Annotated in this window: 60 protein-coding genes (1 of these 60 cut by a window edge); 20 read left to right on the forward strand and 40 right to left on the reverse strand. The window is 67.3% G+C overall.

The features are described 5' to 3' along the window. Nucleotides 1-320: 320 nt before the first annotated feature. The 4 genes from Q8S30_RS17005 to pyrF are packed head-to-tail and all read right to left on the reverse strand — an operon-like array spanning nt 321 to nt 2,790. Nucleotides 321-1,421 carry an anhydro-N-acetylmuramic acid kinase gene (locus Q8S30_RS17005; RefSeq protein WP_305667222.1) on the reverse strand — a complete coding sequence of 367 codons (1,101 nt, stop codon included), beginning with the start codon at nt 1,419-1,421 and terminating at the stop codon, nt 321-323. A gap of 26 nt (nt 1,422-1,447) precedes the next feature. Next, nucleotides 1,448-1,756, reverse strand: coding sequence for a DUF1330 domain-containing protein (locus Q8S30_RS17010; RefSeq protein WP_066721625.1), 309 nt, complete (start codon nt 1,754-1,756; stop codon nt 1,448-1,450). Between the two features lies 1 nt (nt 1,757). After that, complete coding sequence (locus Q8S30_RS17015; protein ID WP_066721627.1) at nt 1,758-2,045, reverse strand: DUF1330 domain-containing protein; 288 nt, start codon at nt 2,043-2,045, stop codon at nt 1,758-1,760. 37 nt (nt 2,046-2,082) lie between these two features. Then, on the reverse strand, nt 2,083-2,790 hold the full coding sequence (gene pyrF, locus Q8S30_RS17020) for an orotidine-5'-phosphate decarboxylase (RefSeq protein WP_305667223.1): 708 nt from the start codon (nt 2,788-2,790) through the stop codon (nt 2,083-2,085). Between the two features lie 210 nt (nt 2,791-3,000). On the opposite strand from pyrF, the gene Q8S30_RS17025 reads away from it, so the two are divergent. Continuing rightward, nucleotides 3,001-4,251 carry an MgtC/SapB family protein gene (locus tag Q8S30_RS17025; protein WP_305667224.1) on the forward strand — a complete coding sequence of 417 codons (1,251 nt, stop codon included), beginning with the start codon at nt 3,001-3,003 and terminating at the stop codon, nt 4,249-4,251. Between the two features lie 25 nt (nt 4,252-4,276). Here the strand turns inward: Q8S30_RS17025 and Q8S30_RS17030 are convergent, their stop codons facing one another. Genes Q8S30_RS17030 through epmA form a run of 5 tightly spaced genes read right to left on the reverse strand, consistent with a single transcriptional unit; the run spans nt 4,277 to nt 7,760 of the window. After that, the gene (locus Q8S30_RS17030; RefSeq protein WP_305667225.1) at nt 4,277-4,936 is read right to left on the reverse strand and encodes a DsbA family protein; all 660 of its coding nucleotides are present in this window, start codon (nt 4,934-4,936) and stop codon (nt 4,277-4,279) included. A gap of 13 nt (nt 4,937-4,949) precedes the next feature. Next, the gene (locus Q8S30_RS17035) at nt 4,950-5,336 is read right to left on the reverse strand and encodes a type II toxin-antitoxin system VapC family toxin (RefSeq protein WP_069054011.1); all 387 of its coding nucleotides are present in this window, start codon (nt 5,334-5,336) and stop codon (nt 4,950-4,952) included. Further along, nucleotides 5,333-5,578 carry a type II toxin-antitoxin system Phd/YefM family antitoxin gene (locus tag Q8S30_RS17040; RefSeq protein ID WP_192645268.1) on the reverse strand — a complete coding sequence of 82 codons (246 nt, stop codon included), beginning with the start codon at nt 5,576-5,578 and terminating at the stop codon, nt 5,333-5,335. Before Q8S30_RS17040 ends, Q8S30_RS17035 begins: the two co-directional genes overlap by 4 nt. A 53-nt stretch (nt 5,579-5,631) precedes the next feature. Beyond that, nucleotides 5,632-6,699: a lysine-2,3-aminomutase-like protein gene (locus tag Q8S30_RS17045; protein ID WP_305667226.1), complete on the reverse strand. Its 1,068-nt coding sequence runs from the start codon at nt 6,697-6,699 to the stop codon at nt 5,632-5,634. Then, complete coding sequence (gene epmA / locus Q8S30_RS17050) at nt 6,696-7,760, reverse strand: EF-P lysine aminoacylase EpmA (RefSeq protein WP_305667305.1); 1,065 nt, start codon at nt 7,758-7,760, stop codon at nt 6,696-6,698. Before epmA ends, Q8S30_RS17045 begins: the two co-directional genes overlap by 4 nt. Nucleotides 7,761-7,826: 66 nt before the next feature. Here epmA and efp point away from each other — a divergent pair, with 66 nt between their 5' ends. The 3 genes from efp (at nt 7,827) to Q8S30_RS17065 (ending at nt 10,492) form a co-directional block, all read left to right on the forward strand. Beyond that, nucleotides 7,827-8,441, forward strand: coding sequence for an elongation factor P (efp, locus tag Q8S30_RS17055; RefSeq protein WP_305667227.1), 615 nt, complete (start codon nt 7,827-7,829; stop codon nt 8,439-8,441). A gap of 91 nt (nt 8,442-8,532) precedes the next feature. Then, nucleotides 8,533-9,051 carry a DUF1993 family protein gene (locus Q8S30_RS17060; protein ID WP_305667228.1) on the forward strand — a complete coding sequence of 173 codons (519 nt, stop codon included), beginning with the start codon at nt 8,533-8,535 and terminating at the stop codon, nt 9,049-9,051. Between the two features lie 274 nt (nt 9,052-9,325). Further along, nucleotides 9,326-10,492 (forward strand): hypothetical protein, encoded by a 1,167-nt coding sequence (locus tag Q8S30_RS17065; protein ID WP_305667229.1) that lies wholly within the window; start codon nt 9,326-9,328, stop codon nt 10,490-10,492. 18 nt (nt 10,493-10,510) lie between these two features. Here the strand turns inward: Q8S30_RS17065 and Q8S30_RS17070 are convergent, their stop codons facing one another. The 10 genes from Q8S30_RS17070 to Q8S30_RS17115 all read right to left on the reverse strand — a co-directional run bounded on the left by Q8S30_RS17070 (nt 10,511) and on the right by Q8S30_RS17115 (nt 19,618). Continuing rightward, nucleotides 10,511-11,167, reverse strand: coding sequence for an MBL fold metallo-hydrolase (locus tag Q8S30_RS17070; RefSeq protein ID WP_305667230.1), 657 nt, complete (start codon nt 11,165-11,167; stop codon nt 10,511-10,513). Between the two features lie 55 nt (nt 11,168-11,222). Further along, the gene (locus tag Q8S30_RS17075) at nt 11,223-11,570 is read right to left on the reverse strand and encodes a hypothetical protein (RefSeq protein ID WP_305667231.1); all 348 of its coding nucleotides are present in this window, start codon (nt 11,568-11,570) and stop codon (nt 11,223-11,225) included. Then, on the reverse strand, nt 11,567-13,195 hold the full coding sequence (locus Q8S30_RS17080) for a fumarate hydratase (protein ID WP_305667232.1): 1,629 nt from the start codon (nt 13,193-13,195) through the stop codon (nt 11,567-11,569). Before Q8S30_RS17080 ends, Q8S30_RS17075 begins: the two co-directional genes overlap by 4 nt. A 151-nt stretch (nt 13,196-13,346) precedes the next feature. Continuing rightward, complete coding sequence (gene ptsN, locus Q8S30_RS17085) at nt 13,347-13,808, reverse strand: PTS IIA-like nitrogen regulatory protein PtsN (protein ID WP_305667233.1); 462 nt, start codon at nt 13,806-13,808, stop codon at nt 13,347-13,349. Nucleotides 13,809-13,894: 86 nt separating this feature from the next. Next, on the reverse strand, nt 13,895-14,482 hold the full coding sequence (hpf, locus tag Q8S30_RS17090; RefSeq protein ID WP_305667234.1) for a ribosome hibernation-promoting factor, HPF/YfiA family: 588 nt from the start codon (nt 14,480-14,482) through the stop codon (nt 13,895-13,897). A 118-nt stretch (nt 14,483-14,600) separates the two neighbouring features. Next, nucleotides 14,601-16,130, reverse strand: coding sequence for an RNA polymerase factor sigma-54 (gene rpoN / locus Q8S30_RS17095; RefSeq protein WP_305667235.1), 1,530 nt, complete (start codon nt 16,128-16,130; stop codon nt 14,601-14,603). A 281-nt stretch (nt 16,131-16,411) separates the two neighbouring features. Further along, the gene (lptB, locus tag Q8S30_RS17100) at nt 16,412-17,290 is read right to left on the reverse strand and encodes an LPS export ABC transporter ATP-binding protein (RefSeq protein ID WP_305667236.1); all 879 of its coding nucleotides are present in this window, start codon (nt 17,288-17,290) and stop codon (nt 16,412-16,414) included. A gap of 78 nt (nt 17,291-17,368) precedes the next feature. After that, nucleotides 17,369-18,085, reverse strand: a complete 717-nt coding sequence (locus tag Q8S30_RS17105; protein ID WP_305667237.1) for an LptA/OstA family protein — start codon at nt 18,083-18,085, stop codon at nt 17,369-17,371. Between the two features lie 14 nt (nt 18,086-18,099). Continuing rightward, on the reverse strand, nt 18,100-18,888 hold the full coding sequence (gene lptC / locus Q8S30_RS17110; RefSeq protein ID WP_305667238.1) for an LPS export ABC transporter periplasmic protein LptC: 789 nt from the start codon (nt 18,886-18,888) through the stop codon (nt 18,100-18,102). A 115-nt stretch (nt 18,889-19,003) separates the two neighbouring features. Further along, entirely contained in the window at nt 19,004-19,618 is a 615-nt protein-coding gene (locus Q8S30_RS17115) for a ribonuclease D (protein WP_305667239.1), read from the reverse strand. A gap of 234 nt (nt 19,619-19,852) precedes the next feature. On the opposite strand from Q8S30_RS17115, the gene Q8S30_RS17120 reads away from it, so the two are divergent. After that, nucleotides 19,853-20,332 (forward strand): DUF805 domain-containing protein, encoded by a 480-nt coding sequence (locus Q8S30_RS17120; protein ID WP_305667240.1) that lies wholly within the window; start codon nt 19,853-19,855, stop codon nt 20,330-20,332. Further along, nucleotides 20,275-21,486: a succinyl-diaminopimelate desuccinylase gene (gene dapE / locus Q8S30_RS17125; protein WP_305667241.1), complete on the forward strand. Its 1,212-nt coding sequence runs from the start codon at nt 20,275-20,277 to the stop codon at nt 21,484-21,486. The genes Q8S30_RS17120 and dapE overlap by 58 nt, the downstream gene beginning before the upstream one ends. Here dapE and truA read toward each other — a convergent pair. The 3 genes from truA to def all read right to left on the reverse strand — a co-directional run bounded on the left by truA (nt 21,480) and on the right by def (nt 23,916). Beyond that, nucleotides 21,480-22,217, reverse strand: a complete 738-nt coding sequence (gene truA, locus Q8S30_RS17130; RefSeq protein WP_305667242.1) for a tRNA pseudouridine(38-40) synthase TruA — start codon at nt 22,215-22,217, stop codon at nt 21,480-21,482. The genes dapE and truA overlap by 7 nt on opposite strands. Continuing rightward, a complete protein-coding gene (gene fmt / locus Q8S30_RS17135) occupies nt 22,217-23,140 on the reverse strand; it encodes a methionyl-tRNA formyltransferase (protein ID WP_371135547.1) in 924 nt (307 codons plus the stop codon). The genes truA and fmt overlap by 1 nt, the downstream gene beginning before the upstream one ends. A gap of 200 nt (nt 23,141-23,340) precedes the next feature. Beyond that, nucleotides 23,341-23,916 carry a peptide deformylase gene (gene def, locus Q8S30_RS17140; protein WP_305667244.1) on the reverse strand — a complete coding sequence of 192 codons (576 nt, stop codon included), beginning with the start codon at nt 23,914-23,916 and terminating at the stop codon, nt 23,341-23,343. A gap of 119 nt (nt 23,917-24,035) precedes the next feature. On the opposite strand from def, the gene Q8S30_RS17145 reads away from it, so the two are divergent. Then, nucleotides 24,036-25,220, forward strand: a complete 1,185-nt coding sequence (locus Q8S30_RS17145) for a DNA recombination protein RmuC (RefSeq protein ID WP_305667245.1) — start codon at nt 24,036-24,038, stop codon at nt 25,218-25,220. A gap of 12 nt (nt 25,221-25,232) precedes the next feature. On the opposite strand, the gene Q8S30_RS17150 is transcribed toward Q8S30_RS17145, so the two are convergent. From Q8S30_RS17150 to Q8S30_RS17165, 4 genes are all read right to left on the reverse strand, one after another. Next, on the reverse strand, nt 25,233-25,742 hold the full coding sequence (locus Q8S30_RS17150) for an OsmC family protein (RefSeq protein WP_305667246.1): 510 nt from the start codon (nt 25,740-25,742) through the stop codon (nt 25,233-25,235). Between the two features lie 95 nt (nt 25,743-25,837). Then, entirely contained in the window at nt 25,838-26,620 is a 783-nt protein-coding gene (locus tag Q8S30_RS17155) for an ABC transporter ATP-binding protein (protein WP_069053989.1), read from the reverse strand. An 11-nt stretch (nt 26,621-26,631) separates the two neighbouring features. Beyond that, on the reverse strand, nt 26,632-27,462 hold the full coding sequence (locus Q8S30_RS17160; protein WP_267520111.1) for an ABC transporter permease: 831 nt from the start codon (nt 27,460-27,462) through the stop codon (nt 26,632-26,634). A gap of 18 nt (nt 27,463-27,480) precedes the next feature. Further along, a complete protein-coding gene (locus tag Q8S30_RS17165; protein ID WP_305667247.1) occupies nt 27,481-28,446 on the reverse strand; it encodes an aliphatic sulfonate ABC transporter substrate-binding protein in 966 nt (321 codons plus the stop codon). Between the two features lie 348 nt (nt 28,447-28,794). Here Q8S30_RS17165 and Q8S30_RS17170 point away from each other — a divergent pair, with 348 nt between their 5' ends. From Q8S30_RS17170 to Q8S30_RS17180, 3 genes are all read left to right on the forward strand, one after another. After that, nucleotides 28,795-31,533: a [protein-PII] uridylyltransferase gene (locus Q8S30_RS17170; RefSeq protein WP_305667248.1), complete on the forward strand. Its 2,739-nt coding sequence runs from the start codon at nt 28,795-28,797 to the stop codon at nt 31,531-31,533. A gap of 150 nt (nt 31,534-31,683) precedes the next feature. Further along, nucleotides 31,684-32,289, forward strand: a complete 606-nt coding sequence (gene grpE, locus Q8S30_RS17175; RefSeq protein WP_305667249.1) for a nucleotide exchange factor GrpE — start codon at nt 31,684-31,686, stop codon at nt 32,287-32,289. A gap of 3 nt (nt 32,290-32,292) precedes the next feature. Beyond that, nucleotides 32,293-32,916: a trimeric intracellular cation channel family protein gene (locus Q8S30_RS17180; RefSeq protein WP_305667250.1), complete on the forward strand. Its 624-nt coding sequence runs from the start codon at nt 32,293-32,295 to the stop codon at nt 32,914-32,916. 61 nt (nt 32,917-32,977) lie between these two features. Here the strand turns inward: Q8S30_RS17180 and Q8S30_RS17185 are convergent, their stop codons facing one another. The 3 genes from Q8S30_RS17185 to Q8S30_RS17195 form a co-directional block, all read right to left on the reverse strand. Then, nucleotides 32,978-33,625: an alpha-ketoglutarate-dependent dioxygenase AlkB gene (locus tag Q8S30_RS17185; RefSeq protein ID WP_305667251.1), complete on the reverse strand. Its 648-nt coding sequence runs from the start codon at nt 33,623-33,625 to the stop codon at nt 32,978-32,980. Nucleotides 33,626-33,634: 9 nt separating this feature from the next. After that, the gene (gene dapB / locus Q8S30_RS17190) at nt 33,635-34,450 is read right to left on the reverse strand and encodes a 4-hydroxy-tetrahydrodipicolinate reductase (RefSeq protein ID WP_305667252.1); all 816 of its coding nucleotides are present in this window, start codon (nt 34,448-34,450) and stop codon (nt 33,635-33,637) included. Nucleotides 34,451-34,717: 267 nt separating this feature from the next. After that, nucleotides 34,718-35,710 carry a TIM44-like domain-containing protein gene (locus Q8S30_RS17195; protein WP_305667253.1) on the reverse strand — a complete coding sequence of 331 codons (993 nt, stop codon included), beginning with the start codon at nt 35,708-35,710 and terminating at the stop codon, nt 34,718-34,720. 262 nt (nt 35,711-35,972) lie between these two features. Between Q8S30_RS17195 and Q8S30_RS17200 the strand changes: the two genes are divergently transcribed. Continuing rightward, a complete protein-coding gene (locus Q8S30_RS17200) occupies nt 35,973-36,245 on the forward strand; it encodes a hypothetical protein (RefSeq protein WP_305667254.1) in 273 nt (90 codons plus the stop codon). Between the two features lie 388 nt (nt 36,246-36,633). Here the strand turns inward: Q8S30_RS17200 and Q8S30_RS17205 are convergent, their stop codons facing one another. After that, complete coding sequence (locus tag Q8S30_RS17205; protein ID WP_305667255.1) at nt 36,634-37,878, reverse strand: amidase; 1,245 nt, start codon at nt 37,876-37,878, stop codon at nt 36,634-36,636. 1 nt (nt 37,879) lies between these two features. Continuing rightward, complete coding sequence (locus Q8S30_RS17210; RefSeq protein ID WP_305667256.1) at nt 37,880-38,107, reverse strand: DUF2798 domain-containing protein; 228 nt, start codon at nt 38,105-38,107, stop codon at nt 37,880-37,882. 180 nt (nt 38,108-38,287) lie between these two features. On the opposite strand from Q8S30_RS17210, the gene Q8S30_RS17215 reads away from it, so the two are divergent. After that, nucleotides 38,288-38,704, forward strand: coding sequence for a DUF2306 domain-containing protein (locus Q8S30_RS17215; protein ID WP_305667257.1), 417 nt, complete (start codon nt 38,288-38,290; stop codon nt 38,702-38,704). A 98-nt stretch (nt 38,705-38,802) separates the two neighbouring features. After that, nucleotides 38,803-39,936 carry an extensin family protein gene (locus tag Q8S30_RS17220; RefSeq protein WP_305667258.1) on the forward strand — a complete coding sequence of 378 codons (1,134 nt, stop codon included), beginning with the start codon at nt 38,803-38,805 and terminating at the stop codon, nt 39,934-39,936. 9 nt (nt 39,937-39,945) lie between these two features. On the opposite strand, the gene mepA is transcribed toward Q8S30_RS17220, so the two are convergent. Beyond that, nucleotides 39,946-40,914, reverse strand: a complete 969-nt coding sequence (gene mepA / locus Q8S30_RS17225) for a penicillin-insensitive murein endopeptidase (protein ID WP_305667259.1) — start codon at nt 40,912-40,914, stop codon at nt 39,946-39,948. Nucleotides 40,915-41,063: 149 nt separating this feature from the next. Between mepA and Q8S30_RS17230 the strand changes: the two genes are divergently transcribed. Then, nucleotides 41,064-42,050: a tripartite tricarboxylate transporter substrate binding protein gene (locus Q8S30_RS17230; protein WP_305667260.1), complete on the forward strand. Its 987-nt coding sequence runs from the start codon at nt 41,064-41,066 to the stop codon at nt 42,048-42,050. Between the two features lie 173 nt (nt 42,051-42,223). Further along, a complete protein-coding gene (locus Q8S30_RS17235) occupies nt 42,224-42,397 on the forward strand; it encodes a DUF3309 family protein (protein ID WP_305667261.1) in 174 nt (57 codons plus the stop codon). A gap of 36 nt (nt 42,398-42,433) precedes the next feature. On the opposite strand, the gene Q8S30_RS17240 is transcribed toward Q8S30_RS17235, so the two are convergent. From Q8S30_RS17240 to rpsA, 6 genes are all read right to left on the reverse strand, one after another. Next, on the reverse strand, nt 42,434-43,384 hold the full coding sequence (locus tag Q8S30_RS17240; RefSeq protein WP_305667262.1) for an ornithine cyclodeaminase family protein: 951 nt from the start codon (nt 43,382-43,384) through the stop codon (nt 42,434-42,436). Then, the gene (locus Q8S30_RS17245) at nt 43,384-43,722 is read right to left on the reverse strand and encodes a LapA family protein (protein ID WP_305667263.1); all 339 of its coding nucleotides are present in this window, start codon (nt 43,720-43,722) and stop codon (nt 43,384-43,386) included. Before Q8S30_RS17245 ends, Q8S30_RS17240 begins: the two co-directional genes overlap by 1 nt. 94 nt (nt 43,723-43,816) lie before the next feature. Beyond that, nucleotides 43,817-44,101 carry an integration host factor subunit beta gene (ihfB, locus tag Q8S30_RS17250; protein ID WP_305667264.1) on the reverse strand — a complete coding sequence of 95 codons (285 nt, stop codon included), beginning with the start codon at nt 44,099-44,101 and terminating at the stop codon, nt 43,817-43,819. Nucleotides 44,102-44,129: 28 nt separating this feature from the next. Then, a complete protein-coding gene (gene sppA, locus Q8S30_RS17255) occupies nt 44,130-45,098 on the reverse strand; it encodes a signal peptide peptidase SppA (protein WP_305667265.1) in 969 nt (322 codons plus the stop codon). A 130-nt stretch (nt 45,099-45,228) separates the two neighbouring features. After that, entirely contained in the window at nt 45,229-46,518 is a 1,290-nt protein-coding gene (locus Q8S30_RS17260) for an Hsp70 family protein (RefSeq protein WP_305667266.1), read from the reverse strand. Nucleotides 46,519-46,763: 245 nt separating this feature from the next. Then, nucleotides 46,764-48,467: a 30S ribosomal protein S1 gene (gene rpsA, locus Q8S30_RS17265; protein WP_305667267.1), complete on the reverse strand. Its 1,704-nt coding sequence runs from the start codon at nt 48,465-48,467 to the stop codon at nt 46,764-46,766. Nucleotides 48,468-48,916: 449 nt separating this feature from the next. Between rpsA and Q8S30_RS17270 the strand changes: the two genes are divergently transcribed. Both Q8S30_RS17270 and Q8S30_RS17275 read left to right on the forward strand, forming a co-directional pair. Further along, complete coding sequence (locus Q8S30_RS17270) at nt 48,917-49,474, forward strand: LemA family protein (protein ID WP_305667268.1); 558 nt, start codon at nt 48,917-48,919, stop codon at nt 49,472-49,474. 34 nt (nt 49,475-49,508) lie between these two features. Then, nucleotides 49,509-50,606: a M48 family metallopeptidase gene (locus Q8S30_RS17275; protein WP_305667269.1), complete on the forward strand. Its 1,098-nt coding sequence runs from the start codon at nt 49,509-49,511 to the stop codon at nt 50,604-50,606. A 5-nt stretch (nt 50,607-50,611) separates the two neighbouring features. On the opposite strand, the gene Q8S30_RS17280 is transcribed toward Q8S30_RS17275, so the two are convergent. Beyond that, entirely contained in the window at nt 50,612-51,220 is a 609-nt protein-coding gene (locus Q8S30_RS17280) for a 2-hydroxychromene-2-carboxylate isomerase (RefSeq protein WP_305667270.1), read from the reverse strand. A 250-nt stretch (nt 51,221-51,470) separates the two neighbouring features. On the opposite strand from Q8S30_RS17280, the gene Q8S30_RS17285 reads away from it, so the two are divergent. The 3 genes from Q8S30_RS17285 to Q8S30_RS17295 all read left to right on the forward strand — a co-directional run bounded on the left by Q8S30_RS17285 (nt 51,471) and on the right by Q8S30_RS17295 (nt 53,957). Beyond that, nucleotides 51,471-52,706, forward strand: coding sequence for an argininosuccinate synthase (locus Q8S30_RS17285; protein WP_305667271.1), 1,236 nt, complete (start codon nt 51,471-51,473; stop codon nt 52,704-52,706). A gap of 61 nt (nt 52,707-52,767) precedes the next feature. Further along, nucleotides 52,768-53,505 carry a DUF2786 domain-containing protein gene (locus tag Q8S30_RS17290; RefSeq protein WP_305667272.1) on the forward strand — a complete coding sequence of 246 codons (738 nt, stop codon included), beginning with the start codon at nt 52,768-52,770 and terminating at the stop codon, nt 53,503-53,505. Then, nucleotides 53,502-53,957 carry a hypothetical protein gene (locus Q8S30_RS17295; RefSeq protein WP_304813339.1) on the forward strand — a complete coding sequence of 152 codons (456 nt, stop codon included), beginning with the start codon at nt 53,502-53,504 and terminating at the stop codon, nt 53,955-53,957. Before Q8S30_RS17290 ends, Q8S30_RS17295 begins: the two co-directional genes overlap by 4 nt. Here Q8S30_RS17295 and Q8S30_RS17300 read toward each other — a convergent pair. Beyond that, nucleotides 53,932-54,115 carry the end of a stimulus-sensing domain-containing protein gene (locus tag Q8S30_RS17300; RefSeq protein WP_305667273.1) on the reverse strand. 1,514 nt of this gene lie beyond the right edge of the window, so the window shows 184 of its 1,698 coding nt (coding positions 1,515-1,698); its start codon lies off the right edge, out of view — the gene reads right to left on this strand; the stop codon is at nt 53,932-53,934. The genes Q8S30_RS17295 and Q8S30_RS17300 overlap by 26 nt on opposite strands.

Consider the following 54,115-nt stretch of genomic DNA (forward strand, 5'->3'; position numbering starts at 1 on the left):
AGACGGCGAAGCAACCGATCTCTCGGCTACAAGGCCTAACGTCCTAGTGGAGCGCAGAAGAGGCGCCGCTCAGCGGCGGCGCCGTCTCGATGTGCGGTTTATAGGCGCCACCCCCGCAAACTGTCAACACGCTTTTTGAAAAAACTTCGCGCCGGGCCGCTGCCGCAGGGCGGGCAGGCTCCTCAAGGCGTCAATTTCAGCCCGTAAACTGCCAGATTGGCGGTCTTGGGGTACGATTTACCCGCTAATCCGAGCTTTTTCGAATCGCGCGGGCGTGACACTCGAACCCTATCGCGCAGCGAGCGACGGTTTCGTGACGCTCAGGCGCGGTTGAGCCTGCCGCCGGTCAACGGCTGGGGCACGCCGGTTGTTCCCGGCAGGCTGAGCGGCAGGCCCTTCACCGACCGGATCGCGAGATAGGCGAAGAGCTGCGCCTCCAGCGCATCGCCATCCCAGCCTGCCGCCTCGACCGGCTCGACGCGCACGCCGAGCCTGGTGCTGAGGCGCTGCATCAGATGGCGGTTGAGCCGTCCGCCCCCGCCGACCAGCCAGCGGCGCGGCGCGCGCGGGACATGGCGCAACGCCGCGACCAGGCTCTCGACGGTGAAGGCGGCCAGCGTGGCGGCGCCATCGGCATCCGAGAGCGGCTCGACGATCTGGGCGCGGCGATGAAACTCGTTGCGGTCGAGCGATTTCGGCGCGGGCCTGTCGAAGAAGGGATTGTCCATGAACGCCGCGACGAGATCCTCATGGATGCGGCCGCTCGCGGCGAGCGCCCCGTCCGCATCATAGGGCCGCCCGAGCCGGCGCAGGACGAAGTCATCGAGCAGCGCACTCGCAGGCCCGGTATCGAAGGCGATGACCTCCTCGCCCTCGATCCAGGTGACGTTGCCGACACCGCCGAGGTTCAGCACCATCACGGGCTGCTCCATGCCCTGCGCCAGCGCCCGGTGATAGAGCGGCGCAAACGGTGCCCCCTCCCCGCCTGCCGCGACATCGGCATGGCGGAAGCGGTCAACGGTCGCGATGCCCAGCACGGCTGCGATGGCGGGGCCGTCGATCAGCTGGCGGGTAAAGCGCTGCTGCGGGCGGTGATAGACGGTCTGGCCGTGCAGGCCGACGAGGTCGATGCCGGCAGGGTCGATCTCGTGCTCGGCGATGAAGCGCCGGATCGCGGCGAGATGATCGGCGGTGACCTCGGCTTCGAGCTGATGGAGCGGCTCGGTCAGGGCCCGCTCGGCCTGTGCGATCAGCGCCTGCAGCGCGGCGCGCGTCGCCTCGCGATAGGGGTAGGAGGCTCCGGCCCCGAAACTGACGGCATCGTGCCCATCGCTGGTCACGATCGAGACGTCGATGCCGTCCATCGAGGTGCCGCTGATGACGCCCAGCGCGGTGAGGCTGTCCTGCCGAAGTCGGTCCATCGCCTGCCGTCCGCGCTGCTGTCGGCCTACTCGCCCGGCTGGGCTCCGTCATAGCCGCCGATGATGACGAGATCGACCTTGCCGACCAGAGCCAGGTGCTTCACCGCTTCCTGGTATTCGGGCGAGGCATAGCAGGCGCGCGCCGTCTCCTCGTCCTTGAATTCGAGGACGACGTTATGCTTGCGGCCCTCGCCGCGGGCGAGCTTGTACTCGCCGCCGCGGACCAGAAACTTCGCGCCGTATTTCGCGAAAGCCACCGCATTCAGGGCGCGGTAGCGGGCATATTCTTCCTCATTGTCGACGTCGAGCCGAGCGATCCAGTAGCCCTTGGCCATGTCAGACGCCCTCGACCACGACGATGTCGATCTCGCCGGCGCCCTCGCGCAGCTTGCGGGCCTCGGCATAGTCCTGCGACATGGCATAGGCCTTGGCGGCCTCGAAGCTCTCGAACTCGATAACGACGTTGCGGGCCCGGCCTTCGCCTTCCGCCACGGTCATCATGCCGCCGCGCACCAGCGGGGTGCCGCCGAATTTCCGGATTGCTTCGGACGCCTTGGCGGCATAGGCTGCCCATTGCGTCGCGTTGCTGACCTTGGCGCGCGCCACGACATATCCCTTGGGCATGGTCCGAATCCTCTGAGAGATTGACTAGGGTCCGAGCTTAGGAGGCCGCAGCGATCTCGTCCATGATCGCGGCCGCCGCCCCGCGCGGGTCGGCTGCGCGGATGATGGGACGCCCGATCACCAGATGATCGACGCCGGCGCGGATCGCCTCGCCCGGGGTCAGGGTCCGCTTCTGGTCGCCGGCGGCGCTGCCCGCGGGCCGGATGCCCGGCGTTACGATCAGCATGTCGGCGCCGATCACGTCCCGGACGATCTCGGTCTCGGCCGCCGAGCAGACGATGCCGTCGATGCCGGCGGTGCGGGCCTGTTCGGCGCGCAGACGCACGAGTTCGCGCACGGCCAGCCCATAGCCGGCATCGCGCAGATCACCATCGTCATAGGAGGTGAGCGCCGTCACAGCGAGAAGCTTCAGATCCGCCCCATCGCGTCCCTCGACGGCGCCGCGCATGGTCTGGGGGTAGGCGTGGACGGTCAGCAGGTCGACCCCGAGATTGCTGAGGGAGGCGACGCCCTCGGTCACCGTGTTGCCGATGTCGTGGAGCTTCAGATCGAGGAAGACCTTCTTGCCCTCGGCCACCAGTTGCTGGGTGAGCTGCAAGCCACCTGCGAAGGCGAGCGCATAGCCGATCTTGTAGAAGCTCGCGGCATCGCCGAGTTGCGAAACGATGCGATAGGCGTCCCAGATCGTGGGAACGTCGAGCGCGACGATCATGCGGTCGCGCAGGTCGTTGATCTTATGCGTCATCCAGCGGCTCCCGAGTTTTGAAGGAAGGCGCATGATTCGACTGTGGACGCAAGAGAGAGGCGGCTCTCCGTCTTTCCGGGTCGTTCATAGGCTCGGCCCGCATATCCCGACCGCGTGACTGACGCGCCACCCGCCCCTGCCGCATTGCCGGCCAAGGCGTATAGTCGGCGCGAGGCTTCACACCGATGGATTGGCGCAACGAGGATGGTCGTGGACGAAAACGCCCTTCTGAGCCGCCTGGCGGTCTCCCTTGCGATTGGCCTGCTGATCGGACTCGAGCGTGGCTGGCGCAGCCGCGGCGAGGACGATCACCTGCGGACCGCCGGTCTGCGCACCTTCGCTCTGTCCGGCCTGCTCGGCGGCGTGACCGGCCTCATCGGGCAGCAACAAGGCACCACGCTGATCGGCCTGGTTTTCCTTGGCTACAGCGCCGCCTTCGCGGCGTTCCACTGGCTGGAGGCCCAGGCAGAGCGCAATTTCAGCGTGACCTCGGTCGTCGCCGGCATGTCGACTTTCATGCTGGGTGTCCTCGCCGTGGTCGGCGACCTTCGTGCCGCGATCGCCGGCGCCGTGGCGATGGCCGTGCTGCTGGCGATGCGCGAGCAATTGCACCGCTGGGTTGCCTCGCTGAGCTGGGCGGAGATCCGCTCCGGTCTGACCCTGCTCGCCATGACATTCCTCTTGCTGCCGATACTGCCGAACCGGACGATCGACCCGTGGGATGCCATCAATCCCTACATCATCTGGCTGCTGACCATTCTGATCGCGGCAGTGTCGTTCACCGGCTATGTCGCGATCCGCATCTTCGGCGATCGCCTCGGCGTGATGATGGCGGCGGTCGCCGGCGGCCTCGCCTCTTCGACCGCCACCACCATCACGCTCGCCGAGTTGGTCAGACAGCATCCCGAATCCCGGAACTTGCTCGCCGCCGGAATCCTGACGTCGGGACTGGTCATGGTGGCCCGTGTCACCATCGTCGCAAGCGCCCTGAACCCGATGCTGCTACAGCCACTGCTGCTGCCGCTCCTATCCGGCGGCTCCGTCCTGGCGGTCGGGGCCGGTCTGATGCTGGTGTTCAGCCGAGGCAGCTCCCAGCAGCCCGTGCTGAAAATCGCGAACCCCCTCGAAATGGCCTCGGCGCTGAAGATGGCGGCCCTGCTGACCTCGGTCATGCTCGCCGCGCACCTGCTCCAGCGGTATTTCGGCGACGCCGGCGTGCTGGCGACGGCCGGCCTGTCGGGGATGGCCGATGTTGACGCCATCGTCATCTCGATGGCCCGCATGGCGATGGGAGCGGTCGATCCCGCGCTCGCGGCTCAGGCGATCCTGTTCGCTACCGCCGTCAACACGCTGGTCAAATCCGTGCTCGCGGCAGCGGCCGGCGATGGCAAACTCGGGCTTCTCGTCGCCCTCGTCAGCGTCGTCGCGGTCGCTGCAGGCGCTGTCACCGCGCTTGGCTGAGTGCGGCTACAGCGCCTGCAGCCGTTCAGGACTGCGGCATCGCGGGCTGCTGCTCCAAGGCCTGTGCGAAGACCTGCGCCCAGACATCGCCGGTCTGCGCGCCGGAGACCGCGAGCTTGCCGTCGACGATGAAGAACGGCACCCCGGTGACGCCGACCTGCTGGGCGTGAGACTCGAGCCCGATCACGGTCTCGCGCAGCTCCTCGTTGGTCAGCTCGTCGCGCGCGGCCTGCTCGTCGAAGCCCTGCTCAACCGCGATGGCGACGAGCGTGTCGAGATCGCCGATATCGCGGCCATCCTGCCAGTAGGCCTTGAACAGCGCCGCCTTCATTTCGGTGCCACGCTGCACGGTCGAGGCCGCAGCGACCAGCATGTGCGCCATGCGGGTGTTGACGCTCTTCGTCACGCGGGCCCAGTTGAAGGTGACGCCGCTTTCGAGCGCGGCTTCGGAGAGCCGGATCTCGATCTCCTTGCGCTTGCCAGCGCCGAACTTAGCATCGAGATAGGCGGTTCGGTCCATCCCCTCGGCCGGCATGTCGGGATTCAGCTCATAGGGCAGCCAGGTGATGGCGACACGGTCGGTCAGGCCATGGCTCTCCAGCGCCTTCTCCAGCCGCGCCTTGCCGATGAAGCACCAGGGGCAGGCGAGATCGGAGACGATCGCGATGGGAAGTTTGTCTTTCATGGCGGTCTCCTTCTCAAACCTTCTGGATCGCGCCGCCATAGCGGGCCACCGTGTTGTCGGACGTCAACAGGGTGATTCCTTCGACCTTGGCCTGAGCGACCAGGATGCGATCGAACGGATCCCTATGGATCGGCGGCAATCCGTCGATCGCAACCGCATGCTCGCCCGTGACCGGCAACTCGGCAAAACCATGGTCGAGCAAGCCGCGTCTCAGAAGTCTCGCGTCAACCGAAAAATCACTCCGGCCGAGACTGGTCTTGATGGCGATCTCCCACAGGCTCGCCGCGCTGAAATACAACTCGCTGTCGGCTGAGTCGATGATGCGTCGCGCTTCCGCCGACAGCCGGTCGGGTCGACCCGCGTTCCACAGCAGAAGGTGCGTATCGAGAAGAGCCTTCACGATCGCCCGTTGAACATGGCTTCGATCTCTGCCCGCCCCATCTCATCGAAATCATCGGGCACCGTCATTTGCCCGACCATAAAACCAGTGCGTTGGAGCGGCTTGGCCTCGATCGGCTCCAACGGGACGACCTTGACCATGGGCTTCCCCGCCTTCGCGATGATGAAGGCCTCGCCCTTCGCGGCGCGGTCGACCAGGCGCGACAGATGCGTCTTCGCGTCGTGGATGTTCACCTTCTCCATTGCCGACCTCAGGTTAGTTCAATTGAGTTAGTTTACCAGAGCAGCCATTGTCTTCAACCCGGTGGATAGAGGTGCCGCTCGCCATGGCGGTCCTCGGCAAAAGCCTCGACGCTGGGCGTCTCGCAGGCCGAGAGGAAGGCGGGGCCGACGGGGATCTTCCCCGCCCCGCCGGGGATGTCGAGGATATAGGTCGGCTGGCACAGCCCGGACAGATGGCCTCGCAGGCTTTTGACGAGGGCCTGGCCCTCCTCCAGCGAGAGCCGGAACGCCGCCGTGCCGGGCGCGAAGTCCGGATGGTGCAGATAATAGGGCTTCACCCGGTTCTCGACGAAGGCGCGCATCAGGGCCGACAGGGTTGCGACGTCGGCGTTGACGCCTCTGAGGAGCACGCTCTGGCTGATCAGGACATGGCCGGCATCCGCCAGCCGCGCCAGTGCGGTCCGTGCAGCGGGCGTGAACTCGCGCGGGTGATTGGCATGGATGGCGACATAGCTTGCCTTGCCCGGTATCCGCAGGGCGGCGGCATAATCGGCCGTGATGCGGTCGGGCTCGACCATCGGCACGCGAGTGTGCCAGCGCGCCACCTTGATATGGTCGATCGCGCCCAGACGCTGCGCCACCTCCCGCACCCGCCTGGCCGACAGGATCAACGGATCGCCGCCCGTCATGATGACCTCCCAGATCTCGGGATGATCGGCGAGATAGGCCAGCGCCGCCTCGAGCTTCCCACCCGTCAGCGCATCGCCGCCAGGGCCGACCATCTCGCGGCGGAAGCAGAAACGGCAATAGACCGGGCAGGCATGGACGAGCTTGAGCAGGGCGCGATCGGGATAGCGATGCACCACGCCCTCGACCGGCGAATGGGCCTCGTCGCCAATCGGATCGGCGCGCTCCTGCGGCAGGGTGACGAGTTCGGCCGGGTCCGGGACGAACTGGCGCGCGATCGGGTCGTCAGGATCGGCCGGGTCGATCAGCGCGGCCATGGCCGGCGTCACCGAGACGGCGTAGCGCGCAGCCACGGCTTCCAGCGCCTCGCGTCTTTCGGGCGCGACCAAGCCGGCCTCGACGAGGGCACCGACGCTGCGCAGCGGCTGTCCGCCGGGAGGCTGGTGAAGGGTCATGGCGTTCCCCTGCCCGGTTCCGCCACCGGCGTCCAGAGCACATCCTCGATCCGGCGGGCGCCGGTGCAGAGCATCACCAGGCGATCGAAGCCCAGCGCGATGCCGCTGGCCTGCGGCATCACGGCGAGCGCGCTCAGGAAATCCTCGTCGACGGGATAGCGCTCGCCATAGATGCGCGCCTTCTCGTCCATATCGGCCTCGAAGCGCCGGCGCTGCTCGGCCGGATCGGTGAGTTCGCCAAAGGCATTCGCCAGTTCGACGCCGCAGGCATAGAGCTCGAAGCGCTCGGAGACGCGGGGATCGCCGGGTTTCGGGCGCGCGAGCGCGGCTTCCGAAATCGGGTACTCGCACAGGATCGTTGCCCGCCCCCGGCCGAGATGAGGCTCGATCCGCTCCGAGAGAATGCGGCTGAAGATGTCCGACCAGCTGTCGTCATCGGCCACCCGGATGCCGGCTTCGGCCGCATCGGCGGCGAGACCGCCCCGGTCGACATTGTTGTCGGCGGTGACGGTGCGCAAGAGGTCGATGCCGGCGTGACGCTGGAAGGCGTCCTGCAGCGTCAGCCGCTCGGGCTCAGCGAAGGGATCAGCCTCGATGCCGCGCCAGCGCAGTGCGGTCACATCTGCTGCCTGAGCCGCCTCGGCCAGCAGAGAAGCCGCATCCTGCATCAGCGTCTCGTAGCCCTCGCCGGCGCGATACCATTCCAGCATCGTGAACTCGGGATGATGCAGCGCGGTGCGCTCTCGGTTGCGGAAGACGCGGGCGAAATCGAAGATGCGGGGCTCGCCGGCCGCCAGCAGTTTCTTGGCCGCGAATTCGGGCGAGGTGTGCAGGTAATAGGGATGGCAGGTCCCGGCATCATCGATCAGCGTCGTGGCGAAGCCATGCAGATGCGTCTCGTTGCCCGGCGAGACCTGCAGGATGGCGGCCTCGACCTCGACGAAATCCCGAGTCTCGAACCAGCGGCGCAGCGCCGCCCTGATGCGGCCGCGCGCGAGCAGCGCGGGGCGGCGGTCGGCGTGGATGTCGGGCCGCCAGAACGGGGGAGGCTGGTTTTCCATCGTCTCAGGTTCGAACGTCTGCAAGCTTCCGTTTCGCCTGCAAATGCGGTAGTTGCGCGGCAACGAATGTCGATCCGGCGCCGGCGGCGCACAAGCTCAAGGACAAGTCACGTGGTCAAGGTCATCGCATCCTCGGTTCGCAAGGGCAATGTGCTCGAACTCGACGGCCATCTCTGCTCGGTGCTCTCGGCAGAGAGCTTCTTCCCCGGCAAGGGCACCCCGACGACGCAGATCGACATGCGTCGCATCCATGACGGCACCAAGATGACCCAGCGCTACAAGACGACCGAGCAGGTCGAGCGCGCCTATGTCGAAGACCGCGACTTCACCTATCTCTACCAGGACGGCGAGCAGTACGTGTTCATGAACCCCGAGACCTTCGACCAGATCAATGTCGATGGCGACGTGGTCGGGAACATGGCGCCCTATCTCCAGGAGGGCATGAAGGTCTCGCTTTCGGTGTTCGAGGAGAAGGCCGTCTCGATCGAGCTGCCGCAGCGTGTCACCTGCGAGGTCGCCGAGACCGAGCCGGTCACCAAGGGCCAGACGGCCTCGTCCTCCTACAAGCCGGCGATGCTGACGAACGGCGTGCGCACCGCGGTGCCGCCGCATATCGGTCCCGGCGTTCGCATTGTCGTGCTGACGGAAGACGGCTCCTATGTGGAGCGCGCCAAGGACTGATCGCGACGGCCGGTGCAATCGCCGGCGATGTGATTATATCGGCGACGCGACGGGCCCTTTCCGGGCCCGTTTTCGTTTCCGAGGATCACCCATGACCATCACCGCCCGCTCCGCCGCCCTCACCGGCTTCGTCCAGACCCTGAAGGCGCTCGACGTCATCATCGACAAGACCGTCGAGCAGGCGGCAACCCGCAAGATCGCGCCCGAGGTGCTGCTCGGGGCCCGCCTGGCGCCCGACATGCTGCCGTTTTCGCGCCAGATCCAGCTCGCCTGCGATTTCGCCAAGAACGCCGCGGCCCGCCTTGCCGGCGGCGACAACCCCAAGCACCCCGACGACGAGAAGAGCTTCGACGAACTGAAGGCGCGCATCGCCAAGGTGCTGGCCTTCGTCGAGGGCATCGACGAGGCCGCCTTCGAGGTCGGCGTTTCGCGCGACGTGACGTTCCCGCGCGGCCCGACGGCAACCATGACGATGCGTGGCGAGGCCTATCTGACGCGCTTTGCCGTGCCCAACTTCTATTTCCACGCCACCACCGCCTACGCGATCCTGCGCAAGAACGGCATCCAGATCGGCAAGCAGGATTTTCTGCTCGGCGTTCTCGACACCTGACATGGGCGCCCTTGAAAGCGCCGCATTGCTCTCCCATATGAGGGTCACGGCGATGTCGAGGGCGTTCCACTGTCCTCCAGCGCTGGAGAAGACGGCCATGAGCTCGAAGTGTGACGCCGGATGTACGCGCACCCTTCAGGACATGGCCGTTAACGTTTTCAGCCCCGGCTGTTGCTGCCCCCCGCTGTTCCCTGCGATATATCGTCGAGGCTTTGAACGTGCATCGCCGCCGCCGCGACTGTCTTCATCATGGGGATGAAGGCGGGAGGGGACGATGGCGGAGCCGAAGGGAGCGGTCTACCTGCGTGCAGGGGGCGCTGAACAATTCCGGAAAGACACGTCGAAGCGCTTCGCGCGACGCGTCAACAAGACGCTTCTCAGGATCGACGCCGCGCTCCCGCGCTATGCTCTGATTCCGCGCGAGGAGCGTGCCATGCGGACGCAGGGCCTGCTCGCGCTCATCGCCCTTTGCGACCACTGGCTCAGCGACAAGCAGACCAAGATCGACCAACACGAATCCTTCAGGGCCGCGGCTATTCAGGACCTGCACGAAGCGGCGGTGTCGCAACTACGCGGCTTGAACAATTGGGCCAAGGCGAAGACCGCCATGCGCAAGCTGATCCCCAAAGGGTCGATGAAGGGCCATGGAACAGCTCCTGTGCGGCTCCTGCAGCAGGAGAACTGGCTCGAGCTACTCGACAAGCATCACCGCCTCGGCCAGGTCCTCAAGAAATACTTCGACGATTGGGTCCATTCCAACCAAACGTGCTCGTTTTGGGAGTACCTCGACAAGCTCGACCCCGACACCCTGAAGAAGCTGGCCAAAGTCTCGGTGCGTTATGTCGAGGATTTGATTTACCGCGACCTGTTCGAGGTCACTTTCGACAATGGGCTGATGCGCTCCCGCATGTCGCCCATCGTCCAGAACATGGCCATCAGCGGGCTTCCGCGCGCCAACGTCTTCGGAAACGCCGACGACAAGTTGCTCGACACCAGCACATGGCCATCCAATGCTCTGACCAGCGCCTCAGCCGGCTGGGCCGCCTTCGTGCTCAGCCCGAAGGAGGTGCTCTATGCCGGGATGCATGTGAGCGGGGTCTTTCACCATTCGAGTTTCCTCTGCGGTGCTCCCGTCCTGGCCTCGGGCATGATGCGCGTCGAGAACGGCCGCATCCGGGCAATCCATGAGAAGAACGGCCACTACCGCTCGCAGGAGATCCACCTGATGGCCTTCCTCAGGCTGCTCCAGCGCAAGCTGCCGGGCACGGACTGGCACGATGTCGACTACACGACCTTTGGCGGTACGACGATGACCGTCGGGCAGAAGCTGAACCTGCCACGCAAGCCGGCTCCGCCGCCGCGGCCCGCCCGCATGGCCCCGCCTCCGCCGCCCCGGCAGGGCAATGTGCGCAACCTGATCAACCGCTTCAATAACAGCTGAGAGGGGATCGCCCTCTGCTCAGCCCTGCAGAAACGGGTTGTTCGCCCGTTCCTCGCCAAGCGTTCCCGCTGGGCCATGCCCGGGCAGGAACTGCACGTCGTCGCCGAGCGGCAGCAGCTTGTCCCTGATTCCCGCGATCAGCGTCTCGTGGCTGCCATAGGGAAAATCCGTACGGCCGACCGAGCCGGCGAAGACCGTGTCACCGGCCAGCAGGAAGCGCAGATCCTTCTGGAAGAAGGTGACATGGCCCGGCGTATGGCCGGGCACATGCAGCACCAAGAAGGCGACGTCGCCGACCTCGACCTCGTCGCCCTCGGCGAGCCAGCGCGACGGCGTCACCGCCTTCATGTCGAGAATGTCGAAGCGCAAGCCTGAGCTGGGCAGATCATCCAACAGGAACTTGTCGGCCTCGTGCGGGCCGATGACGGGGATCGAGAGGGTTTCCGCCAGTTGCGTCGCGCCGCCGGCATGGTCGAGATGGCCATGCGTCAGCCAGATCGCCACCGGCGTGACGCCGATCTCCTTGAGCGCGCCCAGGATCAGCGGGACATCCCCGCCAGGATCGACGATCGCAGCCTGCATGGTCCTCGTGCACCAGAGGATAGAGCAGTTCTGCTGGAAGGCCGTCACGGGAACGACGGCAATCTGGAGGGGAGGCTGGGGCTGGTCGGTCACGGGCGTCTCCGTCGGTGTCAGCGGCAGGGCGCGGCAGCGCCGCGCCCTTTCGGTCTCAGCGCTTGCCGCAACGGCCTGCGATCAGCGCGCGGTAGTCGGCGAGGTCGGAATCCATCGACGCGACGTTCTGCTCGCGCTCCGCTCGGGCCTGGCAGGTCGCGAAGACGGAGCGCGCGTTCTGCAGGAAGCCGACATGCTCGCGCCAGGTCCGGCACTGTGTCGCCTGATCAGCATTGGCGACGGCGGAGAGTCGCGTCTGCTGCCGGCGCAATGCGCCCTCGTTCTGGAAGAGGTCGCGCGAGCAGGTCGCCGGCCGGGCCTGCGCCTCCGCGGGCTGAGCCGCGGGGAGCAGCACCGCCAGAAAGGCCAGCGTCGCGCAGGCCGCGAGAATCGCCGGCCTCATCCGAGGTTTAGCTCCTTGAAGAAGTCGTTGCCCTTGTCGTCGATGACGATGAAGGCCGGGAAATCCTCGACCTCGATGCGCCAGACCGCTTCCATGCCGAGTTCGGGATATTCGAGCACCTCGACCTTGCGGATGCAGTCCTGCGCCAGCCGGGCGGCCGGGCCGCCGATCGAGCCGAGATAGAACCCGCCATGGGTCTTGCAGGCTTCCCGAACCGCCGCAGACCTGTTGCCCTTGGCGAGCATCACCATCGAGCCGCCGAAGGACTGGAACTGGTCGACGAAGGAATCCATCCGCCCCGCGGTGGTCGGCCCGAAGGAACCCGAGGCCATGCCGTCGGGCGTCTTGGCCGGGCCAGCGTAATAGACTGGGTGGTTCTTGAGATAGTCGGGCATGCCCTGCCCGCTTTCGAGGCGCTCGCGGATCTTGGCATGGGCCGAATCGCGGGCGACGATGATGGTGCCGGTGAGCGAGAGGCGGGTTTTCACCGGATACTTCGTCAGGGTCGCCAGAATCTCGCTCATCGGCCGGTTGAGATCGACCTTCACCACATCGCCCCCCAGCGAGGCGTCCTCGACCTCGGGCAGGTACTTCGACGGATCGGTCTCCAGCGCCTCCAGGAAGATGCCGTCCCGCGTGATCTTGCCCTTGGCCTGGCGGTCGGCCGAGCAGGAGACGCCCAGCCCGATCGGCAGCGAGGCGCCATGGCGAGGCAGGCGGATGACGCGCACGTCATGGCAGAAATACTTGCCGCCGAACTGCGCGCCGACGCCGAGCGACTGCGTCAGCTTGTGGACCTCCTCCTCCATGGCGAGGTCGCGGAAGGCGTGGCCGCTGGCTGAGCCTTCCGTCGGCAGCGCGTCGAGATATTTCGTCGAGGCGAGCTTGACCGTCTTCAGGTTCTGCTCGGCCGAGGTGCCGCCGATGACGATGGCAAGGTGATAGGGCGGGCAGGCGGCGGTGCCCAGCGTCAGGATCTTCTCCTTCAGGAAGGCCATCATCCGGTCCTTCGTGAGGAGCGACGGAGTCGCCTGGAAGAGGAAGGTTTTGTTGGCCGAGCCTCCGCCCTTGGCGACGAAGAGGAACTTGTAGGCGTCCTCGCCATGGCCCTTGCCCTCGGCGTAAATGTCGATCTGCGCCGGCAGGTTGGTGGCCGTGTTCTTCTCCTCGAACATCGACAGGGCTGCGACCTGCGAATAGCGCAGATTGCGCTTGAAATAGGCGTCGGCGACGCCCTCGCCGAGCGCCTGCTCGTCCTCGCCTTCGGTCCAGACGAGGCGGCCCTTCTTGCCCATGATGATGGCCGTGCCCGTATCCTGGCACATGGGCAGCACGCCGCCGGCGGCGATGTTGGCGTTCTTGAGCAGATCATAGGCGACGAACTTGTCGTTCGAGGTCGCCTCGGGATCGTCCAGGATCTTGCCGAGCTGCGCGAGATGGCCCGGCCGCAGCAGATGATTGATGTCGATGAAGGCCTGCTCGCTGAGGCGCCGGATCGCCTCGCGGGAGACGCTCAGAACTTCGCGGTCGCCGAGCTTCGCCACCGAGACCCCTTCGCTGCCGAGCGAGCGATAGGGCGTGCTGTCCTCTCCGAGAGGAAAGAGGTCGACATGGGTATAGGCCATCGGCGGCACTCCGGCATGGAACGGTTTCCCCGGACCGGTGGGGAAGAGGGCTGGCGGGATCGCATAACCGATGTTGCGATCTGGTCAAATGCAAGAGAGCGCGAAGGTTTGAAACGACAGCGCCGGCCCGTGCGAACCGCGCGGCCGCAGTTCAGGCCGCCTGGGCGGCCGAATCCGCCAGGATGGCGTAGATCGCAGCGGGATCGCGGACGCTGCGGATCTGTTCCAGAACCGTCTGGTTGCGCAGCACGCGCGCGACGCGGGCGAGCGCCTTGAGATGGTCGGCGCCAGCGCCTTCGGGCGCGATCAGGACGAAGATGATGTCGACCGGCTGCCCGTCGAGCGCGTCGAAATCGAACGGCTTGTCAGCACGGGCGAACAGCCCGACCAGCCGATCGATGCCCGGCATACGACCATGAGGGATCGCGATGCCGTCGCCGATTCCGGTGGAGCCCAGGCGTTCACGCTGCAGCAGCGCCTCATAGAGATCGCGCTCTGTCAGCCCGGTAAGACGCGCCGCGTGCTGGGCCAGTTCCAGCAGCGCCTGCTTCTTGCCGTTGGCCCGCAGCGGCGAAATCACCGCCGCGGGAGTCAGGAGATCGGTCAGCGTCATGCGCTAGTCCATGCATGTCCCATGCCGCCCTCGACGAGACTTTGCGGCCGGGCCCAGGTTGCGGCCCGCGCGATAGCCTGCGGAACCTACGACAGCGAAGCCGGCGGATCGATCCACCCGATATTGCCGTCGCGGCGGCGGTATACGACGTTCATCCGGCCATTGCCAGCATGCCGGAAGATCACCACCGGGGCTCCCGTCAGATCGAGCTCGGCGACGGCGTCGCCGACGGTCAGAATATGCAGCGATTTGGTCGATTCGGCGACGATCACCGGGTTATCGCCGGCATCATCCAGATCGATCTCCTCGATCTCCTCATCGGGAGCGGCGATCACATAGCTGGGGATTTCGACGCCGGGCTCGCGACCATTGGCGCTCGCCGAGCGGTCCTTGAGCCGCCGCTTGTAGCGACGCAAGCGCTTCTCGATGCGCTCGGCCATCTTGTCGAGGCTGGCATAGGCGTCATGCGCCGTCCCCGAGGCTTCGAGCGTGATGCCGGAGGACAGATGCAGCACGCCGTCCGTCTTGAAGGCCGTGCCGTCCTTGCCGACGGTGACATGCCCCTGATAGCCGCCTTCGTAGTATTTGCTGAGAGCGGCAGCGACGCGGGCCTCGGCCTGGCCGCGGAGGGCCTCGCCGACATCGAGGTTCTTGCCGGAGATTCGCAAGCTCATGGAGTGCTTCCCCTTGTCAGTCACGGCCGGGAGATCGGCCGTCTTCGGGAGCTAAGAACTGGCCACCAGGTATGTCAATGATAAGGCCGCAACGGCCGGCCGCGCCCTGGCCTTCGCCTCAGCGGCTGCCCATCGCCATGGCGACCTTCTCGCGACGGCGTTCCATCGAGGACGGGATTCGCAGCGATTCGCGGTACTTCGCGACGGTGCGCCGGGCGATGTCGATGCCGCCCTCCTTCAACCGCGCCACGATCGCGTCGTCGGAGAGCACATCGGCCGGGGCCTCGTCGTCGATCATCTGGCGGATGCGGAAGCGCACGGCCTCGGCCGAATGAGCCTCGCCATAGCCGGTGGCGGCGATCGCGGCCGAGAAGAAGTACTTCATCTCGAAGACGCCGCGCGAGCAGATCAGATATTTGTTCGAGGTGACGCGCGAGACCGTCGATTCATGCATGCCGATCGCGTCGGCCACGGTCTTCAGATTGAGCGGGCGCAGATGCTCGACACCATGGGCGAAGAAGCCGTCCTGCTGGCGCACGATCTCGCTTGCCACCTTCAGGATCGTGCGGGCGCGCTGCTCGAGCGAGCGCGTCAGCCAGTTCGCCGTCTGCAGGCATTCGGCGATGAAGGCCTTGTCCTCATGGCTGCGCGCGGCGCTCGACACGCGCGCATGATAGGTCTGGTTGATCAGCACGCGTGGCAGCGTGTCCGGGTTCAGATCGACGAGCCACGAGCCGTCCGGCGCCGCTCGGATGAAGACGTCGGGCACGACCGTCTCGGCCGTCGAGCCGCCATAGCCGCGCCCGGGCTTGGGATCGAGCCGCCGGATCTCGGCGACCATATCGGCAATATCCTCGTCATCGACGCCGCAGAGGCGCTTGAGCGCGGCGAAATCGCGCTTGGCGACGAGATGGAGATTGGCAACGAGGGTCTGCATGGCCGGATCGAAACGATCGCGGTCGCGCAGCTGGATCGACAGGCACTCGCAGACGTCGCGCGCCGCGACGCCGGAGGGCTCGAAGCTCTGGACGATGCTCAGGACGCTCTCGACCCGCGCCAGCGTCACGCCGAGCCGCTCCGCGATGTCGGCGAGGGGCTCGCCGAGATAGCCGGCGTCATCGACGGCATCGATCAGATGGCGGCCGATCAGGCGGTCGGCGGGGTCCTGTACGGCGAGATCGAGCTGCGCGCCGAGATGCTCGTGCAGGGAGGCTTCCGCCGTGAGGCTGCTTTCGAATCCGTCAGGCCCCTCCTCGAAGGACCCGCCCGAACCGCCATAGGCGCCGCCGATGATGGGCAGGCTGTCGGCACCGCTGGTGTCGAGCCGCGCCACGGTCGGCTGCTCGCCCTGGAAGACGTTGTCGAGCCCGGTGCCCAGCCGGTTCTCCATGCCTTCCTGGCTGTTGAGGCTCTCTGCCCGCTCAAAGCTCTCGGCGTCGGCGGCATGGATATTGTCGCCGCCATTGAGCTGCAGCGGACCCTCGGAGGTGTCATCGCGCTCCAGCAGCGGATTGCGCTCGAGCTCGCCCTCGACGAAATTCTGAAGTTCGAGATGCGACAACTGCAGAAGTTTGATCGCCTGCAGCAGCTGCGGCGTCATCACCAGGGACTGGCCCTGGCGCAACTCCATGCGCGGCATCATCGCCATACGCTCGCGACCTTCCCCTGCCAGCGCGCCGGGATCGGCACACTTCTTGCTTTGAGATGAAGCCTATCGCCGTCGAAGCGACGCGTCAAAGCCCTTGGCTCTGCAATGAGCGGAGAGGTTAATGCGCTGCAGCAAATCTTCGCAAGCGCAAAAAATTGGGCTCCCAGGCCAGACCGCGGCGCAATCGGGCGCCGGCGCGACGGACATTCGATTGCGCCCGCACCGACCCTGACTGGACGATGTCGAAGCGCGGCCCGGAAGGCTCACGCGCCCGAGTGATACTAGAGCCTGAAATCCTCGCCGAGATAGACGCGGCGGACATCGGGGTTGGCGATGATCTCCGCGGGCGAGCCCTCGGTCAGCACGCGCCCCGAATGGATGATGTAGGCCCGGTCGACGAGGCCGAGCGTCTCGCGAACATTGTGGTCGGTGATCAGCACGCCGATCCCACGATCGGTCAACTGCCTCACCAGAGCCTGGATGTCGCCGACCGCGATCGGGTCGATGCCGGCGAAAGGCTCATCGAGCAGGATGAAGGAGGGCTTGCCTGCGAGCGCACGCGCGATCTCGCAGCGACGCCGCTCGCCACCCGACAGGGCGATCGAGGGCGCCTTGCGCAGGCGCGCGATCGTGAATTCCTCGAGCAACTGGTCGAGCTGTCGCTCGCGCGCCTTGCGATCCGGCTCGACGACCTCGAGCACGGCGCGGATGTTGTCCTCGACGCTGAGGCCGCGGAAGATCGAGGCCTCCTGCGGGAGATAGCCGATGCCCAGACGCGCACGCTGATACATCGGCAGTTGCGTGATGTCGTTGCCTTCGAGCGAGATCGTGCCGAGATCGGCCGCGACCAGCCCGGTGATCATGTAGAAGATCGTGGTCTTGCCGGCGCCGTTGGGGCCGAGCAATCCGACAGCCTCGCCCTGGCGCAGATAGAGGCTCGCATCGCTGACGACGGTGCGGCCGCCATAGCTCTTGCGCAGGCCGCTGACGGCGAGGATGCCCGGCCCGCCGATGGCGGCAGCCCCAGCGGGGAAAGCGCCCTCATCGGTGCCTCCGGCGCGGCCGAACAGGCGGCTGAAAATCCCTCCCCCGCGCTGATGGGACGGCGGCAGTTCACGGCCCGGCGCCGTCTGGGATTGCGACATGTCGGAGATCGTCACAGCGAAGGATCGCGCCTGTTCTGGAGAGAAGGTAGGCATGAGCCCAGCCGGCGCGCCGGGGGCCGAGCCGAGCGGGGCTCAGTTGGTCGGCGTGGCCGGCTTGGCGCCCGCAGCGGGTTTGCCGGGTTCGGCCGCGTTGGGAACGAAGAACCCCTGCACGCGACCGCCCTTGTTGGTCTCGACATTGGCGATGCCGGTGACGGTGTTGTAGGTCAGCTTTTCGCCCCGGGTGATGTTGGGACCGTCATTGAGCGCCACGTTGCCGGTCATGATGACCTGATTGTTGGCACGGTCGAACACCGCATTGTCGGAGGTCGCGGCCTGGGTCTTCGAGACCACGGTGACAGGCCCCTTGCATTCGATGCGCTTGATCGAGCTGTCGCCCGACTGGCCGGGCGCGCCTGCGGGCGCGGCCGGCGCCGTCGCGGCAGGCGTGGCAGGCTTGGCTCCGGCGGCGCCCGGACCGCCGCGGCCCTCGTAGAACACGGTCATGATCGAGCAGCGTACGGTGGTCTCGCCCTGAACGGCGACGACATTGCCGCTGAAGACGGCGCGATTGTCCTTGTCGAGCACGTCCAACTTGTCGGCGTCGATCTTGATCGGCTCCTTGCTGTCGCCCCCAAGGCCGCCGAGCGGCGAACCGGCGGCGGCGCCACCGCGGTTGCGTCCTTGCGCCAGCGCATCCTGCGGCAGGACGGCGAGCAAGAGCGTGGCCAGCGCCGCAAGCGTGGCAAGCGGGCGAGACGCACCGGCGAGGCGGGCCAAGCCGGAGGCGTTGAGGCTGGAGCGGTTCATGGTGCCCTGCATTGTCACTGTCCGGTCCCGTTAGGCTTGTTGCCCGCCGACGCGGCCTCGGCTGCGGGGGGAGACGCCGACCGCAACAACTCCAGCTGCGGCGTACTGCCTTCGCGCTCAGGGCCCGCGATCGTCCCGGCCGGCGCATTGGGAATGTACGCGCGAACGCGGCCCTGGAACGCGATCAGCGCGCCGTTGTCCTTGACGTCGAGCGAGTCGGCGTCGACCGTGGTGGTGCCGAGGACGACCTTGACCGGCTCCTTAGAGACGACCGTGCCGCCCTTGAAGTCGATATCGGCCGTCCGCATCCGGATGTCGTAGCCGCCTTCGGTCTTAACCCGGACGTCGTCGACGAGCCGCAGCTTTTCCTTCTGCGTGTCGAACAGGCCGGTTTTGGCGTTCACCGTCACCCAGCCCTCGCGCTCCATCTGCAGCCGCGCCGTCAGCGTTTGCAGCTCGACCTGCGTGGGATTGCGGATTTCCTGAAGCGCGGCCTCGGCCGTGACCTCATAAGGGCGGTTGTCCTTGCGAAACCCCGACAGCCGCGGCGTATCCATTTTCACCTTGCCGCCGGAGATGCCGACGGCGCCGAGCGACACACTGGCGATCCCCCGCAGCGGGTTCATGAAGGGCGCCACGATCAGGGCCAGCACCGCCACGACGGCGCCAACGGGAATGGCGCGGCGCAGGAACCGCACGAGCATGGTGTGCCGGCGTGCGGAGCCGAAGGCCGCCCGACGGCGCGCCAGGCTCCTGGCCTCCGTTCGCCCGTCGGGGGGGGCGGCCCAGTCACTGGATGTCATTGCCACAGTCATGCTCCGCGCAATGGCAGTCGCTAACGGCTTTTTCGTGTCATCCGGCACGCGCCCCCGCGCCGACGACCGACCGTCAGACTGACGCAAGACAGCTTAGAAATTGTCAAGTATGCGCGAAAATGTCGGCTTCCGGCCAACCCGCCAGATCGAGCTGCGCCCGCACCGGCAAGAATGCGAAACAGGCTTTCGCCAGGTCGGCGCGCCCCTCGCGGGCGAGCATCGCTTCGAGCCGTCCATGGAGGGCGTGCAGATGCAGGACATCGGAGGCGGCATATGAAAGCTGGGCGTCGCTGAGCGTGTCGGCGCCCCAGTCGGATGATTGCTGCTGCTTGGACAGTTCGATGCCCAGAAGCTCGCGGACCAGATCCTTCAGGCCGTGCCGGTCCGTGTAGGTGCGCGTCAGCTTCGAGGCGATCTTCGTGCAATAGACCGGGCCCGTAACGACGCCGAAGGCCTGCTGCAGCACCGCGATATCGAAGCGGGCGAAATGAAACAGCTTCAGGACGGCCCGGTCCTCCAGCAGCGCGATCAGATTGACCGGACGGGGCCCTTCCTTGGGAATTTGGACGACATCGGCGGACCCGTCGCCGCGCGACAGCTGGACGACGCAAAGACGGTCGCGGTGCGGGTTGAGACCCAGGGTTTCGGTGTCGATCGCCACGCTGGCGCCGGCTTCGAACCCGTCCGGGAGATCGCCGCGATGGAAACGGATGGTCATGTCGCAAACCTCGCTCGGACGCCGGCGCGCCGCTTGAATTCGATGAGGTCCGACTGCGCCAAGGCTCTATCGCACTTGCGGAATGTCAACACCGTCTGCCGCAGCTAGCGGCGCGGAGCGCGGCATTCAAGCCCTTTCTGCGTTAACGCGGCAATGGCTGCGTTAACCTTTTATTCACCATATTCTTCCCGTCACCGCGGGGGCATGGCACAAGGACGTCATCGGAGCCCATCGATGACCGTCTTCCGCCTCCTCACCGACTTCGACGGCCGCATCGGCCTCCGCCGCTTCTGGCTGGGAAGCGCGCTGGTTGCCTTCGCGCTGCTCGGCATCCAGAAGCTGGCCTCCACCTTCTTCTACTTCGAGGCTGAGAAGATCGTCGCCTTCGCGCAGGCCTTCGCGTTGTTCCCCTGGGCGGCGCTGGCGGCCAAACGCGCGACCGATCGCGGCAGCAGCGGCCTCTACGGCATCATCCTGATCTGCGTGATCGTGCTCCCGGCGCATCTCAAGCCCTGGCTGCCCTATCTCTGGGCGCCCTCGCTCGACACGGTCGCGCTGATCGCCTGGCTGTTCGCGCTGGTCGATCTGGGGCTGATGCCTTCGGCGCGAAGCCGCGAGCCGCTTGCAGCGGACGCCCCCGGTGGTAAAGCGGGCTCATGGACACAAGCGCGCTCGCAGACCTCGCCTTCGATCCCCTCGACCCCGTCGCACTGACGCAGGCGCTGGTTCGCTGCGCTTCGGTGACGCCGCATGAAGGCGGCGCACTGGCGCTGATCGACGCCGTGCTCTCCCCGGCAGGGTATCGCGTCGAGCGGCCGGTGTTCGGCGAACCCGGCACGCCCGATGTCGAGAATCTCTATGCCCGGATCGGCACCCAGGCACCCGTTTTCGTCATTGCCGGCCATACCGATGTCGTGCCTGTCGGCGACGCGGCGGCTTGGACGCGCGATCCTTTCAGCGGCGCAGTCGAGGGCGGTCTGCTGCATGGCCGCGGCGCCTGCGACATGAAGGGCGGGCTGGCGGCGATGATGGCCGCCGCCTTGCGGTTCCGCCGCGACAACCCGCAGGCGCCGGGGTCGATCGCCTTCCTGATTACGGGCGACGAGGAGGGGCCCGCGATCAACGGCACCGCCAAGCTGCTGGCCTGGGCGCATGAGCGCGGCGAGCGCTTCGATCATTGCCTGCTGGGCGAGCCGACCAACCCGGCCGCGATGAGCGACATGATCAAGATCGGCCGGCGCGGCTCGCTGACGGGCGAACTGGTCGTTCACGGCAAGCAGGGCCATGTCGGCTATCCGCATCTGGCCGAGAACCCGATCCGCGGCATGGTGCGCCTGCTGGCGGCGCTCGATGCCGAGCCGCTCGATGGGGGCACCCCCTATTTCGACGCCAGCAATCTCGAATTCACCACCGTCGATGTCGGCAACCCCGCCAGCAATGTCGTGCCGGCGCAGGCGCGGGCGGTGTTCAACATCCGCTTCAACGACATCTGGACGCCCGACACCCTCGCGCAGGAGCTGGAGCGCCGCCTGGCGCAGGCGGCCGGCAACAGCGTGCGCTACGTCCTGACCTGCAAACCGACCAATGCGGTCGCCTTCCTGACGCAGCCCGGCCCCTTCGTCGCGATGGTGGCCGATGCCGTCGAGGCGCAGACCGGCCAGCGGCCGGCGCTGTCGACGACGGGCGGCACCTCGGATGCGCGCTTCATCAAGAGCTATTGCCCGGTGGTGGAATACGGCGTCGTCGGACAGACCATGCATCAGGTGAACGAGTGCGTGGCGGTCGCGGATCTGCTGACGCTGGAGGCCATCACGCACCGGCTGCTGACCGCCTATTTCGAGGCGCCGGCCGCACCTGACCCTCAGTAATCCACACCCGCCAGATACAGCCCGCAGGGCGGGGCCAGCGCCGCGCATTGCGAGCGGTCGCAAGCCGCCAGGACCTTGCCCAGCTTGTTTTCCGGCCAGCGCCCGGCCCCGACCATCTTCAGGCAGCCGACGATGGAGCGGACCTGATGATGCAGGAAGGAGCGGGCATGGGCATAGACGACGATCTCGTCGCCCTCGCGGCGGACGTCGAGCCGGTCCAGCGTGCGCATCGGGCTGTTGGCCTGGCATTCGGCGGCGCGGAAGGTGGTGAAGTCGTGATGGCCGAGCAGAGCTTTGGCGGCGCGGTCCATCGCCTCGTGGTCGAGCTTGACCGGCACATGCCAGAGCCGGTCGCGGTCGAGCGCCGGCTGCGCGCGGCGGTCGATGATGCGGTAGATGTAGTAGCGTCGTTTCGCCGAAATCCGCGCGTCGAATTCATCGGTCACGGCCTGGGCGCTGACCACAGCAACCGGCAGGCGCTTGAGGCGGGCATTGCTGGCGTCGCGCACGACATCCGTGCGCCAGTCCTTGTCGAGATCGACATGGGCGACCTGGTGCGTGGCGTGGACGCCGGCATCTGTGCGCCCGGCGCAGTGCAGCCTGACGGCATGGCCGCAGAAGGCCTCGATCGCCTCCTCGACGCTTTGCTGAACCGACGGCCCGTTGGCCTGGCGCTGCCAGCCCGAGAAGGGCGTGCCGTCATATTCGATGACGAGCTTGTAGCGCGGCATCAGAGCCTGCCGCCGGCGCCGAGGCGCGCGCCGCGCAGGAACTCCGCGCCGCTAACGGGACGCCCGCCCGCCCGCTGGACTTGGAGCAGTTTCACCGCCCCTTCCGCGCAGGCGACAGTACCATCCTCGTCCAGCAGTATGCCCGGCTCGGCCGCACCGCCCGCGAGCGCGGTGCGCAGGATCTTGAGCCGCTCGGGCCCCTTGCCGAGATCGATCTCGGCGAAAGCGCCCGGGAATGGCGCCAGGCCGCGCACGAGGTCATGCACCTGCCGCGCCGGCCTCGCCCAGTTCAGCTTCGCCTCGGCGTTTGCGATCTTGGCGGCGTAGGTCACGCCCTCGTCCGGCTGTGGCGTGAAACGCAGAGCGCCGCGCCCCAGCGCGGCCAGGGCGCGCACCATCAGATCCGCGCCCAGCGGCGCGAGCGCGTCGTGCAGCTCGCCCGATGTCATATCCGGGCCGATCTCCAGCCGCTCGACCATGCCGACGGGGCCGGTGTCGAGGCCGGCTTCCATCTTCATGACGCAGACGCCGCTTTCGGCATCGCCCGCCATCACCGCACGCTGGATAGGCGCCGCGCCGCGCCAGCGCGGCAGCAGCGAGGCATGCAGGTTCAGGCAGCCGAGCTCCGGGATGTCGAGGATGGCCTGCGGCAGGATCATACCATAGGCGACGACGACGGCGACGTCGGCCTGATGGGAAGCGATCTGGTCGGCGATGTCGGGCGTCTTCAGGGTCGAGGGCGTGAAGACGGGGATGCCGAAGCGCTCGGCCGCCCTGTGCACCGGCGAGGGTTTCAGTTCGAGGCCACGACCGGCCTGGGCCGGGGCGCGGGTGTAGCAGCTGACGACCTCGTGGCCCTGGCCGATGATCTCGGTCAGCGTCGGCACCGCGAAATCGGGCGTGCCCATGAAGATGACGCGCAAACTCATACGCTGGATTCTACCTCAACTGGACAGGCATGGCCCGCCGAATGATCATTTGAACCCTCATCCTGAGGCGCCGCGCAGCGGCGTCTCGAAGGAGGGTCCAGGAGGCTCCGGAACCATCTGGAGCATCCTTCGAGACGCGCTCGTGCCGAGCGCTCCTCAGGATGAGGGCTGCGGAAGCTCTTGTGTCAGTTGCGTCACGCTTCGCGCTTTGCCTGCTTGGCGAAGCGCTTGGTGACGCGCTCGCGCTTGAGGCGCGAGAGATGGTCGATGAACAGCACGCCGTTCAGATGGTCGATCTCATGCTGGATGCAGGTGGCAAGCAGGCCGTCGGCCTCGATCTCCTGCGGCTTGCCGTCGAGATCGGTATAGCTGACCTTCACGAACGCCGGACGCTCGACCTCCTCGTAATATTCGGGGATCGAGAGGCAGCCTTCCTCATAGACGCTGCGCTCCTCGGACGACCAGGTGATCTCCGGATTGATGAAGGCGATCGGGTTGCGCGGCTGGGCGTCGCGCTTCGCCTGATCGTCTTCCGCTTCGGTGCCTTCCGCGTCTGCCTGTTCGCTGGCCGCACGCTTGGCGACATCGAGCGTCACCACGCGCCAGGGCACGCCGATCTGGATGGCGGCAAGGCCGATGCCCGGCGCATCATACATCGTCTCGAACATGTCGGCGACGAGCGTACGGATCTCGGGCGTGATCTGCGCGACCGGGGTCGAAACCAGGCGAAGCTGGGCGTCGGGCAGGATGACGAGCGGGCGGATGGCCATGGGGAGCGTTCTACGCGATTTTTCAATGACGAGACGGCGACATAAGCGCTTGTGCCCCGCCGGTCAAACTGTTCCGCTTTCGTTCGAATTCGTTCACCCGAATCGGTTATCGTTTCCGCATGAACGAGATCGCCTTCATCCTGCTCGACCGCCCGGTCACCTGGGGCGAGGCCGCGATCGGCTTTGCGACCCTCAGCCTCGCCCTGCTGCTGATCATGACGCTTTCATCCTGGCGGGCGAGCCGAGGCCGCGCGCTGGAAGCGGCCATCGCCGCCGAGCGGGCCCGCGAGACCGACGACAAGGTCGCCGAGACGAACCGCCTCCAGGCGGAGCTGACCGGCCGGATGCAGTCCATGGCCGAAATCCTCTCCACCCGGCAGGGCGATCTCGCGCGCCTCGTCGCCGACCGCATGGAGGGCCTGCGCCATCAAGTCGGTCAGGGGCTGGAGCAGAATGTCCGCCAGACCAGCGAGAGCCTGGGCCGGCTGCAGGAGCGGCTGGCGGTGATCGACAGCGCCCAGAAGAACCTGACCAACCTCACCTCCGAGGTGGTCACGCTGCGCGACGTGCTCTCCAACAAGCAGGCGCGCGGCGCCTATGGCCAGGGCCGGATGGAGGCGATCATCCGCGACGGCCTGCCCGGCGCCTTCTTCGCTTTCCAGCCTCAGCTCTCGAACGGCAAGCGGCCCGATTGCCTGGTGACGCTGCCCGGCGACGGGCGCGGGCTCGTCATCGACGCCAAGTTTCCGCTGGAGAGTTTCACGCAATTGCGCGAGGCCCGCGGCGAGGAGGCGCGCAAGGCAGCCGCCGCCCGGGTGCGCAACGATGTCGGCGTGCATGTGAAGGACATCGCCGAGCGCTATTTTCTGCCGGGCGAGACGCAGGACCTCGCCTTGCTCTTCGTGCCCTCGGAATCGATCCATGCCGATCTGCACGAGCATTTCGACGACGTAATCCAGAAGGCGCATCGCGCCCGGATCATGATCGTCTCGCCCTCGCTGCTGGCGCTCGCGATCCAGTTGATGCAGTCGCTGGTGCGCGACGCGCGGATGCGCGAGGAGGCGCAGGTGATCCAGAGCGAAGTCGGCAAGCTCCTGGCCGATGTCCGGCGGCTCGGCGAGCGGGCGGAAAAACTCGACCAGCATTTCCGCCAGGCGCAGGACGACGTCGCGGGTCTGCGCACCTCGGCGGGCAAGATCGTGGGCCGTGGCGAGCGCATCGTGGCGCTCGATTTCGACGAGGCGAAGGGCGAGCCGACGCTGCCCTTCGCCGAGGGTCTGGCCTTGAAGAAGGCGGCCGAGTGAGCGGCCGGGCGATCAGGCGACCGCCAGGGTCGCGCTCAGCTCGGGTTTGACGTTCAGCGTCTGGAACACGACGCAGTAGCGCTCGGTCAGCTTCAGCAGTGTGTCGAGCTTCTCCTGCGGCGCATCGGTCTCGACCTCGAAGGACAGCCGGATCGCCTTGAAGCCGACGGCGGCGTCCTTTGCGACACCGAGCGTGCCGCGGAAGTCGAGATCGCCCTCGGCATGGACGATGCCCTTCTTCAACTCGATCTCGAGCGCGGTGGCCACCGCCTTCAGCGTGACGCCGGCGCAGGCGACAAGGGCCTCCAGCAGCATGTCACCGGAGCAGAGTTCGGCGCCCGAGCCGCCGGTGGCCGGGTGCAACCCCGCCAGCGCGATCGCACGGCCGGTCTCGACCTTGCAGGCGATGTGCTGGTCGTCGAGCTCGCCCTTGGCCTTCAGGGTGACGACGGCTGCGCCGGGATCGGAACGGTAGGAGTCCTTGAGCGGCGCCTGCAGGGCGCGGAGAGCGGTGACGTCCATGATGTCAGAACCTCAAGTCGAATGAAGCGGTCGGGATCGCTGATAGAGGCTCGGGCGGTCACAGGCCACCGGAAAGCGATACCCCGTGACGCGGCTCACCACCACATCCCGGCGGTCTCGGCAGCCTTCTGCTGGTGCGGGGCCTCGTCGCGCAGCGAACGATCGAGGCTGCGCAGGATCTCGCGCTTGGCCGCCTCGAAAGCCGGCGAGAGCCGGTCGCGCGGGCGGGCGAGCGGGTTATCGAAGGCGTCGAAGACCCGCCCCGGCTTGGGCTGCATCACCACGATCCGGTCGGCCAGCGTCACGGCCTCCTCGACGTCATGGGTCACCATGACGACGGTGGGCCGGCTCTCGCCCCACAAAGCGAGCAGATGGCCGTGGAGGCTGGCGCGGGTGGTGGCGTCGAGCGCCGAGAACGGCTCGTCCATCAGCAGCAGCTTGGGTCGCGTGACGAGGGCGCGGGCGATGGCGACGCGCTGCTGCTGGCCGCCGGAGAGTTCGCGCGGCCAGCGCCGGTCGTGCCCGCCGAGCCCGACACGAACGAGGGCGTTGGTGACCAGCCCCTCGCGCTCGAAGGCGGAGAGATGCGAGAGGCCGAAGCCGACATTCTCGGCCACCGATAGCCAGGGGAACAGGCGCGGCTCCTGGAAGATCACCCCGACATCGGCGCGCGGCTCGGCGATCGCCTCGCCATCGAGCAGGATGCGCCCGGCGCTCGGCCGGTCGAGACCGGCGATCAGGCGCAGCAGCGTGGTCTTGCCGCAGCCCGAGCCGCCGACCAGCGCCAGGATCTCGCCCTGTGCGACATCGAGGGTGACGGCCGACAGCGCCTGCGTGCCGTCGGCATAGGTTTTCGACAGGGTCTCGAAGCTCAGCATCGAGGGCTTTCTCAGAGTTTGTCGCGGGCCGTGTCCTGCCAGGCGAGAACCGGCCGCGTCAGGGCGACGAGGAGGCCGTCGGCCAGCTTTCCGAGCACGGCGAAGCTGATGATGGCCGCGATGATGGTGTCGGGCCGGCCGAGTTGCTGGCCATCGACGAGGAGGTAGCCGAGGCCTTCGCTGGCGCCCATGATCTCGGCCGCGACCACGAACATGAAGCCCAGCCCGAGCCCCGAGCGCAGCGCCGTGATCCAGGCCGGCAGGATCGCCGGCAGCAGCACCCGTCGCGCCATCGCCAGCCGGCCGAGCCTGAAGACACGGCCGACCTCGACGATCTTGCGGTCGATGCCCTGGATCGCGGCGGCCACACCGAGATAGACCGGGAAGAACACGCCGACCGCGATCAGCGCCACTTTCGACGCCTCGAAGATGCCGAGCCAGAGGATGAAGAGCGGCACCCAGGCGATCGAGGGAATGGCGCGCAGGGCCTGCAGCGTCGGGTCGATCAGACCGCGCGCCACCGGAAGCGCGCCGGTGACGGCGCCGAGCAAGGTGCCCGCCGCAGCGCCGAGGGCAAACCCGGCAGCAACCCGCCAGAGCGTCGCCGCGGCATGGGTGAAGAGTTCGCCCGAAGCCGCGAGAGACCAGAGGGTGGCGCCGACCACGCTCGGCGGTGGCATCAGGCGCCCATTGGCGAAGCCCGACCTGACGGCGATCTCCCACAACACGGCCAGCACGACCGGCAGCGCGAAACCCGCCAGCGCCACGCCCGCCCGGCGTGGCCGCGGACGAGCGGGACCGCCCTGCTCATCCGCAGCCGTCTCGATGCCGAGCGCACTCATCGGGGGGCCGACGCGACGTCAGTTGGTAACGGCGAAGCGACGGTCGAGCAGGTCATCGACCACGGCCTTCACATCGGTCTTGGCGGGCACGACGCCGGCTTCCTGCAGCGCGAGGCCAGCCGCGATGATCGTCTCGGCCTGGGCCTGCCCGATCGTGGAATGCGTGAGTTCGGTCCGGGTGAGCTGCCGCTCGATCACCGCATCGGACAGCTTGGTGTAGGCGACCAGCGTCTTCTTCAGCTCGGCCGGGTTGGCGAGCGCATAGGCGCGCGCCTCCTCGTAAGCCGCAAGAACCTTGCGCACGAGGGCCGGATTCTCCCTGGCAAAGGCCTCGCGGACGTTGAGCACGCCCCAGGTGTTGTCGGCGGCCTTGCGGTGGAACAGCTTGGCGCCGCTCTCGACCTCGGCGGCGGCCATCAGCGGGTCGAGACCAGCCCAGGCATCGACGTCGCCGCGCTCGAGCGCCAGGCGCCCGTCGGCATGCTGCAGGAGGACGAGCCTGACGTCCTTCTCCGTCAGCTTGGCCTCGGCCAGCGCCCGGACGAGGAAGATATGCGGGTCAGTGCCGCGAGTGACGGCGACGCGCTTGCCCTTGAGGTCGGCGACCTTGGTGATCTCGCTCTTGGCGCCGGTGACCAGCGCCGTCCATTCCGGCCGCGAATAGACATAGATCGTCTTGATCGGGTTGCCGTTGATCTTGCCGATCAGCGCGGCTGCGCCGGCCGTCGAGCCGAAGTCGAGCGAGCCGGCGTTGAGGAACTCCAGTGCCTTGTTGGAGCCGGCGGACTGCACCCAGCGCACGGTGATGCCGTCGGCCGCCAGTGCCTTCTCGAGGATGCCGCTGTCCTTCAGGACGAGGCTGACCGGGTTATAGGTCGCGAAGTCGACGCGGATTTCCTTGGGCGCCTGGGCGAAGGCCTGTCCGGCAGAGAGAACGAGCGACACGGCAAGGCCGGCGACGGCTAGACGGCGGGAAATGGTCATTCAGGGTCCCTTTCGATGCGCGAAGGGACCGAGCGACAGGTTGGCGCCCATGCCCCACGCTTTAGCTGCACTTGTTTCGCGCCCGCAAGCTGGTGGCTCAAATCGGCGCGTATCCGCCTTTTAGGTCCATTCGTTCTGTATGTCAAACAGTACGGCTCTTTCTGTTGAATCGGATATTCAACATTGAACAACGTGTAATTAAACCGCTTTCCGAATCCGCCTCTCATGCTAACCAGCCTTGGGCGGCTTCCGAGCCGGACGCCACAGCGAACGAGGTCAGGCCGGGTGTCATCCGCCAATCAACCGGTGCTCGAACTTGCCGCCGTTCTGGCGAGCCCCCGACGGGCCATGACCGATCTGCTCGCACGCAGCGGTCCGGGGGCCGATACGCGCGGCCTGCTCGTGGCGGCGCTGCGGGACATCCTCGACCAGGGCCACGACTCCGCCCGCGAACTGCTCAAGCGACCACGCCATGGCTTGATCTGTGCGCAGCATCTTTCGGCGGTGATGGATGGCGTCGTCGGCTGCCTGCATGTCGCGGCGACGGAGCATTTCTATCCGGCGCTGAACCCCTCGCAATCGGAGCGGATCGCGGTCGTCGCGGTCGGAGGCTATGGGCGGGGGACGCTGGCCCCGGGCTCGGACGTCGATCTGCTCTTCCTGTTTCCGCACAAGCAGACCGCCTGGGGCGAGAGCGTGGTCGAGGCGATGCTCTACCCGCTCTGGGACCTGAAGCTGAAGGTCGGGCATTCGGTGCGCTCGCTCGATGATTGCGTGCGCGAGGCGCGCGCCGACATGACGGTCCGCACCGCCCTGCTCGAGGCCCGTTTCGTCACCGGCGACGTGCTGCTGTTTCACGACATGCTGCGTCGGTACGGCGCCGAGGTCGTCGAGGGCACGGCCCCGGCTTTCACCGAGGCCAAGCTGCAGGAGCGCGAGACGCGCGTGCGCCGCGCCGGAACCTCGCGCTATCTCGTCGAGCCCAACGTCAAGGACGGCAAGGGCGGCATGCGCGACCTGAACACGCTGTTCTGGATCGCCAAATATGCCTACCGCGTCGACGATGTGCGCGAGCTGGTCGCGGCCGGCCTGTTCGACCGCAAGGAACTGCTGATGTTCCAGCGCTCGGAGGAGTTCCTCTGGCGCGTGCGCTGCTGGCTGCATTTCATCACCGGGCGGGCTGAGGAACGGCTGTCCTTCGACCTGCAAAGGCAGGTAGCGGCGGCGATCGGCTATGCCGGCCGCAGCGGGCAGGCCCCGGTCGAGCGCTTCATGAAAGCGTATTTCCTCGTCGCCAAGGATGTCGGCGACCTGACCGCGATCGTCTGTGCCGCGCTGGAGGCGCGCCAGCAGAAGCCGCGTGCCTCGCTGTCGCGCCTGCTAGGCTCCTTTGCCAAGCGCAAGCGGGTGCGCGCGCTCGGCCATCCCGACTTCACGCTGAAGAGCCAGCGCCTCAACGTGGTCGATCCCGACGCCTTCCGGCGCGACCCGGTCAACCTGCTGCGACTCTACGAAATCGCCAGCCGGGACGATCTGGCGATCCACCCCGATGCCAGCCGGTTGGTGACGCAGTCGCTGCGGCTCATCACACCGCAGCTGCGCAACGATCCCGATGCCAACCGCATCTTCCTCGAGATCCTCACCGCGCGGCGCTCGCCGGAGGCGGTGCTGCGGCGAATGAACGAATCCGGGCTGCTGGGCAAGTTCGTGCCGGATTTCGGACGCGTCGTGGCGATGATGCAATTCAATATGTATCATCACTACACGGTCGACGAGCACCTGATCCGGAGCATCGGCGTTCTCGCCGAGATCGATGCCGGCGTGCTGCAGTCGGAGCATCCGCTCGCCAACGAGATCATGCCGACGATCGCCAATCGCCGGGCGCTCTATGTCGCGCTGCTGCTGCACGACATCGCCAAGGGGCGGATCGAGGATCATTCGGTCGCCGGCGCCCGGATCGCCCGCAAGCTCGGGCCGCGGCTCGGCCTGACCGAAGGACAGACCGAAACCGCCGCCTGGCTGGTCGAGCACCATCTCGACATGTCGACCGTCGCGCAGAGCCGCGATCTCGGCGACCCAAAGACGATCGAGAGCTTCGCCGCCACCGTGCAGACTCTGGAGCGGCTGAAGCTCCTGCTCGTCCTGACGGTGGCCGACATCAAGGCCGTCGGCCCCGGCGTCTGGAACGGCTGGAAGGGCCAGCTCCTGCGCACGCTCTATTATGAGACCGAGATCGTGCTCGCCGGCGGCCATTCCGCGATCGAGCGCAAGGCGCGGGTCGAGAAGAAGCAGGATGCGCTGAAGGAGCGACTCTCTGACTGGGGGGCCGCAGCGCGCGACGCCTATCTCGCCCGGCACTACCCAGCCTACTGGATCAAGACCGATGTCGGCCGGCAGGAGAAGCACGCGCGCTTCATGGCCCGCGCCGAGGCCGAAGGGCGCACCACCGCGACGCTGGTCGAAACCGACCAGTTCCGCGGGATCACCGAGCTCACCATTCTGGCGCCGGACCATCCGCGTCTGCTCGCCATTGTCACCGGCGCCTGCGCGGCGTCGGGCGGCAACATCGTCGATGCCCAGATCTTCACCACCACGGACGGGCTGGTGCTCGATACGATCTCGGTCTCGCGCGCTTTCGACATGGATGACGATGAACTGCGCCGCGCCGAGCGGATCGCGGCGGCGATCGAGCGGGCGCTCAAGGGCGAGATCAAGATCGCCGATCTGGTGGCGCAGCGCCGGGCGCCGCCGGCGCGCGGCCAGACCTTCCAGGTCGCGCCCGAGGTCATCATCGACAACGTGCTGTCGGCCCGCCACACGGTGCTGGAGATCGCCGGGCTCGACCGGCCGGGCCTGCTCTACGATCTCACCACCGCGATCGGGAAGCTCAACCTCAACATCGCCTCGGCCCATATCGCGACCTTCGGCGAAAAGGCCGTCGACGTGTTCTACGTCACCGACCTGACCAACGCGAAGATCGTCTCGACGCAACGCCAGCTCGCGATCCGCCGGGCCCTGCTCGACGTGTTCAGCTTCTGGCACGACAAGGCGGCCGCGCCCAAGGCGAAGACGCCCGCCCGCGCTTGATTTAAACCGGCGCAAGCCCGATATCGGCCGGGAACGCGGTCGCGCGCCGATGTCGCGGCCAGGTCTTCGATGGAAGCCGAGAGCCTTGGTTTCAGCGGAAGCCGGATGTCGGATTTCGCGCAAGACGATCGATATGGATTGGATCACGCCATGACGCAGAACCCCTCGCCGGAACATCCGAACGCAGAGCCCGTCATCGACGACACCGCGCTGCAGTCACCCGAGGAGATCATCCAGGCGAATTTTGCCCGGATCGAGGCCGAGCGCGACGATCTCAAGGACAAGCTGCTGCGGACGCTGGCCGACATGGAAAATCTGCGCCGTCGCACCGAGCGCGAGATCGGCGACGCCAAGGCCTATGCGGTGACGAGTTTTGCCCGCGACCTGCTGGGGTCGGCGGATAATCTGCGGCGCGCAATCGAGAGCCTGCCCGAGACGGCCCGCGCCACCGAGGAGCCCGCGCTCAAGGCCCTTATCGAGGGCGTCGATCTGACCGAGCGCGACTTGCTCAAGACGCTGGAGCGCCACGGCGTTCGCAAGATCGAGCCGCTCGGCGAGAAGTTCGACCCCAACATGCACCAGGCGATGTTCGAGGCGCCCGATGCCGAGGTCGCCAAGGGGCTCGTCTCCAAGGTCGTTCAGTCGGGCTACAAGATCGGCGAGCGCGTGCTGCGGCCGGCGCTGGTCGGGATCTCCGCCGGCGCGCCCAAGCCCCCTGCCCCCGAGGGCGCCGATCCCGCCATCACCGGCCACTGACCGGTGCTTGAGGCTGCCGGCGTCGCCGTCTTCGCGCTGACCGGCGCCCTCGTCGCGGCCCGCAAGGGCATGGATCCGTTCGGCTTCATCCTGCTGGCCACCGTCACCGGCGCCGGCGGCGGCACCTTGCGGGATCTGCTTTTGGCGCGCACGGTCTGGTGGGTCGAGGCGCCGCTCGGCGTGATCATCTGCGCCGGCGTGGCGCTCGTTGCCTGGACGATCGCCTATCTGCGCCCCGGCCGGCTCGACGGCTGGAGCGCCAAGCGTCTGCTGCTCTGGGCCGATGCGGCGGGGCTGGCGCTGTTTGCGGTGTCGGGCACCCAGAAGGCGCTGGCGGCCGGGGTTCCGGTGCTGTCCGCGATCGCGCTCGGGGCCGTCACCGCCTCCTTCGGCGGCATCCTACGCGACATCCTGGCGGGCGATCGCGCCATGGTGCTGTGGAGCCGGGATTTCTACGTCACCGCCGCAGCCGCCGGCGCCACCGCCACGGCTCTGCTCACGCAACTCGGCTTCGGCCCGGCCATCGTGATGGTCGGCGGGCTTGCCGCCGGGTTTGGGCTGCGCGCCGGGTCGATCCTGCTGGGCTGGTCGTTTCCGCGCCTGCCGGGGTCGGACGAGCCGCGCTGACGCTTCTGCGTCTTTGCGAGCGTAGCGAAGCAATCCAGAACCTCGAAGCTGGATTGCTTCGCTACGCTCGCAATGACGATGAGGCGCAGGCGTCGGGCTTCGTCACGCGCCTCAGGGTCAGGTTGATTCGCCCGCTCTGCGGCAGCAGCGCCGAGGAGCCGGCGAGGATGCGGTCGATGCCGTGATAAGCCAGCCGGGCCTCACCGCCGAAGAGCAGGGCATCGCCCGAGGCCAGCTTCAGCGACACGGTCTTGCCGCCGCGCTGCGTCCCGCCGATCCTGAAGACCGCGGTGTCGCCGAGCGAAAGTGATACGACCGGCGCGTCGAAGTCCTGCTCGTCGCGGTCCTGATGCAGGCCCATCTTCGCATCGGCCTGATAGAAATTGACCAGACAGGCCTCTGGCGGGTGCGGATAACCCGCGAGATCTCGCCAGGCTTGCTTGAGGATCGCCGGCATCGGCGGCCAGGGCGCGCCGGTCGCGGGATGAAGCGGCTGATAGCGGTAACCCGTCTCGTCCGAGACCCAGCCGAGATCGCCGCAATTGGTCATGCGGACGGAGAAGGGCTTGCCGGTCTTGGGCATGCGCGGCTGGAAGAAAGGCGCGATGCGAGCGACCTCGCGCAGATCGGCGACCAGAGCCGTCTGTGCGGCCGGCGGCAGGTAACCCGGCCAATGCACGACACCGGGCGCGACGACGAGCCGGGTCATCCCGAGGGCCTACAGCGAATCCAGTCCGAGCACGTCGGCCATCGCATATAAGCCGGGCTCGCGGCCCCTGCCCCAGAGCGCGGCCTTCACCGCGCCTTGCGCGAACAACCCGCGATCTTCCGCGATATGGGCGAGTTCGAGCCGCTCGCCCGCGCCGGCGAAGATGACCTTGTGATCGCCGACCACCGTGCCACCGCGCAGGGTCGCAAAGCCGATCGTGCCCGGTTCGCGGACGCCGGTCTGCCCGTCGCGGACGGCGACGCGCTGCTGGGAGAGCTCGACCGCACGCCCCTGCGCCGCCGCTTCACCCAGCAGGACCGCGGTGCCCGACGGCGCATCGACCTTCATGCGGTGATGCATCTCGACGATTTCGATGTCCCAGTCGGTGCCCAGCGTGGCGGCGACCTTGCGCACCAGCGCCGCCAGCAGGTTGACGCCGAGGCTCATATTGCCGGAGCGGATGATGGCGGTATGCCGCGCCGCTTCCGCGAGGCTCGCCAGGTGCTGCGGCTCCAGCCCGGTGGTGCCGACGATATGAGCGATGCGCGCCTGAGCGGCGAGGCCGGCGAAGGCCACCGTCGCGTCGGGGGTGGTGAAGTCGAGCACGCCCTCGGCGGATGCGAATGCCGGTCCGGCCGCGTCGGTCACGGGGATGCCGCTCGCCGAGAGCCCGGCGAGCAAGCCCGCGTCCTGGCCGAGATGGGGCGATCCCGGGCGCTCGACCGCCGCCGACAGGGTGCAGCCCGGCGCCTCATGGATCGCCCTGATCAGCATCCGGCCCATGCGGCCTGCAGCACCGACGACGACGAGACGCATATCGGACATGGGCATGGCTCCGCAGGCAGCAGAATGGCAGGACAGGGCATTCCGTCATCCCGGACAAGCGGCGAAGCCGCGCCGATCCGGGATCGATCATCGAGCAGTGTCGTGCCTTATGATGGATCCCGGAGCTTCGCTTCGCTCCGTCCGGGATGACGTCGCGTTTCAGTCTTGCCTATAAAGCGCTTTCGACGGCCGCGACACCCGAAACCACGAAACTAAACACGGCCGGGTTGCCCCGGCCGTTTCCAAAATCGTCCGTCGATGTGAGGCTCAGGCCGCCGGCTGGATGCCCGAGAGCTTCCAGGCGCCGCCGCGCGGGCGCACGAAGGTCCAGTGCTCCGTGACCTCCTGCGGCACGGTGGCGTCGCCTTCGACGACCTTGCCGCTGGCGCGCTCATAGAGCGCGTTGATCAGGCTGAAGCGCATCGCGACGGTGGCGTAGTCGAGGTTGCCCTCGCGCCAGGCTTCCGCAAGGTCGCCCTGCAGCAGCTTTACGTCGGAGACGCGATCGACGAGGCCCTTCTGGGCGTTGCCGGAGAGATCCTCATCGAAGAAGCCGAACATCTCGGGCGTGACGCGCTCGCGCAGGCCCTTCTCGTCCTCGTTCGAATAGGCCGTGTTGACCTCCGATAGCAGGCGCTCGAAATGGCCGAAATCGTCACCAGACAGTTCGATCGGCGTGGTCTGGGGCGCTGCGGTCGCGCCCCCCATGCCGGCCATAGCGCCCATGCGACCCATCGTGGTCATGCCGGCCGGCTGAGGCCGGTCCATGTCACGCGGCATCGGCGCACCGGCACCCGCCAGCTGCGGCTCCGAGCGGCGACGGAAGAAGCGCATGGCCAGCCAGATGGCCCCACCGATCAGGGCGAGCTGCAGCAGGAAGCCGAACACGCCAGCCAGCGAGGCGAGCCCGCTGAAGAAGCCGGCGCCCGACAGCATGCCGAACAGGCCGGCGCCGAGAAGACCGGCCCCGAGGCCCATCATCAGGTTGCGGGCCATGGAGGGCCGGGCGGCCTGGGCCGCGGCGGCAGCACCCGCCGCCGGAGCGGCCTGCGCGGGCGACGGCGTCGCGCTGCGCTGGAAGGGCTGGGCGCCATTGGGCGCGGTGTTGGTGCGAGCGGGAGCCGATTCCGTGCGCGAACCCCGGCTGCCGAAACCACCCTTGCCGCCGGGCCGCGCTTCGGCGATCACGGGGACGAGCAGCAGGGCGCCTGCGAGCACGGCGACGACACGACCACGGCGGGCGAGCGAAATCAGAGACATGGTTCCTCCCGGAGCCCCCCTTGGGCTCTCTTGGCGACAATATGGGGCAGCCCAGCCCGTTCCGCAAGATGAGTTCCGTAGGGGGGTTTGACATATAACAATATTTTGAAACTATAGCGACGCGGGCTCGATCGACGCCTCGCCGTTAGACTGCATAGTCAGCCGACACCCATGACCTTTCGTCGCATGGGAGGGACTTATGACAGCCGCTGTCGCGGGTCTTTTCAAGACAAGACGCAAACAGCCGGGGCCTGCCCCAGCGTTGCGAAAGATCGCGCCAGCGCTGTTGTTGAGCGTCCTTTCGCTCCTCGGCGGGGCGGCCGTCCGGGCGGCCGAGCCGGCCGTCCCGCTCGACCCGCCAAGGCCGGCGCAGGCGCCCGAGCCGCTCTGTTTCTGCTGGAACGATGGCCGCAAGATCACCGAAGGCGCCACGGCTTGCATCCGCACCTCCCAGGGGCGCCGGCTGGCGGCGTGCGGGCGGGTGACGAATGTGATGTCCTGGCACGTCACCGAGACGCCCTGCCCCGAGAGCTGAGCCGGCCTGAAAAGCGCCGTATCGCAAAAACCAGAATCGACCGGCCTCCGGTCAAGCCGCGGCGAGTGCAGGCCGAAAATCAAACACCGCCGGGACGATCGTCCCGGCGGTGCGATTGAAGACTCTTGTGGTCTCAGCGACTCGAGACTGACGGCAGTCAGAACGCTCCAAAAACGACCAGCATCACGAAAGCAAATGCCGCACCCATGGCCAGTCGGTCGAGACGTAGCGTGAGGCTCATCACACCCTCCTTTGTCATTGACCTGACATCAAGCTAGCAGAACTGGCGGCGGCCGCAAGGGGGCCGGAAGGTGGCCTGATCGCGGCAAAGCCAAGAGTATCCTTAAACATCGATTAAAGCATTGAAGAGTTTTGGGGATAAGCTCGCTCACGCGTGTGTTTCAACAAGCTTTTCCAGTCCCTTCGCCACCGCGATGACGTGGTCGTCGCGCCCGAAAGCAGCGATGATCTGGATACTGGCCGGGAGTCCGCGCGGACCGCGCATCAACGGCACGGTCACACAAGGCACGCCGAGCAATGTCCAGAGGCGGTTGAACCGGGAATCGCCGGTCGATCCGAGGGTGTCGGGCGCTTCCCCCGGCGCGGCATAGCTGACCACGACATCGACCTCGCGAAAGAAGGCACGCGCGGCGTCGCGACCGCGCCGCGAGACGCGCCGCGCCTCGTCATACTGCGCCGGCGTGGTCGCCCTCGCCATATCGAGATAGGCGCGCAGCTTGGGCGGCAGGGCGTCGCGATGATGGGCATACTCCCAGGCGAGCGCCTGCGTGGCCTCGTAATCCTGAAGCGGGCCATGCGCCTGATAGGCTTCCGCCAGCGCCGAGGGGCCCTCATGCGGCACGAGGATCGCACCGGCGGCCGTGGCCAGATCCGCAAAGCGCTGCAATGCGGCCTCGGAGGCCGGCTCGGCCGCGCCTGCGTAGATCTGGTGGTCGATGCCGATACGCAGACCCGAAAGGCTCACGGCCGGCGCATCGAGCTCGGGGCGCTTGGTGATCGCGGCGAGTGCCAGGCCCACATCGTCGGCACGCGCCGCCATCAGACCCAGCGTATCGAGCGACCAGGAGAAGGGTTTGACTCCAACGGTCGGCATCAAGGCATAGGAGGGCTTGATCGCAGCCACGCCGCAATAGGCGGCTGGGCGTATCACCGAGCCGCCGGTCTGCGTGCCCAAGGCGAGCGGGATCATCCCCGCCGCAACGGCGGCGGCCGAGCCCGCCGAGGACCCGCCCGGGCTCGCTGTTTGATCATGGGGGTTGTGGGTCGGCGCCGGATCGAGGAAGGCGAAGGCGGTTGTGTGGGTCTTCCCCGCAACGGTGGCACCGGCCGCCTTCAGCGCCATGACGATCGGCGCATCGGCCTTCGGCCGCCAGTCCTGATAGATCGCGGAGCCCATGCCTGTCGGCAGGTCGGCCGTGTCGATGATGTCCTTGACGCCGCAGGCGATGCCGGCGAGCGGACCCGTACCGGGCAGAAGAGTGTCCGGACGGCTGGCGAAGGCCTGGATGGCGGGCTCCCGCTCCGCAATCCGCGCGGCGCTGGCGGCCAAGGCCTCCGCTGGGCTGGTCTGGCCGGCCTCGATGCGGTTCAGGATATCGCGCAGGCTTTGCATATCACTCTCCGATGACGCGGATGATCAGCCCGGTGGCGCGGCGCGCGACGGGAATGGCGACGAAGGCGGTGGCGGCGGCGCAGGGCCAGGCGATGGCGAAGGCGGCAAGCCAATGGCGAATGAAATCCGGCGGCAGGCCGAGATTGAGCCAGGTCACCAGCGCCGTCATCAGGAAGGCCATGATGCCCGCCATCAGGATGGGGAAGATGAAACGCGCCTTGCCCGTCATGGGCGGATCTCCCTGCTGGAGCTGCGGCTCCCACGGCTCTGTCGCATAAGCGTCCGCGCCTTCGCCAGCGACGTTTCGATCATGTCGGGATGCGCTGAACGGGGCTCGCAGCCCGGCTCGGCAGCGGCGGGGCTTGACGCCGCGCCAGCGCGGGAGGAATGCGAACGAAATCTGCATTCGATGGTCGATCCGATGCCCACCCTCGCGCCCCTGGCCGCCGCCTCGCCCGTCATCCAGGCGCATGTTACTGCAGCGCTGGCGGCGGTGCTGGCGGGGCTCGCCGTGGCGGCGCTGCCAAAAGGCACCATCCTGCACCAACGCATCGGCTGGCTTTTCGTGCCGGCGATGGCCGTCGTGGCCCTGACCTCGCTGTTCATCACGCGCAACGGCCATTTCAGCCTGATCCACCTGCTGACGCTGCTCACCCTCGTCAGCTTGCCCTATGCCGTGATCTCGCGTCGCAGGGGCAACATCAAAGCCCATGCATCGGCCATGGCAGGCCTGGTCCTGGGGCTCGTGATCGCCGGCGCCTTCACGCTGCTGCCTGGCCGGATGATGCATGCCGTGACCTTCGGACAGGCGCAGGCCGCGCGTTAAGGAGGCGTTAACTGCGGCGCCAAAGTTAATCCGGCTGTGTCGCCGCGGGCTCACTCGGTTGAGAAACCGTTCACGAAGCGGGTCGCATTTGATCGGTCATGCGACGCGCTCATCTCGCCCTCATCGCCCTTGGCCTGCTCGGATCGGGCCTGGCCGGCTGCGGCCAGTTCCAGAAGCCGCAGCGCGCCGCCTGGCGCGATCAGGCGGAAGCCGCCTGCCTGTCGGCACGCCAGGTGCAACTCTCGGCCTATGTCAGCCTGCGCGGCAAGCCGATCGAAGGGCCAGGCACCTGCGGCATGGAGAAGCCGCTCAAGGTCGCGGCCTTCGCCAATGGCGGCATCGGCCTGACCAGCAACGCCACGCTCGCCTGCCCCATCGTCGCGACCACCGACAGGTGGCTGGCCGAGGTGGTGCAGCCGGCGGCGCAGAACGTGCTCGGCGCGCAGGTCATCGAGATGCGGGCCGGCTCCTACTCCTGCCGCGCGATGAACAACGGCACAGGCACCAGCCGCACCTCCGAGCATGCCTTCGGCAACGCCGTGGACGTGTTCTCCTTCCGCCTCAACGACGGCCGAAACGTCACGGTGAAGGATGGCTGGCGCGGCTCGCCCGAGGAGCAGAACTTCCTGCGCGAGATCTTCGTGGGCGCCTGCGAGCATTTCTCGACCGTGCTCGGCCCGGGCGCGGACATGTTCCACTACGACCATTTTCATATCGACCTGGCGCGGCACTCCAAGGGGCGACGCATCTGCAAGCCGGTGATCAAGTATACGCCGAACTACAATCTGCCGCCGCCCGACCCGGCGCGCCCCTACTCGATGGCGCAGCCGAGCCTGCGCGACGGCGCACCCGCGATGGTTGCCGGTGGCGCGCTGCTACGCCAGCCCGCAGGCGGCATGCGGCCGCCGGGGTCGGTTGCCGGTGGATACCCGGTCGCCAACCATGCCGGACAGGGCCTCGAGAGCCAGCGACGCTTCCTGGAAGAGTATGACGGCAAGCCGCTGAACCAGCCCCGCGCGAACCGGCTGAACGAGACCCAGGCCCTGCCCAGCGAACAGCGCGGACCTCTGATGTTGCCCGGCGCGATGCCGCCGACCGAGGAGGTCATCCTGGGAGACGACGAGGGAACCGGCGTTCTCGATCAGGAGGGCTACGACCAGGCCCAGCCCGCCATCACGCCGCAGCGCGACCCCTTCGCGTACAGTTCGGGGCGGACCAGCCTGCGACGCTGAACGCCGGATTCAGCGCGACACCAGAACCTGGCGGCATTCATCCGGTAGCGCGTCGAGCGACATCGGCGGCTTGGGTTTCGGTGCGGGGCCCGTTCGCGGCGGCTTGGGCGGGGCGAAGAGCGCGGCGCGCTGACGCTCGATCCAGTCCGTCAGTTCCTGGCCGCAGCCATCGCCGAAATTCGGCGGCTCCTGTCCACTGCAACTGGCCATGCCGGCCGGACAGCTCATGCGGATGTGGAAGTGATAGTTGTGGCCCCAGATCGGCCGGACCTTGTTCAGCCATGCGCGGTCGGCGCTGGGATCGCGGCAGAGCGCGACCTTGAGGGCCGGGTTGACGAAGATCCGCTCGACGCGCGGCTCGCTCGCGGCAGCCTTGATCAGCCGGGTGTGGGCCGGCGTCCAATGCCTGGGATCGACGTCGCGCCAGTCGGCCCGGGCCATATTGACGGCGGGCATGTTCTCGCGCGCCTCGCGGTCGAGCCGGGCGCGCGGCATCGGGGTAAGCCAGATATCGGCGTCGAGACCGATCTGGTGAGAGGCATGGCCGGTCAGCATCGGTCCGCCGCGCGGCTGCGAGATGTCGCCGACCAGCAACCCGGGCCAGCCCGTGATCCTGGGCACGTCGCGGGCGAGGTCCTCAAGATAGTCGATCAGGACCGGGTGCCCCCAGTTCCGGTTGCGATTGAGCCGCATCACCTGCCAGCTCGGCCCGTCCACCGGCAGCGCGGTCGCGCCCGCCAGGCAGCCCCGTGCATAGGAGCCGATCGCGCGCGCCTGCATGCTCGCCGGGGCGCTCTTCTGACCGAAGAGGGCCCGCGCGGCATCCGGATAGGCGGCGATGTTGGCGGCGCGGCGTTTCGCTTCCTCATCGGCGGTCGATTGCGCGCGGACCGCCGTCGGCAGACATGCCGCGAGCGGCAGCAGCGCCCCGATCAGGAGCAGGGTGGCGGCGAGCCTCGGGCGATTCAAGTATACCATGATCGGAGAATCGGCCGGGCCGCTGCCTGCGGTCAAGCGCGGTCGACGATTTGACGATGGACAAGCCGACCTCGAGGCGGCAGCCTCGCGACCACAACACGGGTCGATCCGCTCACGACCCGCTGCGACCCGGGGGAAGGATACCAGCCATGACGTCATTTTCGATCGACCGCCGCGCCCTGCTCGGTGGCCTGGGAGCGACCGCGCTTCTGGCTCCGGCCGCCGGTTACGCACAGGCCCCCTGGCCGCAGGGCCGCACGCTCAAGCTGGTCGTGCCGTTCCCGCCGGCCGGCGCGACCGACGTGCTCGGCCGCCTCGTCGCCGACAAGCTCGGCCAGACCTGGGGCACCAACTTCGTCGTCGAGAACCGGGCCGGCGCCGGCGGCAATATCGGCACTGACGCCGTCGCCAAGGCCGAGCCGAACGGCGATACGTTGCTGATCGTCTCGGTCGGGCTGGCGACGAACCAGTATCTCTACGCCAAGCTCAACTACGATCCCATCAAGGACCTGGCGCCGATCACCATGGTCGCGCTGGTGCCCAATCTGCTCGTCGTCAACAAGGACCTGCCGGTCAATTCGGTCGCGGAGCTGGTCGCCTATGCCAAGGCCAATCCGGGCAAGCTGAGCTACGGTTCGTCGGGGATCGGCACCTCCGTGCATCTTTCGGGCGAGCTGTTCCAGAAGCTCACCGGCACGAAGATGGTGCATGTGCCCTATCGCGGCACCGCACAGGCGACGCAGGACCTGATCGGCGGACGCATCGACCTGATCTTCGACAACATCACCCAGGCACTGCCGCATGTCCGGGCGGGTTCGATCAAGGGGCTGGGAATTACGACGGCAAAGCGCTCGGCCGCCGCGCCCGAATTCGCGCCGATCGCGGAAACGGTGCCGGGCTTCGACGTGTCGTCTTGGTTTGCCCTGTTTGCGCCGGCCAAGACCCCGCAGGCGATCATCGACAAGATCCAGGCCGACACCAAGGCCGGCCTCGCCGACCCGGCACTGCGCGCCAAGATGGACAATCTCGCCGCCGAGCCCGTCGGCGGAACGTCCGCGGAACTCGCAGCCTTCCTTCAGGCCGAGATGAAGAAATGGGGCGACCTGATCAAGGAGATCGGGGTCAAGGTCGACTGAACGGACACGGCCGATCCGGCCGCTGGCCGTGGTCAGTGCCCGGAGCCGGTTTTGCCGCCCATCAGTCTTTCGCATGCCCAAGGGCTGCCAGGGGGAACCGGCGGCCTGCCGCCACGTTTCCTTCTGCAACAGGTCGCATCGACATCGCGATGCGACACAGAAGGACTTCCGCCATGTCCACGCTCGTCATCGTACTTCTCGTCGTGCTGCTGCTCGGCGGCGGCGGCTATTATGGCCATCGCTCCTATGGCACGGCCGGGCTCGGCGGCGCGCTCGGTCTGGTGCTCGTCGTCCTGCTGGTGCTCTGGTTCCTGGGCGTGCTGGGCGGCGCCCCGATGCGCGTCTGAGCGCGCGTCTGCGGCGGTGAGGGCGCTTGCGCGCCGTCACACCGAAACGCGGTTCTCCCAGACGGCCATCGCGGCCACGAGATCTTCGAGCGACATACCGACCGATTTGAACATCGTGATCTCGCCGTCTTCGGCGTGGCCGGGGATTAGGCCATTGCAGAGATCGGTCAGCGTGCCCGCGACCCGCTCGGCGGCATAGCTGCCCTCTTCGATCCCGATCGCGACATCACCGCCCTCGTCGATCGCCTTTTCGGAATCCACCACCACGCGCGCGCGTTCCAGCGCATTCGCGTCGGCTTCCCGCATCTGCATGGTGAAGGCGCCGACCAGATCGAGATGGGCGTCGCGCTTGAGCCAGTGACCGTGGATCAGCGGCTGCGTCGCATTGGTGGCGCAGGAAATGATGTCTGCGGTGCGCGCCTCGCCCTCGAGATCGGTCACGGCGCGGGCCTCGATTCCTTCACTGACAAGTTGGGCGGCGACGACCTCCGCCGCTTCGGGCCGCCGCGCCCAGATCGCGATATCGGTCAATGGCCGCACCGCGCGATGGGCCTTGATGAGGAAGGGAGCAAGGCCGCCCGCCCCGACCATCAGCATCTTGCTCGCAGTCGGGTTGGCGAGATAGCGCGAAGCCAGCGCGGAGGCCGCAGCCGTGCGCCAGAGCGTCAGGCGGTTGCCATCCATCACGGCCAGCGGCTCGCCGGTGCGGCCGTCCATCAACAGATAGGCGCCCATCACGCCCGGCAGGTTGCGCGCACCATTGCCGAAGAACACCGAGACGATCTTGGTGCCGATATAGGGACGCTCCGCATCAGGCGCGCTCCAGGCCGGCATGACCAGCAGGATCGCCTCCTCGCCCGGGCGCTCGATGCGATGATGGGCGCGCGGCGGCACGACCGCGTTGCCGCGAAAGGCTTCTGCCAGCGTGTCGATCAGCCCGGGGAAGCTCAGCGCCGCGTCGATCTCGGCCGGACCGAACAGCCGCATCACATGCGCCCGTTGGTCAGCGCCGGCAGGGCGGAATCGGGAACGGCCGAGCGCAGCATCTGCGCCTCCGAGCGGAGTACTTCGGCTTCGCGCCGGTTGCGGCGGGCCGCCTTGCGATGCTTGCCCTGGGCCAGCCATGCGGCCAGCCCGCCGATCAGCACGCCGACGGCGAGCGCCGCGAGCACGACGGCAAAGAGCGGCACGTCGAAGGCGAAGAGCGGAGCATCGCGGCTGATCGGATCGAAGGACACCCGGACCGGCGCGCGGTTGGCGACGGCAAACAGCACGATCGCGAGAGCGATCGGCACCAGGACCAAGGCCTTGAAGAAGGATTTCATCGGGATTCCTCTTTGCGATCGCTCGACCGGCGGCGAGCAGGCGTTCCCCTGAGCCTGCTCCACAGCAGAAAGCTCGAAACGACGGCTGGGACGATCAGGCCTTATCGTTCAGCCGGAGCCGCAATTCCTTGCCCGTCTTGAAGACTGGGACGAATTTCTCCTCGACCTCGACCGCATCGCCCGTGCGCGGATTGCGGCCGACGCGGGCGGACCGCGCCTTGCGCGAAAAGGCCCCGAAACCTCTCAGCTCGACGCGGTCCCCGCGCGACAGCGCCTTGACGATTTCGTCGAGGATCGCCGTGACGATGTTTTCGATGTCGCGCTGATAGAGATGCCCATTGCGCTCGGCGATGCGTTGAACGAGTTCTGATTTAATCATCGTTGCAATCTAACCGCTTGTATCGACATCATTTTTCGAGGGCAGGCTGCCAGAGCGCCATGGGCGCGTCAAGCCGCAAACCGAGAGGCTGATCGGCGGCTCGGGCAAGGATCGCCGCCAGCGTGTCGAGGCCTGCGGCGCGGGCCAGCGCCTCGCTGGCGCTCCACAGCCCATAGGATGAGGATTCACTGGCGCGACGCCAATCGCGCACCCGCAAGCCCTTCGCGACCCCCTTCTCGCGCTCCAGCCAGGCGATCGCTTCCGGCTCCCCGCCGATCTCGTCGACGAGTTTGAGGGCAGCCGCCTGGCGACCGGTATGAACACGCCCGTCGGACACCGTCGTAACGTCGGCGGCGGCCAGCTTGCGGCGCTCCTGCACCACGCGCTTGAACCAGTCGTAATTGTCATCGACGACGCGCTGCAGCGCCGCCCGCGCTTCCGGCGAGGTCGGCTCGAACCCGCTGGGTGCCGCCTTGAGAGGGCTGGACTTGATCGACTCGACCTTGACGCCGACCGTGTCCAGCAGCTGTCCCACATTGGGGATCTGGAAAAGGACGCCAATCGAGCCGACGAGCGAGGTCTGGCGCGCCACGATCCGGTCGGCGCCGATCGCCGCGATGTAGCCGCCCGACGCCGCCAGCCCGTCGACGACCGCGACCATCGGCTTCTTCGCGGCAAGGCGGCGCAAGGCGTCGTAGAGCGCCTCGGACCCGCTGACGGTGCCGCCCGGGCTGTCGATGCGGACAACGACCGCAGCGGCACGGCTGTCTTCGAGCGACTTGATCAGATCGAGAGTGCGCCGGTCGCCGGAGATGAAACCCGAAATCGTCACCCGGGCGATGTGCGCCTGCGACAGGGAGCCTGGAGCCCGCCCCGTCCAGGCGAGGCCTGCGACGATGGCGGCACCGATGACGCCGACGACCGCGAGAAGGCGCCAGAGCGTCACCTTGCGGCGCAGGCTGCGGCGATCGGCGAGCAGATCGGCATCGGACGACATCAAGGCGCTCCTGTCGGCTTCGTGTTCGAGATCATGGCGAGGCGGGAACCAGATGTTCCGATCCGCCATCACGACCCGGCGCCCGTGATGTAGCCCCGCACCGGCGCTGGGGCAAGGCGAGGCCCGCCGATCAGGCCGCGACGCAGGCGCGCGTGCGGTCGAGCGCGAGCAGGGCGAGCCCGCTCGCAACCGAGCGGAAGGCGTCGCCGATATGGATGCGCCCGGCGCCGAAGCGGCGGTCGAACAGGGCCCTGACGGCCGGGACATGCGAGGTCCCGCCGGTCATGAACACGGCCTCGATCGCCTCCGGCGCGACCTTGGCCTCTGACAGCGCCCGGTCGAGCGCGGTCTCGATGGCGGCGACATCGGCGGCGATCCAACCATCGAAATCGGCACGGGTGATCGTGCGCTCGAGCGCAATGCCCATCTGGTTGAAGCGGAGCACGGTCTCGCCGGCGCCCGAGAGCGCGATCTTGGCCGCGGAGACGGCGCGGTAGAGCTCGTAGCCGAGGTCGTATTCGATCACGGTCAGCAGATCCTCGAGCTTGGCGGGCTCGACCGCGTCCCGGATGAGCGCCTTGAGCTCGGCCATGGTTTCGCGGCTCTTCATCAGCGACAGCCGGTGCCATTGCGCGAAGGCAGCATGGTAATGCGCCGGGATCGGCAGCAGCTTCTCGAAGGAGCGGTAATCGGTGCCCTTTCCGAGCGCGGGCGAGATCGCGTGCTCGATGATGCGGTAGTCGAAGGTGTCTCCGGCCACGCCGACGCCGGCATGGGAGAGCGGAATCGCCTCCAGCCGCCCTGCCCCGCCGGGCTCGAAGCGCATCACCGAGAAGTCGCTGGTGCCGCCGCCGAAATCGGCGACGAGCATGGTCTGCGGCTGCTTCAGGTCGCGGGCATACCAGTAGGCAGCGCCGAGCGGCTCATAGGCGAAGTCGACCTGCGGCATGCCGGCCTTGGCGTAGGACGCCTTCAGCCGGCCCAGCGCCAGCTCCTCGTCGGGGCGCTCGCCGGCGAAGACCACCGGCCGGCCCGACACCAGCGGCGTCTCGGCGAGACCGTCGAGCCCGGCCGCGATGTCCGACAGGAAGACACCGATCAGGTCCTCCAGCTTGAAGAGCTTGCCGAACAGCCGCGTCTCCTGGAAGGCGCGGCTGGAGAGATGCGTCTTGAGCGATTGCAGGAAGCGGTGCTCGGTCGTCATCCCCAGGGCCATGTCGAGCGCGTCCGGCCCGCTAACATGGGCGATGCTCGTCGCGGGCGGGCGCCCTTCGCGCCAGAACATCAGCGCCGAGCGATAGGCATCGACCGCGCCCTGCCTGGTGGCAAAGGAGCGCGTCGTCACCGAGCCATTGGCGTTGGCGAGCGCGACGACGCTGTTGGTCGTCCCGAAATCGATGCCGATGGCGGCGGGCGTCATGGTGGCTTCCTATCTCATGGGCCAGATTCAGCGTGTCATTCCGGGGCTTCGCGTCAGCGAAGAACCCGGAACCCACGACCGGGCGAGCGTGTCCCAGCCGCGGCGATCGGGGCGCGCCCGGTCATGGGTTCCGGGTTCGGCCCTGCGGGCCGCCCCGGGATGACAAGGGGGCCCGAAACAAAAGCCCGCGCGGATTTCTCCGCGCGGGCTGGTCGAGATATCCGGCCGCTTGCGCGGCCGAACGATCACTTCTTGTCGGTGGTCGCCTTCTTGAGGGCGGCGCCGAGGATGTCGCCAAGCGAAGCGCCGGAATCGGCGGAGCCGAACTGCGCCATCGCTTCCTTCTCTTCCGCCATTTCCAGAGCCTTGATCGAGACCTGGATCTTGCGCGCCTTCTTGTCGAACAGGATGACGCGGGCGTCGACCTTCTCGCCGGCCGCGAAGCGCTCGGGGCGCTGCTCGGACCGCTCACGCGCGATTTCGGCGCGCTTGATGAAGGTGGTCATGTCGGTGCCGGCGATCTTGACGTCCAGACCGGCTTCCTTGACCTCGATCACCTCACAGGTGACGACCTGGCCCTTCTTGAACTCGCCGGCATCCACGAAGGGATCGCCGCCGAGCTGCTTCAGGCCGAGCGAGATGCGCTCCTTCTCGACGTCCACATCGAGAACGACAGCCTGCAGCATGTCGCCCTTCTTGTATTCCTCGATGACCTGCTCGCCCGGACGGTTCCAGTCGAGATCCGAGAGATGGATCATGCCGTCGATGTCGCCTTCGAGACCCAGGAACAGGCCGAACTCGGTCTTGTTCTTGACCTCGCCCTCGACCGTCGAACCGCTCGGATGGGTCTCCGCGAAGACCTCCCAGGGGTTGCGCAGGGTCTGCTTGAGGCCCAGCGAGATACGGCGCTTGACCTGATCGACCTCGAGGATCGCGACGTCGACTTCCTGCGAGGTCGAGACGATCTTGCCGGGGTGGACGTTCTTCTTGGTCCAGGACATCTCGGAGACGTGGATGAGGCCCTCGATGCCCGGCTCCACTTCGACGAACGCGCCGTAGTCCGTGATGTTGGTGACGCGACCCTTGAGGCGCGCGCCGACCGGGTAACGCGCTGCGATGCCATCCCACGGGTCAGCAAGCAGCTGCTTAATGCCGAGCGAGATGCGGTGCGTGTCCTGGTTGATCTTGATGATCTTGACCTTGACCGTCTGGCCGATGGTCACGACCTCGGACGGATGGTTGACGCGACGCCAGGCCATGTCGGTGACATGGAGCAGGCCGTCGATGCCGCCCAGATCCACGAACGCACCGTATTCGGTGATGTTCTTGACGACGCCGTCGATGACCTGGCCCTCTTCGAGCGAGGCGACCAGCTCGGAACGAGCCTCGGCGCGGGTCTCTTCGAGCACGGTGCGGCGCGACACGACGATGTTGCCGCGGCGGCGATCCATCTTGAGGATCTCGAAGGGCTGCGGCTGGCCCATCAGCGGGCCGACGTCGCGGATCGGACGGATGTCGACCTGCGAACGCGGCAGGAAGGCCACGGCGCCGTCGAGATCGACGGTGTAGCCGCCCTTGACGGTGTTGAAGATGACGCCCGAGACCTTCTCGCGAGCCTCGAAGGCCTTCTCGAGCTTGACCCAGCTCTCTTCACGACGAGCCTTGTCGCGCGAGATGACGGCTTCGCCGAGCGCGTTCTCGATCCGGTCCAGATAGACCTCGACCTCGTCGCCGACCTTGATGTCCTGGTCACGGCCGGGGCCGTTGAATTCCTTGAGCGCGACGCGCCCTTCCGTCTTCAGACCGACATCGATGATCGCCATGTCTTTTTCGATGGCGACGACGATGCCCTTGATGACGGAACCTTCGAGGGCTTCGTTCTGACCGAAGGATTCCTCGAGAAGGGCGGCGAAATCCTCGCGGCCCGAAAAGCTTTCTACGGCTGACATGCATTCTCCTGACGCCGGCCGCGTATCCCGCGGATGTCCGGCAAGCGCCCGATTGGGTTGGTGTTGCAGGCCGGATGCTCCCGTCGGCGCCTCCTGAGAGGCTGGTCCGCCACCCCGCGCATCACAGCGCCGGGACGACGAACGGCGCTAGGCCGCCGGTTTTACATCCGCATCCGAACGATCCGCCCCAAACACGAAACGGGAGCCGGCCGAAAAGGCCGCCCCCGGCTGTGATCGATCACGGCCTTATCGGACAGGCGCGATGTAGTGGAAACGGGGCGCGAGGGCAAGGGCGATGGGCGAGGCCTCAGCTTGGTCGGAAGAGCGCTACAGCGGGGACTAAGTCGTCGCGGCGGTCACGCGACCGGCCAGATCCTTCAGCGCTTCCCCAGCGCGATCCTTCATGCGAGGTTGCGCACCGGATTTCGCCTGCGCTTGAGGAGTATGCCATGGGCTGGGTTGTCTTGGGGCTGATCGCCGCGATCGCCGTCTATCTGATCATGACCTATAACGGCCTCGTGGCGATGCGGCAGCGCGTCAACCAGGCTTTCGCCGACATCGACGTGCAGCTGAAGCAGCGCCACGACCTGATCCCCAATCTCGTCGAGACGGTGAAGGGCTACGCTACGCATGAGAAGACGACATTGGATGCGGTGATTTCGGCGCGCAACGCCGCGCAGGGTGCGTCCAGCGTCCATGACAAGGCGGCGGCCGAGCAGCAATTGTCCGGCGCGGTCGGGCGGCTGCTGGCACTGGGCGAGGCCTATCCCGACCTCAAGGCGAGTGCCAATTTCCAGCAGCTCCAGGTCGATCTCGGCAATGTCGAGGACAAGCTCGCCGCGGCGCGGCGCTTCTTCAACAACGCCGTCAGCGAGTTCAATGCCGCGATCCAGGCCTTCCCGGCCGTGCTCTTCGCGCCGCAGATGGGCTTCAGCCAGCGCGAATTCTTCGATGTCGGCGAAACCACGCGGGCCCAGATTGAGGTGGCGCCGAGCGTGAAGTTCTGAGGCGACGCCGCAGGCGGCGAACGGGGCGGCTGCGATGCTGGGCCAGGCCTTCGGGCTCTATAGCCACATGCGCAACAACCGGATCAGGTCGGGTTTCCTGATCGCCGGCCTGTTCCTCCTCGTCTATGTCACGGTCTGGGGCCTGCTGCTGGTGGGCTACGGCTATGGCGGGGTGCCGCGCGGGACGACCGCCTATGCGCAGGCCGGCCGGACCTTCTGGAACTGGCTGCCCTTCACCACGCTGGCGGCCGGCGCCTGGGTCTTCATCGGCTTTCGCATCAATGTCGGGCTCATCGGCGCCGTGTCCGGCGCCAAAGGCCTGACCCGCGAGGACAATCCCAAGCTCTACCGGATGCTGGAGAACCTGTGCATCTCGCGCGGCCTGACCGTCCCCAAGCTCGCCATCGTCGAGAGCGAGGCGCTGAACGCCTTCGCCAGCGGCGTGAACGACAAGCAGTTTACGGTGACGGTGACGAGCGGCCTGCTGGCGCAGCTCAACGACGCCGAGGTCGAGGCCGTGCTGGCGCATGAGCTGACCCATATCCGCAATGGCGATGTCCGGCTGATGATCATCGCCGTCGTCATCGCCGGCGTCATCTCGCTCGTCGGCGAGATCATCTTCCGCGGCCTGTCGCGCAGCCGCCTCCGAATGTCCTCGGACGATTCGAAGAAGGGTGGCGCGATCGCGATCCTGATCGGCTTCGCCGTGATCGCGCTGGCCTGGTTCCTGGCCGTGGTCATCCGCCTGTCGCTGTCACGCTCGCGGGAGTACCTCGCCGATGCGGGGGCCGTCGAACTGACCAAGAACCCGGATGCGATGATCTCGGCCCTGCTCAAGATCGCCGGTCGCGCCGACATCGAGGGCGTGCCGTCGGGCGTGATGGACATGTGCTTCGAAAACGACCCGGACGATTTCGCCGACCTGTTCTCGACCCACCCTTCGGTGACCAAGCGCGTGCAGGCGCTGGTCCAGACCGCCGGTGGCCGGATGCCGGCGATGCCGCCGCATCCCCCGCGCGTCGCCGAGCGGCAGGACCTGCAGACCATGGTGGCGGAATCGGCGGCGGGCATCGACCCAGCCGCCCGGGGCCCCTGGGCGCGGCCGACGGGCGGCGGCAGCGCCAGCCCCTGATCGCTTCAGCGGCCGTGCCTGGCCCAGTCCAGCGCTTCTTCCAGCCGGTCGTCGCCCCAGAACAGCTCACCGTCATCAGTGACGAAGGTCGGCCCGCCGAAGATGCCGATCGACTTGGCGTATTCGATCTCGGCGCGCAGCCGGCCCTTGACGTCCTCGCTGCGCGAGGCCGGAAAGGCGACCCCCGGATCGGCGCCGGCCTCTTTCAGGGCCGCATTCAGGACGGCCTCCTCGGCGATGTTGCGACCCTCCCCGAACGCCGCCCTGAACAAGGCCTTCGAAAAGGCCGGCATCCAGCCGGCCTCGCGCCCTGCCAGCGCCAGGCGCGCCGCGATCAGCGAGTTCTGGGGAAAGGTCTCAGGCTTGACCAGCGAAAGTCCGTTGCGTCCGGCCCGGCGCTCGACATCGCGCCACATGTAGCGGCCCTTGCTGGGGTAAAGAGCAAACGGCGAGGTCGACAAGCCCTGGGCAGCGAAAATCGGCCCGAGCAGAAACGGGCGCCAGCGCAGGGTCACGCCGGCGGCCTCCGCCAACGGCTCGATCCTCAGCGCGCTCAGGAACGAATAGGGCGATGCGAACTCATACCAGAAGTCCAGAACAGGACGATTCGGCATTCAGCCTCCGAGTCGGTGTCTAGGTTTCACGCCGCGTCCCGAGAGCCTATCCCCCGGACGCGCGACTGCAAGATGGGGAGGGTGTCCAAACGTCAATGAGCCGGCGTCATCAACACCGATCCATCACGCGAGGACGCGCGACCGATCAGAAGGTTCCGATTGCGTCGCCACCGGGGCTGGGATAGTGCGCCATTGCGTTCGAAAAGCGGCCCGCGTGGCCGGCATGCGCAGCAGCGGGAAGATGATCAAGATGACCGATAAATCCGTGAACAAGGTCGTGCTCGCCTATTCCGGCGGCTTGGATACGTCGATCATTCTAAAGTGGCTGCAGATCACCTATGGCTGCGAGGTCATCACCTTCACCGCCGATCTCGGCCAGGGCGAGGAGCTAGGACCGGCGCGCGACAAGGCGCTGCTGCTCGGCATCAAGCCCGAGAACATCTTCATCGAGGATCTGCGCGAGGAGTTCGTTCGCGACTACGTGTTCCCGATGTTCCGGGCCAACGCCGCCTATGAGGGCGTCTATCTGCTGGGAACCTCGATCGCGCGGCCGCTGATCGCCAAGAAGCTGATCGAGATCGCCGAGAAGCTCGGCGCCGACGCCGTCTCGCATGGCGCCACCGGCAAGGGCAACGACCAGGTCCGCTTCGAGCTGACCGCCTATGCGCTGAAGCCCGACGTCGTGGTGATTGCGCCCTGGCGCGAATGGGACCTGCGCTCGCGCGAGCAGCTCATCGCCTTCGCCGAGCAGCACCAGATCCCGATCGCCAAGGACAAGCGCGGCGAATCGCCGTTCAGCGTGGACGCCAACCTGCTGCATTCCTCCTCGGAAGGAAAAATCCTGGAGGAGCCGTGGGACGCGCCGGATGAGATGGTCTGGCAGCGCACCGTCAGCCCGGTGGACGCGCCTGACAAGGTCACGGAAATCACCATCGAGTTCGAGCGCGGCGACGCGGTCGGCATCAATGGGGAGCGCATGTCCCCGGCCACGCTGCTGACCAAGCTGAACGCGCTGGGCAAGGAGAACGGCATCGGCCGGCTCGACCTGGTGGAAAACCGCTTCGTCGGCATGAAGTCCCGCGGCTGCTACGAGACGCCGGGCGGCACCATCCTGCACACGGCGCATCGCGCCATGGAAAGCATCACGCTGGACCGCGAGGCCTGCCACCTCAAGGACAGCCTGATGCCGCGCTATGCGGAGATCATCTACAACGGCTTCTGGTTCGCCCCCGAGCGCCGGATGCTGCAGGCGCTGATCGATGAGAGCCAGCACAGCGTGACCGGCACGGTTCGCCTGAAGCTGTACAAGGGCAACACCATCGTCACCGGCCGGCAGTCGCCGAACAGCCTGTATTCGATGAAGCACGTGACCTTCGAGGACGACCAGGGCGCCTATGACCAGTTCGATGCCCAGGGCTTCATCAAGCTGAACGCGCTGCGGCTGCGGCTGGGCGCCATGGCGGGCCGCAAGGGCGGCGCGCTGTAGGGAACGCGCTTTCCGGCCTGGCCCTCGCCGCGCTATGTCCCGGCCGCATGGGACAGCGCGGATGAGCCAGCAGACGGAGTTGGAGAAGGTGAAGGGCCGCATCCGCGCCCTCGCCGCCAAGACCATCGACCGTGGCTGTTCCGAGGCCGAGGCGCTGATCGCCGCGCAGAAGGTCGGCGAGCTGCTGGAGGTCTATGGCCTCACCATGTCCGAGGTGGAGCTGCGGCAGGAGGCCTGCCTCCAGCGCCAGGTCACCATCACCGGGCCGCGCCTGCAGGCGGTGGCCATCATCTTCATGGCGGTGATCCGCCTGACCGGCACCCGTGGCTGGACCAATGGCCGTGGCAATCTGGTGCTGTTCGGGCTGGAGCCGGATGTGCTGATGGGCGAGTACCTGCTGCATCTGGTGGCCGGCGCGGTGGACCATGAGGAAGCGGCGTTTCGCGCCAGCGAGGCCTACCGCCGCAGCCGCCAGGCGCCGCAGCAGCGCCTCCGCAGCTTCCGCTACGGCTTCGCCGAGCGCGTCTCCGCCCGGCTGGACGAGATCGCCGAGCACCGGGAGGCGGCGGAGGCCGCGGCACAGCAGCCCGGGGCAACCGGGACCGCCTTGGTGGTGGCGAAGGAACGGCGGATCGAGGACGCCTTCCGCGACCTCGGCATCCGCCTGCGGTCACGCTCCACCACGCGGCGCGTCTCCGACCGTGGCGCCTATCGCCATGGGCAGGCGGCGGGTGGGCGGGTCAGCCTGGAACGGCCGGTGGGCGCCGGCGCCGGGCGGCGCGTGCTGCCGCGCGGATGAAAGCGGACGCCCGCCGCGTCTATGCCTGGGAGGATCGGGTGGTGGCGCCGCTGGACAAATCCCGCGTGCCCTTCGCGCAGATGCAGGCGATCATCGACCATGTCTGGGCGGCGGAAGGCCTGCGCTGGCCGCCGCGCATCCGCCCCCGCAAGGCCACCCGCGCCACCCTGGCCACCGGCAGCCGCCTGGCGATCGAGGCGCCGGAGGAATTGCCGAGCTGGGTGCTGCTGCACGAGGTCGCCCACGCCCTGGCCGACCGGGATGATGGCAGGCCTGGCGACCACGGCCCGGATTTCGTCGGCCTGTACGTGAACCTCCTGGTGCGGCATGCACGGCTGGACCGGGACATGCTGGCGGCGTCCCTGGCGGCGGCCGGCATCCCCTGGAACCCCGCGGCGCGCCCTGCCTTGCTTGTTTCGCCGCCTCTTACTTCGCCGGCAGCCGGACGATGAAGCGGGCGCCCAGGATGGCGCCGCTGGCATCGCGCCGGTTCTCCGCCGCGATGCGCCCGCGCAACCCCTCGACGATCTGCTTCGAGATGGACAGGCCAAGGCCGGAATGCTGGCCGAACCGCTCCCCGGTCGGGCGTTCGCTGTAGAAGCGGTCGAAG

Origin of the sequence: Frigidibacter sp., assembly GCF_030695035.1 — a bacterium.
Classification (GTDB): Bacteria; Pseudomonadota; Alphaproteobacteria; order Rhodobacterales; family Rhodobacteraceae; genus Frigidibacter.

Bases quoted from the DNA above. Each gene is read 5' to 3' on its own strand.
- efp (WP_305667227.1), top strand. From the start codon at position 7,827: ATGTCGATCCGGCGCCGGCGGCGCACAAGCTCAAGGACAAGTCACGTG.
- grpE (WP_305667249.1), top strand. From the start codon at position 31,684: ATGACGCAGAACCCCTCGCCGGAACATCCGAACGCAGAGCCCGTCATC.
- dapE (WP_305667241.1), top strand. From the start codon at position 20,275: ATGGACACAAGCGCGCTCGCAGACCTCGCCTTCGATCCCCTCGACCCC.
- rpoN (WP_305667235.1), bottom strand. From the start codon at position 16,130: ATGGCGATGATGCCGCGCATGGAGTTGCGCCAGGGCCAGTCCCTGGTG.
- Q8S30_RS17240 (WP_305667262.1), bottom strand. From the start codon at position 43,384: ATGCGGCTGTTCGGTCCGGCCGAGATCGACGCGGCGCTGAGCTTCCCC.
- Q8S30_RS17205 (WP_305667255.1), bottom strand. From the start codon at position 37,878: ATGCAAAGCCTGCGCGATATCCTGAACCGCATCGAGGCCGGCCAGACC.
- Q8S30_RS17275 (WP_305667269.1), top strand. From the start codon at position 49,509: ATGCTGGGCCAGGCCTTCGGGCTCTATAGCCACATGCGCAACAACCGG.
- def (WP_305667244.1), bottom strand. From the start codon at position 23,916: ATGGCCATCCGCCCGCTCGTCATCCTGCCCGACGCCCAGCTTCGCCTG.
- Q8S30_RS17170 (WP_305667248.1), top strand. From the start codon at position 28,795: ATGACCGATCTGCTCGCACGCAGCGGTCCGGGGGCCGATACGCGCGGC.
- Q8S30_RS17235 (WP_305667261.1), top strand. From the start codon at position 42,224: ATGTCCACGCTCGTCATCGTACTTCTCGTCGTGCTGCTGCTCGGCGGC.
- Q8S30_RS17060 (WP_305667228.1), top strand. From the start codon at position 8,533: ATGACCATCACCGCCCGCTCCGCCGCCCTCACCGGCTTCGTCCAGACC.
- epmA (WP_305667305.1), bottom strand. From the start codon at position 7,760: ATGGAAAACCAGCCTCCCCCGTTCTGGCGGCCCGACATCCACGCCGAC.
- Q8S30_RS17030 (WP_305667225.1), bottom strand. From the start codon at position 4,936: ATGAAAGACAAACTTCCCATCGCGATCGTCTCCGATCTCGCCTGCCCC.
- Q8S30_RS17215 (WP_305667257.1), top strand. From the start codon at position 38,288: ATGGTCGATCCGATGCCCACCCTCGCGCCCCTGGCCGCCGCCTCGCCC.
- Q8S30_RS17145 (WP_305667245.1), top strand. From the start codon at position 24,036: ATGAACGAGATCGCCTTCATCCTGCTCGACCGCCCGGTCACCTGGGGC.
- Q8S30_RS17295 (WP_304813339.1), top strand. From the start codon at position 53,502: ATGAAAGCGGACGCCCGCCGCGTCTATGCCTGGGAGGATCGGGTGGTG.
- Q8S30_RS17080 (WP_305667232.1), bottom strand. From the start codon at position 13,195: ATGGCCTATACCCATGTCGACCTCTTTCCTCTCGGAGAGGACAGCACG.
- Q8S30_RS17185 (WP_305667251.1), bottom strand. From the start codon at position 33,625: ATGACCCGGCTCGTCGTCGCGCCCGGTGTCGTGCATTGGCCGGGTTAC.
- Q8S30_RS17115 (WP_305667239.1), bottom strand. From the start codon at position 19,618: ATGACCATCCGTTTCCATCGCGGCGATCTCCCGGACGGGTTCGAAGCC.
- Q8S30_RS17005 (WP_305667222.1), bottom strand. From the start codon at position 1,421: ATGGACCGACTTCGGCAGGACAGCCTCACCGCGCTGGGCGTCATCAGC.
- Q8S30_RS17285 (WP_305667271.1), top strand. From the start codon at position 51,471: ATGACCGATAAATCCGTGAACAAGGTCGTGCTCGCCTATTCCGGCGGC.
- Q8S30_RS17155 (WP_069053989.1), bottom strand. From the start codon at position 26,620: ATGCTGAGCTTCGAGACCCTGTCGAAAACCTATGCCGACGGCACGCAG.
- Q8S30_RS17195 (WP_305667253.1), bottom strand. From the start codon at position 35,710: ATGTCTCTGATTTCGCTCGCCCGCCGTGGTCGTGTCGTCGCCGTGCTC.
- Q8S30_RS17015 (WP_066721627.1), bottom strand. From the start codon at position 2,045: ATGCCCAAGGGATATGTCGTGGCGCGCGCCAAGGTCAGCAACGCGACG.
- ptsN (WP_305667233.1), bottom strand. From the start codon at position 13,808: ATGACGCTGACCGATCTCCTGACTCCCGCGGCGGTGATTTCGCCGCTG.
- lptC (WP_305667238.1), bottom strand. From the start codon at position 18,888: ATGACATCCAGTGACTGGGCCGCCCCCCCCGACGGGCGAACGGAGGCC.
- Q8S30_RS17260 (WP_305667266.1), bottom strand. From the start codon at position 46,518: ATGACGCCCGCCGCCATCGGCATCGATTTCGGGACGACCAACAGCGTC.
- rpsA (WP_305667267.1), bottom strand. From the start codon at position 48,467: ATGTCAGCCGTAGAAAGCTTTTCGGGCCGCGAGGATTTCGCCGCCCTT.
- Q8S30_RS17045 (WP_305667226.1), bottom strand. From the start codon at position 6,699: ATGACCCTTCACCAGCCTCCCGGCGGACAGCCGCTGCGCAGCGTCGGT.
- Q8S30_RS17230 (WP_305667260.1), top strand. From the start codon at position 41,064: ATGACGTCATTTTCGATCGACCGCCGCGCCCTGCTCGGTGGCCTGGGA.
- Q8S30_RS17120 (WP_305667240.1), top strand. From the start codon at position 19,853: ATGACCGTCTTCCGCCTCCTCACCGACTTCGACGGCCGCATCGGCCTC.
- pyrF (WP_305667223.1), bottom strand. From the start codon at position 2,790: ATGACGCATAAGATCAACGACCTGCGCGACCGCATGATCGTCGCGCTC.
- Q8S30_RS17075 (WP_305667231.1), bottom strand. From the start codon at position 11,570: ATGAGGCCGGCGATTCTCGCGGCCTGCGCGACGCTGGCCTTTCTGGCG.
- mepA (WP_305667259.1), bottom strand. From the start codon at position 40,914: ATGGTATACTTGAATCGCCCGAGGCTCGCCGCCACCCTGCTCCTGATC.
- hpf (WP_305667234.1), bottom strand. From the start codon at position 14,482: ATGAGCTTGCGAATCTCCGGCAAGAACCTCGATGTCGGCGAGGCCCTC.
- sppA (WP_305667265.1), bottom strand. From the start codon at position 45,098: ATGTCGTCCGATGCCGATCTGCTCGCCGATCGCCGCAGCCTGCGCCGC.
- Q8S30_RS17220 (WP_305667258.1), top strand. From the start codon at position 38,803: ATGCGACGCGCTCATCTCGCCCTCATCGCCCTTGGCCTGCTCGGATCG.
- Q8S30_RS17105 (WP_305667237.1), bottom strand. From the start codon at position 18,085: ATGAACCGCTCCAGCCTCAACGCCTCCGGCTTGGCCCGCCTCGCCGGT.
- Q8S30_RS17270 (WP_305667268.1), top strand. From the start codon at position 48,917: ATGGGCTGGGTTGTCTTGGGGCTGATCGCCGCGATCGCCGTCTATCTG.
- truA (WP_305667242.1), bottom strand. From the start codon at position 22,217: ATGCCGCGCTACAAGCTCGTCATCGAATATGACGGCACGCCCTTCTCG.
- Q8S30_RS17065 (WP_305667229.1), top strand. From the start codon at position 9,326: ATGGCGGAGCCGAAGGGAGCGGTCTACCTGCGTGCAGGGGGCGCTGAA.
- Q8S30_RS17040 (WP_192645268.1), bottom strand. From the start codon at position 5,578: ATGGAGAAGGTGAACATCCACGACGCGAAGACGCATCTGTCGCGCCTG.
- Q8S30_RS17280 (WP_305667270.1), bottom strand. From the start codon at position 51,220: ATGCCGAATCGTCCTGTTCTGGACTTCTGGTATGAGTTCGCATCGCCC.
- Q8S30_RS17210 (WP_305667256.1), bottom strand. From the start codon at position 38,107: ATGACGGGCAAGGCGCGTTTCATCTTCCCCATCCTGATGGCGGGCATC.
- Q8S30_RS17290 (WP_305667272.1), top strand. From the start codon at position 52,768: ATGAGCCAGCAGACGGAGTTGGAGAAGGTGAAGGGCCGCATCCGCGCC.
- dapB (WP_305667252.1), bottom strand. From the start codon at position 34,450: ATGTCCGATATGCGTCTCGTCGTCGTCGGTGCTGCAGGCCGCATGGGC.
- Q8S30_RS17160 (WP_267520111.1), bottom strand. From the start codon at position 27,462: ATGAGTGCGCTCGGCATCGAGACGGCTGCGGATGAGCAGGGCGGTCCC.
- Q8S30_RS17010 (WP_066721625.1), bottom strand. From the start codon at position 1,756: ATGGCCAAGGGCTACTGGATCGCTCGGCTCGACGTCGACAATGAGGAA.
- Q8S30_RS17165 (WP_305667247.1), bottom strand. From the start codon at position 28,446: ATGACCATTTCCCGCCGTCTAGCCGTCGCCGGCCTTGCCGTGTCGCTC.
- Q8S30_RS17150 (WP_305667246.1), bottom strand. From the start codon at position 25,742: ATGGACGTCACCGCTCTCCGCGCCCTGCAGGCGCCGCTCAAGGACTCC.
- Q8S30_RS17245 (WP_305667263.1), bottom strand. From the start codon at position 43,722: ATGAAATCCTTCTTCAAGGCCTTGGTCCTGGTGCCGATCGCTCTCGCG.
- ihfB (WP_305667264.1), bottom strand. From the start codon at position 44,101: ATGATTAAATCAGAACTCGTTCAACGCATCGCCGAGCGCAATGGGCAT.